51 protein-coding genes and 1 tRNA gene (2 of these 52 running past the window's edge) are annotated in these 56,914 nt (G+C 71.0%); 39 read left to right on the top strand and 13 right to left on the bottom strand.

Going from position 1 to position 56,914, the window contains the following annotated elements; all coding sequences use genetic code 11:
- The 5 genes from ACNYC2_RS25980 to ACNYC2_RS25960 all read left to right on the top strand — a co-directional run.
- On the top strand, window positions 1-1,096 hold the 3' portion of the coding sequence (locus ACNYC2_RS25980; protein ID WP_419704521.1) for a hypothetical protein. Its footprint begins 164 nt before the window's first position; the window shows 1,096 of its 1,260 coding nt (coding positions 165-1,260); its start codon lies off the left edge, out of view; the stop codon is at window positions 1,094-1,096.
- 46 nt (window positions 1,097-1,142) lie between these two features.
- On the top strand, window positions 1,143-2,726 hold the full coding sequence (locus ACNYC2_RS25975; RefSeq protein ID WP_419704520.1) for a DUF7059 domain-containing protein: 1,584 nt from the start codon (window positions 1,143-1,145) through the stop codon (window positions 2,724-2,726).
- Between the two features lie 143 nt (window positions 2,727-2,869).
- Window positions 2,870-3,811, top strand: a complete 942-nt coding sequence (locus tag ACNYC2_RS25970) for a LysR family transcriptional regulator (protein WP_419704519.1) — start codon at window positions 2,870-2,872, stop codon at window positions 3,809-3,811.
- A gap of 229 nt (window positions 3,812-4,040) precedes the next feature.
- Window positions 4,041-5,165, top strand: coding sequence for a S1 family peptidase (locus ACNYC2_RS25965; protein WP_419704518.1), 1,125 nt, complete (start codon window positions 4,041-4,043; stop codon window positions 5,163-5,165).
- Between the two features lie 189 nt (window positions 5,166-5,354).
- Complete coding sequence (locus ACNYC2_RS25960) at window positions 5,355-6,803, top strand: S1 family peptidase (RefSeq protein WP_419704517.1); 1,449 nt, start codon at window positions 5,355-5,357, stop codon at window positions 6,801-6,803.
- Window positions 6,804-6,912: 109 nt separating this feature from the next.
- Here the strand turns inward: ACNYC2_RS25960 and ACNYC2_RS25955 are convergent, their stop codons facing one another.
- Window positions 6,913-7,842: a phosphatase PAP2 family protein gene (locus ACNYC2_RS25955; RefSeq protein WP_419704516.1), complete on the bottom strand. Its 930-nt coding sequence runs from the start codon at window positions 7,840-7,842 to the stop codon at window positions 6,913-6,915.
- A 240-nt stretch (window positions 7,843-8,082) separates the two neighbouring features.
- On the opposite strand from ACNYC2_RS25955, the gene topA reads away from it, so the two are divergent.
- The 7 genes from topA (at window position 8,083) to ACNYC2_RS25920 (ending at window position 17,352) form a co-directional block, all read left to right on the top strand.
- Complete coding sequence (gene topA, locus ACNYC2_RS25950; protein WP_419704515.1) at window positions 8,083-10,893, top strand: type I DNA topoisomerase; 2,811 nt, start codon at window positions 8,083-8,085, stop codon at window positions 10,891-10,893.
- Window positions 10,894-10,985: 92 nt separating this feature from the next.
- Window positions 10,986-11,714: a dTMP kinase gene (gene tmk, locus ACNYC2_RS25945; protein ID WP_419704514.1), complete on the top strand. Its 729-nt coding sequence runs from the start codon at window positions 10,986-10,988 to the stop codon at window positions 11,712-11,714.
- Window positions 11,711-12,847, top strand: a complete 1,137-nt coding sequence (locus tag ACNYC2_RS25940; protein ID WP_419704513.1) for a DNA polymerase III subunit delta' — start codon at window positions 11,711-11,713, stop codon at window positions 12,845-12,847. Before tmk ends, ACNYC2_RS25940 begins: the two co-directional genes overlap by 4 nt.
- A 153-nt stretch (window positions 12,848-13,000) precedes the next feature.
- Entirely contained in the window at window positions 13,001-14,671 is a 1,671-nt protein-coding gene (locus tag ACNYC2_RS25935) for an enoyl-CoA hydratase-related protein (protein ID WP_419704512.1), read from the top strand.
- A 204-nt stretch (window positions 14,672-14,875) separates the two neighbouring features.
- Complete coding sequence (locus ACNYC2_RS25930; RefSeq protein WP_419704511.1) at window positions 14,876-15,550, top strand: hypothetical protein; 675 nt, start codon at window positions 14,876-14,878, stop codon at window positions 15,548-15,550.
- A 63-nt stretch (window positions 15,551-15,613) separates the two neighbouring features.
- Window positions 15,614-17,155, top strand: a complete 1,542-nt coding sequence (locus tag ACNYC2_RS25925; protein WP_419704510.1) for an alpha/beta hydrolase — start codon at window positions 15,614-15,616, stop codon at window positions 17,153-17,155.
- A 124-nt stretch (window positions 17,156-17,279) separates the two neighbouring features.
- Window positions 17,280-17,352: transfer RNA gene (locus tag ACNYC2_RS25920), tRNA-Thr, on the top strand.
- Between the two features lie 81 nt (window positions 17,353-17,433).
- On the opposite strand, the gene ACNYC2_RS25915 is transcribed toward ACNYC2_RS25920, so the two are convergent.
- Both ACNYC2_RS25915 and ACNYC2_RS25910 read right to left on the bottom strand, forming a co-directional pair.
- A complete protein-coding gene (locus ACNYC2_RS25915) occupies window positions 17,434-17,820 on the bottom strand; it encodes a DoxX family protein (RefSeq protein WP_419704509.1) in 387 nt (128 codons plus the stop codon).
- A 72-nt stretch (window positions 17,821-17,892) separates the two neighbouring features.
- Complete coding sequence (locus tag ACNYC2_RS25910) at window positions 17,893-18,738, bottom strand: SDR family NAD(P)-dependent oxidoreductase (protein WP_419704508.1); 846 nt, start codon at window positions 18,736-18,738, stop codon at window positions 17,893-17,895.
- A gap of 114 nt (window positions 18,739-18,852) precedes the next feature.
- On the opposite strand from ACNYC2_RS25910, the gene ACNYC2_RS25905 reads away from it, so the two are divergent.
- On the top strand, window positions 18,853-19,458 hold the full coding sequence (locus ACNYC2_RS25905) for a TetR/AcrR family transcriptional regulator (protein ID WP_419704507.1): 606 nt from the start codon (window positions 18,853-18,855) through the stop codon (window positions 19,456-19,458).
- Here ACNYC2_RS25905 and ACNYC2_RS25900 read toward each other — a convergent pair.
- A complete protein-coding gene (locus ACNYC2_RS25900) occupies window positions 19,455-19,916 on the bottom strand; it encodes a DUF2809 domain-containing protein (protein ID WP_419704506.1) in 462 nt (153 codons plus the stop codon). The two genes, ACNYC2_RS25905 and ACNYC2_RS25900, sit on opposite strands and share 4 nt — an antisense overlap.
- Before the next feature lie 75 nt (window positions 19,917-19,991).
- Between ACNYC2_RS25900 and def the strand changes: the two genes are divergently transcribed.
- Window positions 19,992-20,681 carry a peptide deformylase gene (def, locus tag ACNYC2_RS25895; RefSeq protein WP_419704505.1) on the top strand — a complete coding sequence of 230 codons (690 nt, stop codon included), beginning with the start codon at window positions 19,992-19,994 and terminating at the stop codon, window positions 20,679-20,681.
- 3 nt (window positions 20,682-20,684) lie between these two features.
- On the opposite strand, the gene ACNYC2_RS25890 is transcribed toward def, so the two are convergent.
- From ACNYC2_RS25890 to ACNYC2_RS25880, 3 genes are all read right to left on the bottom strand, one after another.
- Complete coding sequence (locus ACNYC2_RS25890) at window positions 20,685-21,263, bottom strand: alpha/beta family hydrolase (RefSeq protein ID WP_419704504.1); 579 nt, start codon at window positions 21,261-21,263, stop codon at window positions 20,685-20,687.
- Between the two features lie 80 nt (window positions 21,264-21,343).
- On the bottom strand, window positions 21,344-22,195 hold the full coding sequence (locus ACNYC2_RS25885; RefSeq protein WP_419704503.1) for a hypothetical protein: 852 nt from the start codon (window positions 22,193-22,195) through the stop codon (window positions 21,344-21,346).
- 49 nt (window positions 22,196-22,244) lie between these two features.
- A complete protein-coding gene (locus ACNYC2_RS25880) occupies window positions 22,245-22,865 on the bottom strand; it encodes a hypothetical protein (RefSeq protein WP_419704502.1) in 621 nt (206 codons plus the stop codon).
- Between the two features lie 298 nt (window positions 22,866-23,163).
- Between ACNYC2_RS25880 and ACNYC2_RS25875 the strand changes: the two genes are divergently transcribed.
- Complete coding sequence (locus tag ACNYC2_RS25875) at window positions 23,164-25,725, top strand: ATP-dependent Clp protease ATP-binding subunit (protein ID WP_357503275.1); 2,562 nt, start codon at window positions 23,164-23,166, stop codon at window positions 25,723-25,725.
- Between the two features lie 72 nt (window positions 25,726-25,797).
- Here the strand turns inward: ACNYC2_RS25875 and ACNYC2_RS25870 are convergent, their stop codons facing one another.
- Window positions 25,798-26,535, bottom strand: coding sequence for an IclR family transcriptional regulator (locus ACNYC2_RS25870; RefSeq protein ID WP_419704501.1), 738 nt, complete (start codon window positions 26,533-26,535; stop codon window positions 25,798-25,800).
- A gap of 81 nt (window positions 26,536-26,616) precedes the next feature.
- Here ACNYC2_RS25870 and eda point away from each other — a divergent pair, with 81 nt between their 5' ends.
- Genes eda through ACNYC2_RS25855 form a run of 3 tightly spaced genes read left to right on the top strand, consistent with a single transcriptional unit; the run spans window position 26,617 to window position 29,401 of the window.
- Window positions 26,617-27,279 carry a bifunctional 4-hydroxy-2-oxoglutarate aldolase/2-dehydro-3-deoxy-phosphogluconate aldolase gene (gene eda / locus ACNYC2_RS25865; RefSeq protein WP_419704500.1) on the top strand — a complete coding sequence of 221 codons (663 nt, stop codon included), beginning with the start codon at window positions 26,617-26,619 and terminating at the stop codon, window positions 27,277-27,279.
- On the top strand, window positions 27,276-28,376 hold the full coding sequence (locus ACNYC2_RS25860; protein ID WP_419704499.1) for a sugar kinase: 1,101 nt from the start codon (window positions 27,276-27,278) through the stop codon (window positions 28,374-28,376). Before eda ends, ACNYC2_RS25860 begins: the two co-directional genes overlap by 4 nt.
- 29 nt (window positions 28,377-28,405) lie before the next feature.
- Window positions 28,406-29,401 (top strand): NAD-dependent epimerase/dehydratase family protein, encoded by a 996-nt coding sequence (locus ACNYC2_RS25855; protein WP_419704498.1) that lies wholly within the window; start codon window positions 28,406-28,408, stop codon window positions 29,399-29,401.
- Window positions 29,402-29,472: 71 nt separating this feature from the next.
- Here the strand turns inward: ACNYC2_RS25855 and ACNYC2_RS25850 are convergent, their stop codons facing one another.
- The gene (locus ACNYC2_RS25850; RefSeq protein WP_419704497.1) at window positions 29,473-30,489 is read right to left on the bottom strand and encodes a LacI family DNA-binding transcriptional regulator; all 1,017 of its coding nucleotides are present in this window, start codon (window positions 30,487-30,489) and stop codon (window positions 29,473-29,475) included.
- 257 nt (window positions 30,490-30,746) lie between these two features.
- On the opposite strand from ACNYC2_RS25850, the gene ACNYC2_RS25845 reads away from it, so the two are divergent.
- The 8 genes from ACNYC2_RS25845 (at window position 30,747) to ACNYC2_RS25810 (ending at window position 38,491) form a co-directional block, all read left to right on the top strand.
- Complete coding sequence (locus tag ACNYC2_RS25845; RefSeq protein WP_419704496.1) at window positions 30,747-31,772, top strand: ABC transporter permease; 1,026 nt, start codon at window positions 30,747-30,749, stop codon at window positions 31,770-31,772.
- Window positions 31,769-32,698, top strand: a complete 930-nt coding sequence (locus tag ACNYC2_RS25840) for a carbohydrate ABC transporter permease (RefSeq protein ID WP_419704495.1) — start codon at window positions 31,769-31,771, stop codon at window positions 32,696-32,698. Before ACNYC2_RS25845 ends, ACNYC2_RS25840 begins: the two co-directional genes overlap by 4 nt.
- Window positions 32,699-32,780: 82 nt before the next feature.
- Window positions 32,781-34,424 (top strand): extracellular solute-binding protein, encoded by a 1,644-nt coding sequence (locus ACNYC2_RS25835; protein ID WP_419704494.1) that lies wholly within the window; start codon window positions 32,781-32,783, stop codon window positions 34,422-34,424.
- An 84-nt stretch (window positions 34,425-34,508) separates the two neighbouring features.
- Window positions 34,509-36,101 (top strand): GH39 family glycosyl hydrolase, encoded by a 1,593-nt coding sequence (locus tag ACNYC2_RS25830; protein ID WP_419704493.1) that lies wholly within the window; start codon window positions 34,509-34,511, stop codon window positions 36,099-36,101.
- Window positions 36,094-36,774 carry a glycosyltransferase gene (locus tag ACNYC2_RS25825; RefSeq protein ID WP_419704492.1) on the top strand — a complete coding sequence of 227 codons (681 nt, stop codon included), beginning with the start codon at window positions 36,094-36,096 and terminating at the stop codon, window positions 36,772-36,774. Before ACNYC2_RS25830 ends, ACNYC2_RS25825 begins: the two co-directional genes overlap by 8 nt.
- A gap of 57 nt (window positions 36,775-36,831) precedes the next feature.
- On the top strand, window positions 36,832-37,752 hold the full coding sequence (locus ACNYC2_RS25820) for a hypothetical protein (protein ID WP_419704491.1): 921 nt from the start codon (window positions 36,832-36,834) through the stop codon (window positions 37,750-37,752).
- 100 nt (window positions 37,753-37,852) lie between these two features.
- Window positions 37,853-38,104: a hypothetical protein gene (locus ACNYC2_RS25815; RefSeq protein WP_419704490.1), complete on the top strand. Its 252-nt coding sequence runs from the start codon at window positions 37,853-37,855 to the stop codon at window positions 38,102-38,104.
- A gap of 48 nt (window positions 38,105-38,152) precedes the next feature.
- On the top strand, window positions 38,153-38,491 hold the full coding sequence (locus tag ACNYC2_RS25810; protein ID WP_419704489.1) for a YnfA family protein: 339 nt from the start codon (window positions 38,153-38,155) through the stop codon (window positions 38,489-38,491).
- Here ACNYC2_RS25810 and ACNYC2_RS25805 read toward each other — a convergent pair.
- Window positions 38,488-38,880: a type II toxin-antitoxin system death-on-curing family toxin gene (locus ACNYC2_RS25805; RefSeq protein WP_419704488.1), complete on the bottom strand. Its 393-nt coding sequence runs from the start codon at window positions 38,878-38,880 to the stop codon at window positions 38,488-38,490. The two genes, ACNYC2_RS25810 and ACNYC2_RS25805, sit on opposite strands and share 4 nt — an antisense overlap.
- On the bottom strand, window positions 38,877-39,116 hold the full coding sequence (locus ACNYC2_RS25800; protein WP_419704487.1) for an AbrB/MazE/SpoVT family DNA-binding domain-containing protein: 240 nt from the start codon (window positions 39,114-39,116) through the stop codon (window positions 38,877-38,879). The genes ACNYC2_RS25805 and ACNYC2_RS25800 overlap by 4 nt, the downstream gene beginning before the upstream one ends.
- Window positions 39,117-39,252: 136 nt before the next feature.
- Between ACNYC2_RS25800 and ACNYC2_RS25795 the strand changes: the two genes are divergently transcribed.
- Window positions 39,253-39,765: a pyridoxamine 5'-phosphate oxidase family protein gene (locus tag ACNYC2_RS25795; RefSeq protein WP_419704486.1), complete on the top strand. Its 513-nt coding sequence runs from the start codon at window positions 39,253-39,255 to the stop codon at window positions 39,763-39,765.
- A gap of 10 nt (window positions 39,766-39,775) precedes the next feature.
- Here ACNYC2_RS25795 and ACNYC2_RS25790 read toward each other — a convergent pair whose 3' ends face one another.
- Complete coding sequence (locus ACNYC2_RS25790; RefSeq protein ID WP_419704485.1) at window positions 39,776-41,854, bottom strand: alpha-glucuronidase; 2,079 nt, start codon at window positions 41,852-41,854, stop codon at window positions 39,776-39,778.
- A 261-nt stretch (window positions 41,855-42,115) separates the two neighbouring features.
- Window positions 42,116-43,543, bottom strand: coding sequence for a glucuronate isomerase (gene uxaC, locus ACNYC2_RS25785; protein ID WP_419704484.1), 1,428 nt, complete (start codon window positions 43,541-43,543; stop codon window positions 42,116-42,118).
- A gap of 128 nt (window positions 43,544-43,671) precedes the next feature.
- Between uxaC and ACNYC2_RS25780 the strand changes: the two genes are divergently transcribed.
- The 12 genes from ACNYC2_RS25780 to ACNYC2_RS25725 form a co-directional block, all read left to right on the top strand.
- Window positions 43,672-44,676: a LacI family DNA-binding transcriptional regulator gene (locus ACNYC2_RS25780; RefSeq protein WP_419704483.1), complete on the top strand. Its 1,005-nt coding sequence runs from the start codon at window positions 43,672-43,674 to the stop codon at window positions 44,674-44,676.
- 55 nt (window positions 44,677-44,731) lie between these two features.
- Window positions 44,732-45,961 (top strand): extracellular solute-binding protein, encoded by a 1,230-nt coding sequence (locus tag ACNYC2_RS25775; protein WP_419704482.1) that lies wholly within the window; start codon window positions 44,732-44,734, stop codon window positions 45,959-45,961.
- Window positions 45,962-47,122, top strand: a complete 1,161-nt coding sequence (locus ACNYC2_RS25770; RefSeq protein ID WP_419704481.1) for an ABC transporter ATP-binding protein — start codon at window positions 45,962-45,964, stop codon at window positions 47,120-47,122.
- Entirely contained in the window at window positions 47,119-48,054 is a 936-nt protein-coding gene (locus ACNYC2_RS25765) for an ABC transporter permease (protein ID WP_419704480.1), read from the top strand. Before ACNYC2_RS25770 ends, ACNYC2_RS25765 begins: the two co-directional genes overlap by 4 nt.
- Window positions 48,054-48,908 carry an ABC transporter permease gene (locus ACNYC2_RS25760; protein ID WP_419704479.1) on the top strand — a complete coding sequence of 285 codons (855 nt, stop codon included), beginning with the start codon at window positions 48,054-48,056 and terminating at the stop codon, window positions 48,906-48,908. Before ACNYC2_RS25765 ends, ACNYC2_RS25760 begins: the two co-directional genes overlap by 1 nt.
- A complete protein-coding gene (locus ACNYC2_RS25755) occupies window positions 48,901-50,382 on the top strand; it encodes a mannitol dehydrogenase family protein (protein WP_419704478.1) in 1,482 nt (493 codons plus the stop codon). The genes ACNYC2_RS25760 and ACNYC2_RS25755 overlap by 8 nt, the downstream gene beginning before the upstream one ends.
- A gap of 134 nt (window positions 50,383-50,516) precedes the next feature.
- On the top strand, window positions 50,517-51,620 hold the full coding sequence (locus tag ACNYC2_RS25750) for a Gfo/Idh/MocA family protein (RefSeq protein WP_419704477.1): 1,104 nt from the start codon (window positions 50,517-50,519) through the stop codon (window positions 51,618-51,620).
- A gap of 175 nt (window positions 51,621-51,795) precedes the next feature.
- Window positions 51,796-53,130, top strand: coding sequence for an ABC transporter substrate-binding protein (locus ACNYC2_RS25745; protein ID WP_419704476.1), 1,335 nt, complete (start codon window positions 51,796-51,798; stop codon window positions 53,128-53,130).
- 2 nt (window positions 53,131-53,132) lie between these two features.
- Entirely contained in the window at window positions 53,133-54,122 is a 990-nt protein-coding gene (locus tag ACNYC2_RS25740; protein ID WP_419704475.1) for a carbohydrate ABC transporter permease, read from the top strand.
- Window positions 54,119-55,048, top strand: a complete 930-nt coding sequence (locus ACNYC2_RS25735; protein ID WP_419704474.1) for a carbohydrate ABC transporter permease — start codon at window positions 54,119-54,121, stop codon at window positions 55,046-55,048. The genes ACNYC2_RS25740 and ACNYC2_RS25735 overlap by 4 nt, the downstream gene beginning before the upstream one ends.
- Window positions 55,049-55,053: 5 nt before the next feature.
- Window positions 55,054-55,725, top strand: a complete 672-nt coding sequence (locus tag ACNYC2_RS25730) for a Poxvirus protein I5 (protein WP_419704473.1) — start codon at window positions 55,054-55,056, stop codon at window positions 55,723-55,725.
- 130 nt (window positions 55,726-55,855) lie between these two features.
- On the top strand, window positions 55,856-56,914 hold the 5' end (the start) of the coding sequence (locus ACNYC2_RS25725; RefSeq protein ID WP_419704472.1) for a rhamnogalacturonan lyase. The gene runs 1,260 nt beyond the window's last position; 1,059 of the gene's 2,319 nt are visible here — the first part of the coding sequence; the start codon lies at window positions 55,856-55,858; its stop codon lies beyond the right edge, outside the window.

Raw genomic sequence — 56,914 nt, 5'->3', positions numbered from 1 at the left:
GCCCGCACCGAGCCCCTGGGGCAGCGCCGCGGGCACCGGTGCCCCGGTGGATCCGACCCCCGTCGACGAGACGGCAGGCTCCCCCTGGGGCCACGTGCCCGCGCCCGTCATCGCGGACGGCGAGAGCGACGGCGACGCCAACCCGTGGGGTTCCGTAGCGGCCGCGGAGCCCGCCGTGCCGCGCGGCCGCGGCAAGAACGCAGGTGGCAAGAGCGCCGGTGCCAAGAGCAGCAAGGCCGTGAAGTCGCGGTCGAAGGGCAAGGGCGCGAAGTCCGGCACGAAGGGTGCGCCGAAGACGGAGTCCGCGCCCACCCCGGCCGGCGGCTTCCCGCTGAGTCCTGGCCCGTCGAGCCAAGGCTCGTTGAACCAGAGCCCGGTGGCCGAGGTCGACGACTACCAGGTCGAGGCGCTGCCCGACGAGGCCGGTCCCGTGCACCGTCCCGACCTGTCCGAGCCCGACGACGCCCTGCCTGCCGGGCCGAGCGAGCCGGAGTCGCGCAAGGCCGAGTCGCGGAAGAACGAGTCGCGGAAGGCCGAGTCGCGCAAGGCGGGCAAGCAGCGCCCCAAGGGCCGCCTGTCGGCCCCCGACACCGCACAGCAGAAGCGGATCAAGCGAACCCTGAGGCGGGGTCTGCCCAAGCTGCTGGACAAGACGCTCGTGCTGGTGCTCGCCGGTGTGACCGCCGCCGTGCTGGGCCTCGGCACCGGCTGGGGGATGACGCAGCTCCAGGGTGACGACAAGGTCCTCTCCACCGCGGACGCCGCATCGTGCGCCCAGACGCAGATGGCGTGGACGCAGGCCGCCAACGCGCAGTCGGCGATGGTCGAGGACCAGCCCGACACCCTGCGCAAGGGGTTCATCAACGCCCGCAACGCGCTGCAGGGCGTGACCCCGCCCGAGGCGATCGCGGGGGACTGGGCCATCGCTTTCACGTACTACTCGACGGTCGCCAACAACATCGAGAAGGTGAAGGCCACCGACGGCCCCGCGGTGAGCGATGCGGTGGGCGGCGCCCAGCAGGAGCTCGACACCGAGGCGATGGTCGAGGCGTCCCAGCGCGTGCAGGAGTTCGTGGCCTCCAACTGCCGCGGGTAGGCCTCCCGCGTGGTGACGGGCGGGCGTCAGCGGGCAGGATAGGTCCGTGCTGCCTCCCGTGACCGACCGTGCCCTCGTCGACTCCCTCCGTGACGACCTGGTCGCCTCCGACTACGACGTCGACGGTGTCGAACGATTGCTGGGCCCGGTGGCAGCCGCGGCGCTGCACCGCGAGCAGTCCCTGCCGGCCCGCCGGGCGCTGGCCGCCGCGCTGGACGCCGCGCCGTCGTCGCGGCCCGGCCCGCTGGCGACCCTCGCGGGCCTGTTCCTCCTGGGCGGGGTCGTGCCGCGCGCGGCGCTCGACCGGGCATTGCCCGGCACGGGGACCGCGGGTGCGGAGCGCCTCGGCCTGGTCGCCGCTCAGGGCACGGGGGACGACGACGAGGTGCGCGCCGTCGTGGACCTGAGCCCGTACTCCTCGGTGGACGCCGTCGGCGACGCGAGCTGGTGGCTCGCCTCCGACCTCGGCGAGCTCGTCACCGGCGGACGCCTGGCCACGGACCACGTGCTGGGTGCGGGCGGCGCCTCCCTCACGCTGGCGCAGGTGACGGTGCGCGGCTCGACGGGCAGGGTGCTCGACCTGGGCACCGGCTGCGGCATCCAGGCGCTGCACGCGGCGCGGCACGCGCAGCACGTGGTGGCGACGGACATCTCCCGGCGGGCGCTCGCCTTCGCGGCGTTCAACGCCGCGCTGAACACCCGGGCCGGGACGGAGCTGGAGCTGCGGCACGGCTCGATGCTGGAGCCGGTGGCGGGGGAGCGGTTCGACCTCGTCGTCTCCAACCCGCCGTTCGTGATCACGCCGCACGCCGGGGCGGCGGGGCGGGCGGTCGCCGACGCGCTCGGCGACTACGAGTACCGCGACGGCGGCAGGGCGGGCGACGACCTGGTGCGGGACCTGATCCTCGGGGTGGGCGACGTGCTCGCGCCGGGTGGCACCGCGCAGCTCCTCGGCAACTGGGAGCACCGCCGGGGCGAGCCGTGGACCGAACGGGTCGGCGCCTGGCTCGACGAGGCGGGCCTGGACGGCTGGATCATCCAGCGCGAGGTCCTCGACCCCGCCGAGTACGCCGAGACCTGGATCCGGGACGGCGGCACCACCGCCGACCGCGAGCCGGACGCCTGGGCGGCGGCCTACGGCGCATGGCTCGACGACTTCGAGTCCCGGGACGTCGAGGCGGTCGGCTTCGGGCTGGTGACCCTGCGCCGGCCGCTGTCCGGGCCGGCCACGCTGCGGCGTCTGGAGGAGCACACCGGTTCGGTCCGGCAGCCGCTCGGCGCGCACATCGCCCGCAGCCTCGCGGGCCACGACTGGCTCGCGGCGCGGGACGACGCGGCACTCGCGGCGTCGCGCCTGGTCACGGCCGCCGACATCACCGAGGAGCGCTACCTGACGCCCGGCGCCGCCGACCCGAACATCGTCATCCTGCGGCAGGGGGACGGCCTGGGGCGTGGCGTGCAGGCGTCCAGCCCGCTCGCCGCGCTGGTGGGCGCGTGCGACGGCGAGCTGTCGGTGGGGCAGATCGTCGGAGCGCTCGCGTCGCTGTTCGACGTCCCCTCCGACGACCTTGCCGCAGAGCTTCTCCCGGCTGTCCGCCGTCTGGTTCGTGACGGTTTCCTTGCAGAATGACGCAAGAACACCATCACCCGCTCTGCCCTAGGTGGTTCATCCGTTTCGCGGACGTAACTTTCGGTCGCGCGCACCGATAAATCTTGTTCAGAACAGAGACATCTGGTGCTATGACAGATATTTTCCACCGTGTGGAACTCGACATGCGGCACTTGAGGATGGTCGTCGCTGTTGCCGAGTCGGGCAGCGTCACAAAGGCGGCCGCTGCTCTCGGCATCGCGCAGCCGGCGTTGACTGCGCAGCTCAACCGCATCGACCGGTCGCTGGGCGGGAACGTGTTCGTCCGCGACCGCTTCGGTGCGCGCCCGACCGAGCTCGGTGAGCTGATCCTGCGGCACGCCCGCGTGCTGCTCCCGGCGATGTCGGCCCTCGCCGACGACGCCGAACGCCTCGTCAACGGCGACGTGGCAAAGGGTGAGACGGTCCGGGTGGCCATCACCGGCACCGCGCTGGGCGGTCTCTTCGTCAACCAGCTGCACATCGCCATACCCGGCGCCCAGGTCACCACGGCCATGCCCCATCTGGCGGACGACGTGGCGTCCCGGCTCGCGCGGGGCACCATCGACGTCGGGCTGGTCGGTATGTGCTCGGACGTCTCACCGCCGCCCGCCGGCGAGGTCGCATGGACCCGGGTCTGCACCGACCCGATGTTCGTCCTCATCGACGAGCACCACCCGTACGCGGGCAAGCCCGAGGTCTCGCTCGCCGAGCTGGCCGAGGAGCAGTGGCTCTGCGTGCCCTCGCACGGCTGCCTCGAGGAGTGCTTCGTGTCGGCGTGCGTGCGCGCGGGGTTCACGCCGCGTGGCATGGGGGAGGCGGAGTGGACCACCGCCGTCGACCAGGTGCGGGCGGGGCGCGCCGTCGCGCTCGTGGAGCCCGGACAGCTCGACCCGCCGGGTGTGGTGACGGTGCCGCTCGCCGGGGCGCCCCTGCGGCGCACCCACTACCTGGGCTGGCGGCACGACGCCGACCTGCGCGTGGACCTGGAGGCCGTCGAGGGTGCCGCGCACCGCGCGCACCGGGACGCCGTGCGGCGCAGCCCCCAGTACGAACAGTGGCTGGCGATGTACGGGATGCTCGGCTGAGCCGGAGGTGCAGCGCAGGCTCGGCCGGCGGGCAGTGCGGCTGACCTGACGGCGCGCGGCGACGCGGCCGTGGGGCGTGCTCGCAGGGCACTTTGTGCTCCATATGAAATATGTATGACCTGAGTGTGATCTGTACGTGAAGTCCAACTGCTCCTAGGTTGAGCGCACGGGTGAATAGTCGCCCCTAGGTGGTAGTTTCACCTGCTCTCCGACACAAGGAGTCGCTGAGATGAGTCGTACTTCCCTCCGGGGTCTCGCCGTGGCAACCGCCACCGTGGGCCTCTTCGCCGGCACCATCAACGCCGTCGCCGCCGCCCAGCCCGACACCGAGGCCGCCGCGGCGCAGTACGCCCCCGGCATGGTCGCGGCCATGGAGCGCGACCTCGACCTGAGCACCGCCGAGGCCGTGGCGCAGATCAAGGCACAGGAGGCCCTGGCGGGAACGCAGCGGAGCCTGGAGAGGTCGCTGGGTGCGTCGTCCTACGCGGGTGCGTGGGTCGAGGGCACCGACGAGCTGCACGTCGCGGTGACCGACGCCGCCGACGCCGCAGCGGTACAGGCGGCCGGGGCGACCCCGGTGACCGTGAAGAACTCGCTCGCAGCGCTCGACACGTGGACGGCGGACCTGGACGGCGCACTGGCCGAGTCCGACGTCACCTCGTACTACGTGGACGTGGAGACCAACGAGATCGTCATCGACGTGGTCCGCGGCGCCAAGGCGGACGTCGCAGCCGCGGTCGCCGAGGCGGGCGTCCCCGCCTCCGCCGTCTCGCTGTCGACGGCCGCGGAGCGGCCCAAGACGCTCATCAACGTGGTCGGCGGCAACGCCTACTACATCGGCGGCTCCCGCTGCTCGGTCGGCTTCGCGGCCACCGGCGGCTTCGTCACCGCGGGCCACTGCGGGTCGCGCGGTGCCACGACCAGCCAGCCGAGCGGCACCTTCCAGGTGTCCTCGTTCCCGGGCAACGACTACGCGTACGTGAACACCGGTTCGGACGACACCCCGGTCGGTGCCGTCAACAACTACAACGGCGGCACCGTGAACGTCTCGGGCTCGTCGGCGGCCGCCGTCGGCGCCACCGTCTGCCGTTCGGGCTCCACGACCGGCTGGCACTGCGGCACCATCCAGGCGCTCAACGCGACCGTGAACTACTCCCAGGGCAGCGTCACCGGTCTGATCCGCACGAACGTGTGCGCCGAGCCGGGCGACTCGGGCGGCTCGCTGCTGGCCGGTTCGCAGGCCCAGGGCATGACGTCCGGCGGTTCGGGCAACTGCTCCTCCGGCGGCACGACGTACTTCAACCCCGTGGGTGAGGCGCTGGGCGCGGCGGGTGTCTCGCTCGTGACCCGCTGATCCGGATGCGCTAGGCGCACCTCGGTCGATGGTCCGGGGGGCGGGTAGGGAAATCTCCTACCCGCCCTTCGGCATGCCCGCATATTGCGCAGATATGTCCTAATCGGTATCTGGGAGTTCGCTGGAAGCGACCCTACGCTTTGCCGCACTGGGTGAATCCATTGCCCCGACGACAAGGAGTCGCTGGACATGAGACGCACATCCTTCAGAGCGATCACCGTGGCTACAGCCGCTGCGACGCTCCTCGCCGCCAGCATCACCGCTGCTACCGCAGGCACTGCCGCCGGTTCCGACAAGCCCGACGTGACCGGTTACGCCCCCGGTATGGTCGCCGCGATGGAGCGCGACCTCGGCCTCACCACCGCGCAGGCGGTGGACCGCATCAAGATCGACAAGGCGCTGTCCGACAAGCAGCACGCCATCATCAAGTCCCTCGACAAGGGCTACGCCGGGGCGTGGGTGGACGGCAGCGAGCTGTTCGTCGCCGTCACCGACAAGGCAGGAGCCGCCGAGGTCCGTGCCGCCGGTGCCAACGCAGTCACCGTCGACAAGTCGCTGAGCCAGCTCGAGCGGCTGGCCACCAAGGCCTACCGCGCTGCTCCGGACGCCAAGGTCGCCGCCACCTACGTGGACGTCGAGTCCAACTCCGTGGTCATGGAGGTCGCGAAGGGCTCGAAGGGCGCCGTCGCCGCCGCCGTCGAGCGGGCAGGCCTCTCCGCCGTCTCCGTGGTCGAGGTCGCCGCCATGCCTCGCACCCTCATCAACGTGATCGGCGGCAACGCCTACTACATCGGCGGCGGACGCTGCTCGGTCGGCTTCTCGGTCACCGGTGGCTTCGTCACCGCCGGACACTGTGGTTCGCGCGGCGCCACCACCACCCAGCCGAGCGGCACCTTCCAGGTGTCCTCGTTCCCGGGCAACGACTACGCGTACGTGAACGTCGGCTCCGACGACACCCCGATCGGCGCGGTCAACAACTACAGCGGTGGCACCGTCAACGTCGCGGGCTCGACCCAGGCCGCCGTCGGCGCGTCCGTCTGCCGTTCGGGCTCCACGACCGGCTGGCACTGCGGCACGATCCAGGCGTTCAACGCCACGGTGAACTACGCAGAGGGCAGCGTGTCCGGCCTCATCCGTACCAACGTGTGCGCGGAGCCGGGTGACTCGGGCGGTTCGCTGCTCGCAGGCACGCAGGCCCAGGGCATGACGTCGGGCGGCAACGGCAACTGCTCCTCCGGCGGCACCACGTACTTCCAGCCGGTGAACGAGGCGCTCAGCGCCGCGAGCGTCACGCTGCTCACCGGTGGCGGTGGCACCACGCCGCCCCCGGGCTGCGCGAGCCAGGAGACGGCGTTCAGCGGTTCGCTGAGCAGCGGCGCCTCCACCTACAAGCCGAGCAGCAGCGGCTTCTCGTCCTCTGCCGGCACCATCACGGGCTGCCTCGACGGCCCCAGCGGTGTCGACTTCGACCTCTACCTCCAGAAGCTGAGCGGCAGCACCTGGTCCAACGTGGCCCAGGGCATCACCTCGGCCCCTGACGAGAGCGTGAGCTACTCGGGCACGGCGGGCACCTACCGCTGGCGCGTGCTCTCGTACTCGGGCTCGGGCTCGTACACGGGCGGCTACTCGACCCCTTGATGGCCTGAGTCCCGATTGTCGAAGTAGAGCGCCTGTCCGAGTCTTCCTGGCATCACCAGGGAGACTCGGACAGGCGCTCTACTTCGACAATCGGGACTCAGGCGGGTGGTCAGGGGCGTGCCGTCGACTGGCGGACCAGGAGGAGGAGCGCGAACGCGCCTAGCGTCACGGCCACCACGCCGAGCATCCCGCCCATGTAGGCGGTCAGGTCCCCGCCCAGCGGCAGGCCCCATCCGTCGCCCCGCACGCTGCCGAGGGCGCCGACCGCGAGCGCTCCGGTGCCGGCCGCGCCGAGCAGCAGCAGTGCGGCCGCGCCGGACGTCCCGGGCTGCGGTCCGTCCTGCGGCGCGTCCAGGGACGACGGCGAGCTCAGCGCGCACACCCCGGCACCCCAGGCGAGCACCACGAGGATGGCGGCTGCGACGTCGGAGGGCCGGTGCCACTGGCCGATCAGCGTCGATACGCCGGTGGCTGCCGTGTAGGCCGCGCCGGCCACCGCCACCACCGGCCGCCAGCGCCGGGGGACCGCGATGAGCAGCCCCGCCGCGATGGAGGCGGCTACCGTCGTGTGCCCGCTGGGCAGGGTGTTGATGTCCGCTCGCGCGACGTCCAGCAGCGCGGGCCTGTCGAGCACCGCGTGCTTGAGCACCTGAGTGGTGAGGTTCGCGCCGCCCACCAGGACCGCGACCTGCACGGCGAGCCACCAGCGGCCGCGGGCCAGCGCGAGGATCACGGCGGCCGCCAGGCCCAGGCCGATGAACGAGTTCGACACGACTCCGAGCACCGGTTCGGCGAGCTCCCAGAGGGTGTTCTGGCCGCGGGCGGCCCCCTCGAGCGCGAGCTGGTCCGCGCGCTGGCCGAGGGGCGACGCGACGAACGTGTCCCACGTCGCCCACACCCCCCAGAGCGCGAGCACCGCCACGACCACGGCGGTGATACGGGGTGCCAGCCGGGGCCGGCGCCTCGGTATCCGAGGACCCGCGTAGCTGGTGCTGCTCTCGTCCCGATGACCGGGCAGCGGGAGGGTCTGGTCCGTCATGGCCCCACCGTAGGGGAGCGCGCTGAAGAGACGGTGTGTCCGACGTAACGCTCTGTGGTTCATCACGTCCCATCACCTGGTTCATCACGCCACGGGTGAAAATCACCACGGTCATGCGGGACTGCCGGGCAACCGGCTGTCGGCCCGGATAGGGTGCGAGCCGTTGTGTCTGGCGTACCGTGAACTCTCCGACGGCGCTAGACGCCCTCCCCAGACCCCGCAGGAAGCAGGCAGGACCGGATGTCCCAGGCACGCAAGCTCGTGATCGTGGAGTCGCCCACGAAGGCTCGAAAGATCCAGAGCTACCTCGGCGACGACTACGAGGTCGAAGCCAGCGTCGGGCATATTCGCGACCTCCCGCAGCCCAAGGACCTGCCGGCGGAGATGAAGAAGGGCCCGTACGGCAAGTTCTCGGTGGACGTCGACAACGGGTTCGACCCGTACTACGTGGTCCACGCGGACAAGAAGAAGAAGGTCAGCGAGCTCAAGAAGGCTCTGAAGGACGCCGACGAGCTCTTCCTCGCGACCGATGAGGACCGCGAGGGCGAGGCCATCGCCTGGCACCTGATCCAGGAGCTCAAGCCCAAGGTCCCCGTCAAGCGCATGGTGTTCCACGAGATCACCCGCGACGCGATCCTCCGCGCCCTGGAGAACACCCGCGAGCTGGACCAGGACCTCGTGGACGCCCAGGAGACCCGGCGCATCCTCGACCGCCTGTACGGCTACGAGGTGTCGCCGGTGCTGTGGCGCAAGGTGCGCCAGGGCCTCTCCGCCGGCCGTGTGCAGTCGGTGGCGACGCGTCTGGTGGTCGAGCGGGAACGCGAGCGTATGGCGTTCGTCTCAGCGGACTACTGGGACGTCGCGGGCACCTTCGCGGTCTCGGACGACGACGGCGCCGCCTCCGGCCAGCCCTCCTTCCGCGCCCGGCTCACCCAGCTCGCCGGCGCCAAGGTCGCCTCGGGCCGTGACTTCGACGACCGCGGGCGGCTCAAGGTCCGTACGGGCGTGGTGCAGCTCGACGAGGCCACCGCCACCGCCGTCGTCTCCGGGCTCCAGGCAGCCGACTTCTCCGTCCGCAGCCTGGAGACCAAGCCGTACACGCGCCGCCCCGCGGCGCCGTTCACCACCTCCACCATGCAGCAGGAGGCGGGCCGCAAGCTGCGGATGTCGTCGCGTCAGGCGATGCGTACCGCGCAGGGCCTGTACGAGAACGGCTACATCACCTACATGCGTACCGACAGCCCGTCGCTGTCGTCCGAGGCCACGAACGCCGCGCGCCGGCAGGCTGCCGAGCTGTACGGCCCCGAGTACGTGCCGGGCGCGCCCCGCCTCTACCAGTCCAAGTCGAAGGGCGCCCAGGAGGCGCACGAGGCGATCCGCCCCGCGGGTGACTCGTTCCGCACCCCCGCGCAGGTCGCGGGCGAGCTGAGCGGGGACCAGTTCCGGCTCTACGAGCTGATCTGGAAGCGCACCGTCGCGTCACAGATGGCCGACGCGAAGGGCTCGACGGCGTCCGTCCGGCTCGGCGCGACGATCGTCGGCGGCGAGCAGGACGGCAACGAGGCGGTGTTCTCGGCGTCGGGCACGGTGATCTCGTTCCGCGGGTTCCTCGCGGCCTACGAGGAGAGCGCGGACGCCGACACCGAGGCGGCCGAGGGCGCCGCGGCGAAGGAGACGCGCCTGCCGACGATGTCCGAGGGCGACGCGCTGGTCGGTACCGACCTCGCCGCCGACGGGCACTCCACGGCGCCGCCCGCGCGCTACACGGAGGCGTCGCTGGTCAAGGCCCTGGAGGAGCGCGGGATCGGCCGCCCCTCCACGTACGCCGCGACCATCTCGACCATCCAGGACCGCGGCTACGTGATCACGCGCGGCCAGGCGCTGGTGCCGACGTGGCTCGCGTTCGCGGTGATCCGCCTGCTGGAGGAGCACTTCGACCGGCTGGTCGACTACGACTTCACGGCCACCATGGAGGCCGACCTCGACCAGATCGCCGCCGGGTCGCGGGAGCGGGTCGCGTGGCTCAAGGAGTTCTACTTCGGCGAGGCCCCCGGCAACCTCGGCACCTCCGACGAGCTCGGTGTGGACAGCGACGGCGGCGGTCTGCGCGCGCTCGTGGCGAACCTCGGCGAGATCGACGCCGCCGCGATCAACTCGGTGGACATCGGCGAGGGCATCCGCGTGCGGGTCGGCCGCTACGGCCCGTACATCGAGGACCTCGCGGCAGAGGTCGAGGAGGGCAAGACCCCGCCCCGCGCCTCGGTGCCCGACGACGTCGCACCCGACGAGCTGACCGTCGCCAAGGCGCGCGAGCTGCTCGCCGCCGGGGCCGACGACGGCCGCGTGCTCGGCATCCACCCCGAGACCGGCAACCCGGTCATCGCCAAGAACGGCCGCTACGGTCCGTACGTCACGGAGCAGATGCCCGAGCCGGACCTCGACCCCGACCTGTCGGCCGCGGCGAAGAAGCGGGCGCTGGCCGCCCTGCCCAAGCCGAAGACCGCGTCGCTGCTCAAGACGCAGGCCCTCGACTCGGTGACGCTCGAGGACGCCCTGCAGCTCATGTCGCTGCCGCGCGTCGTGGGGACGGACCCGGAGTCGGGCGACGAGATCACCGCGCAGAACGGCCGCTACGGCCCGTACCTGAAGAAGGGCACGGACTCGCGCACCCTGCCGTCCGAGGAGGCCATGTTCACGGTCACCCTGGACGAGGCGCTGGAGATCTACAAGCAGCCCAAGCGGGGGCGCGGGCGCACGGCCACCCCGCCGCTGCGCGAGCTCGGGGACGACCCCACCAGCGGCAAGCCGATCCAGGTCAAGGACGGCCGGTTCGGCCCGTACGTGACCGACGGCGAGACCAACCGCACCCTGCCGCGTGACGTCACCCCGGAGTCGGTCACCGCGGAGCGGGCGATCGAGCTGCTCGCCGAGAAGCGCGCCCAGGGCCCGGCCAAGAAGCGCACGACGCGGGCGACCACGGCCAAGAAGCCGGCAGCGAAGAAGGCCCCGGCGAAGAAGCCGGCCGCCAAGAAGGCGTCGAGCTCGAAGTAACACTTGTCAGACGTACAGGTCACTCCGGTGGCGTGTACGTCTGACACGTCGGTCGGCCGGTGCGTGTGGGTGGGCGCGGTTAGGGTTGCCGCGTGAACGAACCGGGCTACTTCATCTCCTTCGAGGGCGGCGAGGGCGTCGGCAAGTCGACCCAGTCCCGCCTCCTCGGCGACTGGCTGGCCGACCTGACCGGCCGCGAGGTCGTGCTCACCTTCGAGCCCGGTGGCACCGCGCTCGGCAAGGAGCTGCGGGCGGCGGTCATGCACGGCCAGGACATGGGTGCGCGGGCCGAGGCGCTGATCTACGCCGCGGACCGCGCCCACCACGTGGAGACCGTGGTGCGGCCGGCGCTGGATCGTGGCGCCGTGGTGATCACCGACCGCTACCTCGACTCGTCCGTCGCCTACCAGTCCGGAGGCCGCGACCTGCCGGCCCACGAGGTGGAGCACCTCTCCCTGTGGGCAGCGAAGGGGCTGCGGCCGGACATCACGATCCTGCTCGACCTCGAGCCCGGGGCAGCGGCGGTCAGGCGCGCCGGGGCCGACGGCAAGGGTGCCCTGGACCGGCTGGAGCGCGCGGGACTCGAGTTCCACACCCGGGTCCGGGACACGTTCCTCCAGCGCGCGGCCGCGGACCCGGAGCGCTGGGTGATCCTCGACGCGGCACTGCCGGTCGACGACATCCAGGCACAGATCAGGGTGGATCTCTCGGCCCGGCTGGGCCTCACACCGGTGGTCGCCGAGGCGGGTGCCCTCGCCGAGGCAGCAGCCGTCGCAGAGGCCGACGCCGTCGCCGAGTCCCTGGGGGAGGACCGATCATGACCGTGTGGGACGACGTCGTCGGACAGGAGCATGCGGTCGCCGCGCTCCAGAGCGCCGTCGCGAACCCCACGGCGATGACGCACGCGTGGCTCGTGACCGGCCCGCCGGGCTCCGGACGGTCGGTGGCCGCCCGCGCCTTCGCGGCGGCGCTGCAGTGCACCCAGGGCGGCTGTGGCGTGTGCCAGGCGTGCACCACGACCATGGCGGGTACGCACCCGGACGTGACGCTGCTGGCCACGGAGAAGGTGGTCATCGCGATCGACGAGGTGCGGGACCTGATCATGACCGCGTCCCGGTCGCCGTCCGGCGGGCGCTGGCGCGTGATCGTGATCGAGGACGCCGACCGCATGGCGGAGCGCACCACGAACGTCCTGCTCAAGACGATCGAGGAGCCCCCGCCGCACACGGTATGGGTGCTGTGCGCGCCGTCGGTCCAGGACGTGCTGCCGACCATCCGGTCGCGCTGCCGCGCGGTGGTGCTGCGCGTGCCCCCGCCGCAGGCGGTCGCCGACCTGCTGGTGCGGCGCGACGGAGCCGACCCGGCGGTCGCGCTGAGCGCTGCCCGCGCGGCGCAGAGCCACGTCGGCCTCGCGAAGCGGCTGGCGCGCGACGCCGGGGCACGTGAGCGGCGTACCGCCGTGCTGAGCATCGCCCGGCGCATCCGCGGGGTCGGGGACGCGGTGCTCGCCGCGGGCGAGCTCGTGGACGTGGCCAAGGCGGAGGCGGTGTCGGCCACCCAGGAGCGTGACGCTGCCGAGAAGGCCGAGCTGATGCGTGCCCTGGGTGTGGCCGACGGCGAGACCCTGCCGCCGCGCCTGCGGTCCCAGCTCAAACAGCTGGAGGACGACCAGAAGCGGCGCGCGACGCGGCATCAGCGCGACGTGCTCGACCGCGCCATGGTGGACCTGCTCTCCCTGTACCGGGACGTGCTCGTGGTGCAGCTCGGCGCGGAGGTCGACCTCGTGAACGCCGAGCTGGCGGAGACGGTGCGCCTCCTGGCCGCCGACTCCACGCCGGAGCAGACGGTACGACGGATGGACTCGATAGGCGTGGCCCGCACCCGCCTGGACGGAAACGTGGCGCCGCTGCTCGCGCTCGAGGCGATGACGATAGCCCTGCGCCCGCAAGGCTGACCGCCGGGCGGTCCACTACACGCGAAGCCTTGAACTGTGAAGATTTGGCGCGGGTGAAGCTGGACCACCGAGGCAGATTGTCCCGATTGGCGTCCGTGGTTAGGCTGCGGACGCCCCCAGAGCTTTTCCGTGCGACAAGGAGTCCACCGCCCGATGAGGATCCTCCTGCTGGTCTCAGCCTTCAACGGTCTCACCCAGCGGGTCTGGTGTTCCCTGAGGGAACAGGGGCATGACGTCGGAGTCGAGCTTGCCCCGACGTTCGAGTCGGGTGCCGCCATGACGCGGGCCGTCGAGCGTGCGGACCCCGACCTGATCCTGTGCCCGTTCCTCAAGCACCGCGTGCCGGACACCATCTACGACCGCTGGCCGACGGTCATCGTGCACCCCGGCCCCGTGGGCGACCGCGGGCCTTCCTCGCTCGACCACGCGATCCGCGACGGCCGGGACCGTTGGGGCGTCACCGCCCTGTCCGCCGTCGAGGAGCTGGACGCCGGCCCGGTGTGGGCCACCGCCGTCTTCGACATGCCGGACCAGCCGATCTCCAAGAGCGCGCTCTACAACAGCCGCGTCGCGGACGCCGCGATGGCCTGCATCGGCGAGGTCGTCCGCAAGGTCGCCGACGGCGAGCGGCCGATCCCCGCGGAGGCCTGCCTGCGGATCGTGCCGGTCGACGGTGAGCTGCCGCTGCTGCGCCGCGAGGACTTCCGCATCGACTGGAGCCGCCCCGCGAACGAGCTGGAGCGCCTCGTCGCCGCGGCCGACGGCGCGCCCGGTGCCCCCGCGACCGTCAACGGCCGCTCGGTCTGCGTGTTCGACGCCGTCGCCTCGCCCGAGCACACCGGTGCCGCCCCCGGCACCGTCGTGGGCCGCAACCTCGACGCGGTGGCGATCGCCTGCGGCGTCGGCACGCTCTGGGTCGGCTACGCCGCCGAGCTCAGCGGCCGCCGCGGCGCGAAGCTTCCGGCCGCCCAGGTGATCGACACGAGCGGCGCACCGTTCCGCCGTGTCCCGGACGCCCTGGCGGAGTCCACCTACGTGCGGGACGGCGCGGTCGGGTACCTGACGTTCCGCTCGTACAGCGGCGCGATGTACACGGAGCAGTGCCGCCGCCTGACGAGCGCCGTCGAGAAGGCTCTGACCGAGGACACCCGGGTGCTGGTCATCAAGGGCACCGAGCACGCGTTCTCCAACGGGATCCACCTCGGCACCGTCGACGCGTCGCCGGACCCGGCGGCCGAGGCGTGGGACAACATCTGCGCCATCGACGAGCTCTGCCTCGCCATCGCGACCGCCGAGCAGCTCACCGTCGCCGCGTTCACCGCGAACGCCGGCGCGGGCGGCGTCATGGCCGGCCTCTGCGCCGACGTGACCCTCGCCCGCGAGGGCGTCGTCCTCAACCCGTACTACGACATGGGGATCCACGGCTCCGAGCTGCACTCCTGGAGCGTCCCGACCCGCGTGGGCGAGCACCGCGCGTCGCTGCTCCTGAACCGCAAGCTGCCGATCTCGGTCGCCGAGGCGGCCCGTATCGGGCTGATCAGCGCCGTCGGGCCGCGGGAGTGGGGCGAGTTCAACACCTGGCTGTCCTCCGCCGCCCAGGGGTACGAGGAGCCCGCCACGCTCGGCTGGATGCTCGCCGCGCGCGCCGAGCGCCGGGCGACGGACAAGCCGCTGTCGTACTACCAGACCATCGAGCTCGCCGAGATGGCGCGCGACTTCTTCGACGACCGCAACGCGTTCTCGGTCCACCGGCGGGCCTTCCTGCGCAAGACCGCGGCGGACGCCACCCCGGAGAAGCTGCGCTTCTCGACGGCCCGCGTATGAGCCGCCGACGCGCGTGATGCGTCGCGAGCACGCATGATCGATGACAGGTCAGGTGACCGGTAGCTCGGACTGCCGGTCACCTGACCTGTTACGGATCATGGGGTGGGGTGCAAGACACGTGGCGCCCGCCACATGACCAGGGTGGAGGCGTCGCAAATCTGCGACAAACACCTGGTGGTGTCAGGCGAGCGGAAGGAACTGGGCATGAAGATCAGGCAGACGGACCGGTCCGGTGCAGCAGTACGGCCCTTGGCCCGTGCGGGCGTGGTAGCCCTCGGCCTCGGGATGACGGCGGCGCTCGCGCTGTCGGGGTGCGCACAGTCCGACGTCGGCGGGTCCGAGGCGGGCGACTCGAACGCCTCCGCGTCCCAGGCACCGGAGGAGAGCGACATGACCAGCCCCAGCCCCAGCACCAGCCCGACGGACGGCGAAGGCACGGGCCAGGACGGCGAGCTGCCGCAGGCCGCCGACATGGAGGTCGCCGCCGGGAACTCCGGGCGCGGTCTGCCGCCGGGCGTGGAGGGGAGCACCGACTCGCCGGTCGGCGTCGCATGGTCTCCCGAGGAGGGCCTGCTGTACGTGGTGACCAACGGGTCCAGCTCCTGCCCGCTGTTCGCGAAGCCGGAGGCGACCCTCGGTTCGGGCGGCAAGACCGCGAAGGTCGACGCCGCGGACGGTGTGCTCACGGTGCAGTTCGAGCCGGCGAGCGACGGCATCTGCACCATGGACTTCGTGCCGACGACCACCGTCGTCGAGGTGCCGGCGGAGGTAGACACCGGCGACCCCGTACCGGTGGTCCTGGGTGACAAGGGCGACGTCGAGCTCCTGCCCCGTCCCGCTGAGGGCGAGCCCGGACCTGTGGCCTGGCTCGACTCGTGAGGGTCGCGTGTCGGTTCGCCAACGGGTAAGAAATCTACCCAGCACAACCGATAGGTTGTCCGGGTGATTCGCCCCGCCCGCCGTCGTCAGCCTGCGGCCGTCGTCGCCACGCTGCTCACCACTGTTCTCCTGCTCGCCGCCTGTGGCGCACCACCCAAGGTGCAGACGGCGCTGGAAGACGTGGGCAAGTCGGACGGCTCGGCGACGGTGGGCGCGCCGAAGGGTTTCGAGGACTATTACGGCCAGTCGCTGGAGTGGACCGACTGCGGTGAGGGCTTCCAGTGCGCGACGGCGTCCGCGCCGCTCTCGTGGCACGACGCCGGGGCCGGCAGCATCGAGATCGCGCTCAAGCGGATCCCCGCCTCGGGGCAGAAGGTGGGTTCGCTGCTGGTCAACCCGGGCGGGCCGGGCGGGTCGGGCGTGGACTTCGTGGGCGACCCCGCCCGCTTCGGGCAGTCGCTGCGCTCGTCGTTCGACATCGTGGGCTTCGACCCCCGCGGGGTCGGCAGGTCGACGCCGGTGAAGTGCTACGACGACGCGGGCAAGGACGAGTTCCTCAGCACCGACTACCCGTACACGGAGGCGGGCCTGGCCGCCCGGCAGGACGCCGTGCGGGACTGGGGCCAGGTCTGCGCCGAGAACACGGGCCCGCTCCTCGGGAACGTGGACACGCAGTCCGCCGCACGCGACATGGACATGCTCCGGGGCGCGCTCGGCGACGACAAGCTCAACTTCCTCGGCTTCTCCTACGGCACCCAGCTCGGCGCCACCTATGCGGGCCTGTTCCCGAAGCGGACCGGCCGGCTGGTGCTCGACGGCGCGCTCGACACGACGCTGGCCTCGGACGAGGTGGCCCTGCAGCAGGCAGAGGGCTTCGAGAGCGCCCTGCGCGCGTACGTGACCGACTGCCAGGCGAGCAGCGAGTGCCCGCTCACCGGCGACGTCACCAGCGGCCTGCAGCAGATCCAGGCGATCGTCGAGGACGCGGAGCCCAACCCGATCCCGACGTCGTCCGGCCGGGACGTGACCAAGAAGCTCGCGTTCTACGGCGTGGCGGTGACGATGTACGACGAGGGATCCTGGTCGTTCCTCACGCAGGCCCTGCAGGAGGTCCTGTGGGACGGCAAGGGCGACGACCTGCTGTACCTGGCGGACGTCTACAACGACCGCAACGAGGACGGCACGTTCAAGTCCAACAGCGAGGAGGCGTTCCGCGCGATCAACTGCGCCGACTCCCGCGCCGAGGAGGACATGGCGACCATGCAGCAGCTCGCCGCCGACATCGAGGCCGCGGCGCCCACGCTCGGCGAGTCGTTCGGGTACTCGGGCATCGAGTGCACCGACTGGCCGTACCCGGCGGCGGAGCAGGAGTTCGACCCGGCAGCGAAGGGTGCGCCGCCGATCGTCGTCATCGGCACCACCAACGACCCCGCCACCCCGTACCGGTGGGCCGAGTCGCTCGCGAAGACGCTGTCGTCGGGGACGCTCGTCACCTACGAGGGCGAGGGGCACACGGCGTACGGCCGGTCGAACACGTGCATCAGCACGGCCGTGGAGGACTACCTGGTGGAGGGCACCGTCCCGGAGGACGGCCTCACCTGCTGACCGTTCGGGGCTCGAATCCGGCGGGTTGAGGACGTCACACGGTTTCACTTTGAAACCTGGGCCATCCATTGGGTACAGTGAGGCCCGCTCACCCTTCCGGTTCTGCTCGGATCGTGGTGCGTACGCCGCCTTAGCTCAGTCGGTAGAGCATCTCACTCGTAATGAGAAGGTCGTGAGTTCGATTCTCACAGGCGGCTCAGCATGCAGGAAGCCCGGAACCTCAACGGTTCCGGGCTTTTTTGTTGTCCGACGCCGGAGGCTGCGCCGCCCCGGCCGGGTCAGCCCACGAACGCCTCCGGACCGAACCGGCCCCACGCGACGAAGGCGATCAGGACCAGATAGGTCAGGTCCACCAGCATGAACCGGTACTCGCGCCGGCTGATGCGGGTGGCCGCCGCGCCGACCATGATCATCGCCAGGCCCAGGGCGGCCAGCGGCACCAGCTCGGGGGCGACGCCGAACGCGGCGGGCAGGACCAGTCCGAGGCCACCCAGCACCTCCAGGACGCCGATCGCCTTGACGGCGCCCGGGCTGAAGTCCTCGACCCATCCGGCCGCGGGTCCGGATGCCGCGATCTTCTGCTTGCTCATGATCACCTTGAGCCCGCCGCCGCCCACGTAGGCGACGGCGAGCAGTCCGGCAGCTATCCACAGGGCGATGTTCATACGGTCCTCCTCGGAGCGGCTGTTCTCTGCCCCGTCGACGACATCGGGAACCCGCGTGTGACAGCACGTCGGCTACGCCTGCGGCGCCGGGACCGGCTCCTCGGCGGCGCGGCTTACGGCCTCCCACTCCCTCCAGGTCCGACGCCGCTCCTCGGTGACCTCGAACGCGATGTCGTAGGCGGTGCCGCCGAGGAGCAGCCGGCGCGGCGGACGAGGGCTGGCGGTCAGCTCCAGGATCGCCGCGGCGGCACGCTTCGGGTCGCTGTCGACGCTGTTCTCGGCGAACTGCGCGGCCAGGCGGTCGCGCAGCCCGTCGTACTCGGGCAGCGGTGTCGCGGTGTCCATCGCGGTGTAGAGATCGGTCCAGTAGCCGCCCGGCTGGACGATCGTCACGTCGGCGCCGAACTCTGCGAGCTCGTGCGCCACCGCCTCGCTCAGGCCCTCGAGCGCGAACTTGCTCGCGCTGTACAGGCCGGTGCCCGCGAAGCCCGCAAGACCGCCGATGCTGGAGATCTGGACGAGGTGACCGGAGCCCTGGCGGCGCAGCACCGGCGCCACGGCCTGGGTCACCCAGACGGCGCCGAAGAAGTTGGTCTCCAGCTGGGCGCGGACCTGCGCCTCCGTGAACTCCTCGACGAACCCGTACGACATGGTCCCGGCGTTGTTGATGACCACGTCGAGGCGTCCGAAGGTGTCCACGGCCCGCCGGACGGCGTCGCCCACCGACGCCGGGTCGCGGACGTCGGCGACGATCTGGAGCAGGCCGTCGCGGTCGTCGTCCTCCCGAATCGTGCGAGAGACGGCGGCGACCTGGTCTCCCGCGGCCAGCGCGGCCTCGGTGAAGGCGCGGCCCAGACCGCGGCTGGCCCCGGTGATGAACCAGGTGCGGCGCTGCGGGGTGGTGGTCGGTTCGGTCATGGGTGCTTCCTCCACAGTTTGACGAGACGGAGCGTCTCGACAAGAACAGTGACAGGTGCGTCTCGCAATTGTCAATACGCAACGTCTCGTCTCTGCATGCGGTACCGTGCCCGGATGCCCACCGCACAGCAGCCGTCCACCGGGCGGCGCCGCAACCCCGCCACCCGCGCGGCGATCCTCGGCACGGCCTTCGACGTCGTGGCCGAGCTCGGGTACGCGCGGCTGACCATCGAGAAGGTGGCCGCCCAGGCCGGCGTCGGCAAGCAGACGATCTACCGGTGGTGGCCGAACAAGGGCGCCCTGGTGCTGGACGCCGTCCTGGAGCGCTCGCTCGGCCCGGGGGAGCCGGGCGACCTGCCCGACAGCGGCGACCTCGAGGACGACCTGACCGCGGTGCTGGTCGCCACCGTCGAGGAGTTCGCCGATCCGGCGTTCGATCGTGCCCTGCGGGGCCTCACCGCGGCCATCATCGAGGACCCGGAGCTGAGCCGGGCCTACCGCGAGCGGCTGGACGAGCCGATGCGCGACCTCAAGCGGCGTCGGCTCCGCCGGGCGCAGGAGGCGGGCCAGCTCGACGCCGACGTCGACCTGGACCTCGCGGTGGACCTGATCTTCGCGCCGGTCACGCGGCGCTGGACGGAACGGTCCGGCGACCTCTCACCGGATGGTGTGCGAGCGATCGTCCGGGGCGCGCTGCGGGGGCTTGCGGGTTCGGTCTAGCGCTGCTGCGGGGCGGGCCGACGTCGTCGTCGCACGGCCCGGGTGCTCTGGACGGCTCGGTGCAGGGCCCACCCGAGCGCGGCCCCCACGGCGTAGAACGGCAGGTCCGGCGCGTTGAAGGTGGTGCCGAGCACCAGCCGTGCGAGCGCGCTGTGCGCACCGAGCTCGGCGGGGATGCCGGTCAGCTGGAAGAGCTCGACCGCGACGCTCACCGCGAACGCCACGACCGCGGCCGCCCAGGCCCGGGTGCGCGGCGCCACGACGAGCACGAGCCAGAAGGTCAGCAGGGCGTAGAGCGCGTCTCCCGCGTACTTCGCGAGGTCGCCACCGAGCACCGACCGTACGGACAGGCCGGCGGCCACGGTCACCACCGCCGCGACAGCGGGCACCCACCGCGGCCGGAGCCGGTCCCGGAGCTGATCCCGCGCCGTCGTCCGGCCGTCCGATGCGCCACCCATGTGCGCAGTCTGCCGCAGCCGCCTGAGCGCGCGGGCGCAGCGTGGACCGCAGGTGTCGCAGGTACCCTCTGTGCCATGGCATGGACCCGCCCCCGACGACGCAAACCCGTCACGTACCTGCTCGGAGAGCCGGTCGAGGAGTACCCCGCGACGGCCCCCGAGGTGGACCGCGGCCGCGTGCTGCGCATCACCGAGATCGGTGAACCGGTGCTCCACAACCCGGCCCGGACGGTCGAGACGTTCTCGACCCCGGAGCTCGCCCGGCTCATCGACGACCTGTTCGCCACCATGGAGTCGGCGCAGGGTGTCGGGCTGGCGGCCCCGCAGGTGGGTGTGGATCTCCGCGTGTTCGTGTACGACCTGACGGACTCGTCGGGCGACCGTCACGTGGGGCACGTGGTGAACCCGGTGCTCGAGATGGACGCCGAGGCGGAGCCCGAGACCGAGGAGGAGGGCTGCCTGTCCGTGCCGGGCGCCTACGAGCCGCTGGTGCGCCCCGGCCGGGCGACCGTGCGCGGCGTGGACCAGCACGGGGGACCGGTGCAGCTGACGGGCAGCGGCTACCTGGCGCGCTGCTTCATCCACGAGTCGCAGCACCTCGACGGCACCCTCTACTGGGACCACCTGGATGCGGACCTGCAGGCGGACGCGCTGGAGCAGCGCGACGAGGAACGCCCGCACATCATCGCGGAACGCCGCGAGATCGCCATCGAGCTGGACAAGACCCCGCCGGAATACCCCGAGAAGCCGGCCGGCGGGCGCTGACGCCTACAGCGCGGCGACCCAGGCGGCGACGGCGTCCGCCACCGCCTCCTGCCGGGCGGCGCCGCGCATGTCGTGCGCCCCGGACAGCGTCACCGTCGTGACGGGTCCGGGGATCGCCGCGACGTGCTCCGCGAGCTCGTCAGGGGTGCCGAAGGCGTCCTTGTCGCCGGACACGAACAGCGTGGGGACCGAGATCTGCCCGAAGTGCTCCACGCGGAGCTTCTCCGGCCGTCCCGGTGGGTGCAACGGATAGCTGAGGAGCACCAGACCGGCGGCGGGCAGACCCTCCGCCACGGCCATCGAGCACATCCGTCCGCCGTACGACCTGCCGCCGAGGAGCAGCCGGTCCGTCGGGACGGCGAGCTCGTCGGCCCACGCCGCTGCTTCCGCCCGCAGATGGGCGACGGCGACGGGCGCGCGGTCCGGCATGCGCCGGCCCTCGAGGCGGTACGGGAAGTCGGCGCGGCGCACGGGCAGCGGCGGTTCGGCGTCGGCCAGCGCCCGTTCCACGGCGACGAGCGCCGGGCTCTCCCGGTCCGCGCCCGCGCCAGGGGTCAGCAAGAGGCCTGCGGGAGTGCTCACGGACCCAGTCTGCACCGGGTGCGCCGTGCGAGCCTGGCGCGCACGGCGTCGGGCGACCGGGATCCGCCCGGCCCGCTCCGTCAGAGCAGGCGACGCCAGAGCATCAGCACGCCGCCCGCGGTGAGCACCGCGCCGCTGCCGAGCATGGCCACCCAGCCGAGCGGGGAGATCACATCGTCCTGCCGGATGGCGACCGCCTGGGCCCGGGGCCCCTGCGGGTCGTGGAGGCCGTTCAGGAGGTTCGCGTCGGCCGACGTGGGGGTCGGCGAAGGGCTCGGTGTGCTCGAGACGGACGGCGACGGCGTAGCGCTGGGCGTGGGTGTCGGGGTCGGCGTGGGGGTAGGGGTGGGCGTCGAGGTGGGCGTCGGTGTCGGCTCCTCGGTGTCCGGGGCCGCCGGTCGTGCGGGCTTCGGCGCCGTGGCCGGGCGCTGGCCCTGTGCCGGCCGATCGGCCTGGGTGGGCGTGCGCGTCGGGGTGGGCGTCTCGGTGGCGGGCGGCTGGTCTTCGCCCCGGCACGCCGTGCTGCTCTCCGACTCGTGCCAGTTGCTCGCGTCCTCGACCTCTACCCAGACCACGCAGTAGCCGTCCGGATAGTTGTACCGGGCCTCCCAGAACATCGCCCAGCCGTTGTTCCGCTCGTCCCGGGTGAGCTGGCGGGAGTACGCCTGGCCGCCGTTGCGCTGACCGAGGGGCCGGACCACGTAGGCGAGCTCGTCGCTCTCGCCGTCCCGCTCGAAGGCGACGCCGTCGGCGTTGACCCAGATGTTGTCGCGCGACCCCTCGGCGGCTGCCGCGCGCGGCCCGGCGGCGACTGCTGTGCCCACCAGGGTGAGCACCGTCAGCAGGAGCAGGATCAGCAGGGCCGGGCGTCGGGCCGCGGTGTCACGCACCCTCGGCCGCGGCGGCGCGTCGGAGGCGGTGGCACGGATCACAGCGGCGATCGTACCGCCGTGCGGCGTGCCGCTGGGGGTGAGTTCCGGCTCAGAAGCGCGGGCCGTCCTCACCGTGGAGGAGGTTCCGGATGGGCCGCGTGATCACATCCACGCGATCTACCAGGTCAGAGGGCCCGGTCACGACCACCGCGCGGTCTGCCGCGGCGGAGTAGACGGCTGTCACGTTGCGCACGGTGACGCGCATGCAGCGCTTGGCCGTGCCGTCCACCCGGAACTGACGGGTCTCGCACGGCACGTCGTCGACCTCGGCGACTATCGCCCGCATCGCGCTGCGGTAGTCCTGGTAGGACTCGGCCAGCTCGGTGACGTCGGTGATCTCCGGTGGCGCGGCCGGGTCGACGTCGGCGTGCAGCGGTGCGACGAGCGCTCCGCTGCAGGCGGCGCGGACGATGTCCTCGATCTGCGCCGGGGTCGCCGGCACGCGCAGCGTCTCGACCTCGACGGTCTCGCCGGAGAACGTGCGATAGGAGCGCAGGAAGCGCTCCTCGGTGGGGTCCGTGCTGTCGGAGATACCCGTGACCTCTTCCTCGACCAGGTCGAGTCCCCAGGTCAGGGGGTCGTCGACCTCGCCGACGACGCCGGAGAAACGTGCGAAGCGCGCGACGATCTGCTCCCAGGACTCGGGGGTCGGGCTCGGTTCGTCCGCCATGTGGCCTCCCCGGGACGGGTACGGGTCTGACACCGAGACTGCCGGGTGCGGGGGAAGGCGTCAATTACCTCCGTGGGAATCGGCCCGGAAACAGCCGGGACTCGCCGACGAGAGCCCGCGCCCGGGCGTGTCGCCGCGCACCGGTGTGTTCGAGGCCCGTTCGAGGGCCGGACATCGTCACGCCCCTGGCGAACATGGGCATCGATCGGCCCATGGGCGCGTTGTGAGCGCATAGAGTCGTTGCGGTCAGGCCTGGTACCGCCGGTGCAGGTGTACGCCGCTCGTGAGGGAGCAGCACATGTTCGAGAGATTTACGGATCGCGCCCGTCGCGTCGTCGTCCTCGCCCAAGAAGAGGCGCGGATGCTGAACCACAACTACATCGGCACGGAGCACATTCTGCTCGGCCTCATCCACGAGGGTGAGGGCGTAGCCGCCAAGGCGCTCGAGTCGCTCGGGATCTCGCTCGACGGCGTCCGCACCCAGGTCACCGAGATCATCGGTGAGGGGCAGCAGGCGCCGAGCGGGCACATCCCGTTCACGCCGCGTGCCAAGAAGGTCCTTGAGCTGTCGCTCCGCGAGGCGCTGCAGCTCGGCCACAACTACATCGGCACCGAGCACATCCTGCTCGGTCTCATCCGCGAGGGTGAGGGCGTCGCGGCACAGGTACTCACCAAGATGGGTGCCGACCTGAACAAGGTGCGCCAGCAGGTCATCCAGCTGCTGAGCGGCTACCAGGGTAAGGAGCCCGTCTCCGCAGGCGGTCCCCAGGAGGGCCAGCCCGCGGGCTCGGCAGTGCTCGACCAGTTCGGCCGCAACCTCACCCAGGCCGCGCGCGAGGGCAAGCTGGACCCGGTCATCGGTCGTACGCAGGAGATCGAGCGGGTCATGCAGGTCCTGTCCCGCCGCACCAAGAACAACCCGGTGCTGATCGGTGAGCCCGGCGTCGGCAAGACGGCGGTCGTCGAGGGTCTCGCGCAGGACATCGTCAAGGGTGATGTCCCGGAGACGCTCAAGGACAAGCAGCTGTACACGCTGGACCTCGGCGCGCTGGTCGCCGGTTCGCGTTACCGCGGTGACTTCGAGGAGCGCCTCAAGAAGGTGCTCAAGGAGATCCGCACGCGTGGCGACATCATCCTGTTCATCGACGAGATCCACACCCTGGTGGGTGCGGGTGCCGCCGAGGGCGCGATCGACGCCGCCTCCATCCTGAAGCCGATGCTGGCTCGCGGTGAGCTGCAGACGATCGGTGCCACCACGCTCGACGAGTACCGCAAGTACGTCGAGAAGGACCCGGCCCTGGAGCGTCGCTTCCAGCCGATCCAGGTGTCCGAGCCCTCGCTCGAGCACGCCATCGAGATCCTCAAGGGTCTGCGCGACCGCTACGAGGCGCACCACCGCGTGTCCATCACGGACTCCGCGCTGGTCTCCGCGGCAACGCTCGCCGACCGGTACATCAACGACCGGTTCCTCCCGGACAAGGCGATCGACCTGATCGACGAGGCCGGCGCACGGCTCCGCATCCGTCGGATGACGGCGCCGCCGGAGCTCAAGGAGCTCGACGAGAACATCTCCGAGGCGCGCCGCGAGAAGGAGTCGGCGATCGACGAGCAGGACTTCGAGAAGGCCGCCGGCCTGCGTGACAAGGAGAAGCAGCTCACGCAGCTCCGCGCGGACAAGGAGAAGGCCTGGAAGTCGGGCGACCTCGACACGGTCGCAGAGGTCGACGACGAGCTGATCGCCGAGGTGCTGGCGATGTCCACCGGCATCCCGGTCGTCAAGCTCACCGAGGAGGAGTCCAGCCGCCTGCTCCACATGGAGGAGGAGCTGCACAAGCGGGTCGTCGGCCAGGAGACCGCCATCAAGGCGCTGTCGCAGGCCATCCGCCGTACGCGGGCCGGCCTCAAGGACCCGAAGCGCCCCGGTGGCTCGTTCATCTTCGCCGGCCCCACGGGTGTCGGTAAGACCGAGCTCGCCAAGGCTCTCGCGGAGTTCCTGTTCGGCGACGAGGACGCGCTCATCCAGCTCGACATGTCCGAGTTCTCGGAGAAGCACACGGTCTCGCGACTGTTCGGCTCCCCGCCCGGATACGTCGGCTACGACGAGGGTGGCCAGCTCACCGAGAAGGTGCGGCGCAAGCCGTTCTCCGTGGTCCTGTTCGACGAGGTGGAGAAGGCGCACGCCGACATCTTCAACTCGCTGCTGCAGGTGCTCGAGGACGGTCGTCTCACCGACTCGCAGGGTCGAGTGGTCGACTTCAAGAACACGGTGATCATCATGACCACCAACCTCGGCACGCGGGACATCGCCAAGGGCGTCCAGACCGGCTTCAACTCCGGTGGCGACCTGGTGACCTCCTACGAGCGGATGAAGGCGAAGGTCAACGAGGAGCTCAAGCAGCACTTCCGGCCGGAGTTCCTCAACCGTGTCGACGACACGGTCGTGTTCCCGCAGCTCTCGCAGGACGAGATCATCCAGATCGTCGACCTCGAGATCGCGAAGCTCGACCGCCGCATGCGCGACCGGGACATGGGCCTCGAGCTCACGACCGCCGCCAAGCACCTGCTGGCCGAGAAGGGTTACGACCCGGTCCTCGGTGCCCGTCCGCTCAAGCGGGCGATCCAGCGGGAGATCGAGGACTCGCTGTCCGAGAAGATCCTGTTCGGCGAGCTCACCGCAGGCCAGCTGGTGATCATCGACGGCGTCGGCGAGGGCATCCTCGGCGAGTTCACGTTCCGGGGTGTGGAGCGCGACGAGCGCCGTCGTCCGACCACCGCAGAGCCGCAGTCGGTGCCCGCGGGCGCCGGGCTGGTTCCGCGCGACCTGCCGCCGTCGGGCCAGATGGCCGCCGGCGGAGCCTGATCGCCCGGTAGCTCTCCGGACCACAGAGGCCCGGTCACCCCGAAAGGGGTGGCCGGGCCTTCTGGCGTCCGCTCACGGGAGGGTGAGGCCGGCCGGGAGGAGGGGCGGGAGGGTGTCGCGGAGCGCGGTTATCCGTTCGGCACGGGCCGCTCCGGTGAGCCGTTCCACCGGGGCGGTGATGCTGACTGCCGCGACCGCGCGCCCGGCGCGCAGCAGGGGGGTCGCTATGCAGGCGATGCCCACCTCGTTCTCCTCGGTCTCGCCGGCGATCCCGGAGGCCCGCGCCTCCGAGAGCGCCTCGCGAAGCCGCTCGGGGCGGGTCGCGTCGCCCGCGAACCGGGCGAGCGCCGCCTCGTCGAGGTCCTGGACCGACAGCAGCGCGCGGCCGAGCGCAGTGGTCGCGGCAGCGCGCCGCCGTCCGACGGCGGACCACACGCGGACCGCCCGCTGCGGCTCCACCTTGTCGAGGTAGACCACCTCGCGCCCGGCGAGCACGCCGAGGTGCACCAGCTCGTCGGTCTTCTCGCTGAGTGCGGTCAGGGCCGGGTGCAGCAGCGCGGGCAGGTTCTCCTCCGCCAGGTAGGTGCTCCCGAGGGAGAGCGCGGCGGGGCCCAGCCGGTAGGCGCCGTCCTCCGTCTGCTCGGCGTAGCCGCGGTGGCGCAGCGCGGCGAGCGTGCGGTGCAGGGTCGGCTTGCTGACGCCGACCGCCTGCGCGAGAACGGCCAGCGAGGCGCCCCTGGCTCCGAAGCCGGCGAGCGTGTCGAGCGCCAGCAGCGCCTTGTCGACGCTCCCGAGCGGGCTGGCATCCATGGGGCTCCCTCACGTAGCATGCGTTTCGCGGTGAACAACAGCCGTTCACCATAGCGAAACACTAGTTCATGAAGGAGCCCCATGTCATCCGCGGACAGCACAGTCCTCGAGACCCTCGCCGCCCACCGGCTCGTGCCGGTAGTGGTGGTCGACGGCGCCGACGAGGGCGCCCGCCTGGCCGACGCGCTCGTCGCGGGCGGCCTCCCCGTCGCTGAGATCACGCTGCGCCTCGCGGGCGGCATCGACGCCATCCGCGCGGTCGCGAAGAACCAGCCCGACGTCGTGGTCGGCGCGGGCACCGTGACCACCGTCCAGCAGGTCGACGACGTCGTGGACGCCGGCGCGCGCTACATCGTGTCCCCGGGGCTGTCCGCCGCCGTCGTGCGGCGCGCGCAGGAGCACGGCGTCCCCGTGCTGCCCGGCGTGGCCACGCCGTCGGAGATCATGGCGGCGCTCGACCTCGGGATCGACGTCGTCAAGCTGTTCCCCGCGTCCGTCGTCGGCGGGCCGGCCGCGATCAAGGCGTTCTCCGCGCCGTTCCCCGGGCTCCGGTTCGTGCCGACGGGCGGCGTGAGCGCCGCCAACCTCGCCGACTACCTGACGCTGAAGCCGGTGCTCGCCGTCGGCGGCTCGTGGATGGTGGACCGGGCGCTCGTCACCGCGGGCGACTGGGACGGCATCACCACCCGCACGCGGGACGCCGTCGCGCTCGCCGCCCAGATCGACCAGGAGAAGAACCGATGACCTCGCTCAGCATCCGTCCCGCCGCCGAGAGCGCCTACGACGTCGTCGCCCTCGGCGAGGTGATGCTCCGCCTCGACCCGGGCAGCCGCCGGGTCCGCACGGCCCGCAGCTTCGACGTCTGGGAGGGCGGCGGCGAGTACAACGTGGCGCGCGGCCTGCGCCGCTGCTTCGGCCTGCGCGGCGCGATCGTCACGGCCCTCGCCGACAACGAGATCGGCCGGCTCGTCGAGGACTTCATGCTCACCGGCGGCCTCGACACGCAGTACGTCCAGTGGGTGCCGTACGACGGCATCGGGCGCACGGTCCGCAACGGCCTCAACTTCACCGAGCGCGGGTTCGGCGCGCGCGGCGCCGTCGGCGTCAGCGACCGTGGCAACACCGCCATCGCGCAGATGCAGCCTGACGACGTCGACTGGGACGCGCTCTTCTCGCGCGGCGTGCGCTGGCTGCACACGGGCGGCATCTTCGCGGCGCTCTCCGAGAGCAGCGCCGACGTCGCAGAGGCCGCGATGGCCGCAGCCCGCCGGCACGGGACCATCGTGTCGTACGACCTGAACTACCGGCCCTCCCTGTGGAAGGGCATCGGCGGCGAGGAGCGCGCCCGTGAGGTCAACCGGCGCCTGGCCCAGCACGTCGACGTGATGATCGGCAACGAGGAGGACTTCACGGCCTCGCTCGGCTTCGAGGTCGAGGGTGTCGACGAGAACCTCACGGACCTCGACACCGGCGCGTTCCGGGCCATGATCGAGACGGCGTCGGAGGCGTACCCGAACTTCCAGGTGATCGCGACGACCCTGCGCGGGGTGCGGTCGGCGTCGCGCAACGACTGGGGCGCGATCGCGTGGTCGCGCAAGGAGGGCTTCGCCGAGGCCACCCACCGGGCGGACCTGGAGATCTTCGACCGGGTCGGTGGCGGCGACTCGTTCGCCTCCGGTCTGGCCTACGGGCTCATGGAGCTGGGCTCGCTCCAGGAGGCCGTCGAGTACGGCGCCGCGCACGGCGCGCTCGCCATGACCACCCCCGGTGACACCACCATGGTGACCCTCGCAGAGGTCGCGAAGCTCGCCGGTGGAGGAAGTGCCCGCGTACAGCGCTGACCTGCCCATTTGGTGCAAGGATTGGCGGCATGTCGTCCAAGAGCATCCTGTTCATCGGTGGAAGCGGAATCATCAGCCACGCCTCGGTGGCCCGGGCCGCCCGGCTCGGGCACCGGGTGACGGTGCTCAACAGAGGCAGATCAGCGGCGCGCCAGCTTCCGGTCGGCGTGGAGACCCTCGTCGCCGACGCGAACGACGCCCAGGGAGTGGCCGCGGCGCTGGGTGGCAGGGAGTTCGACGTCGTCGCGCAGTTCCGCGCGTTCAGCCCTGAGCACGTGGCGCGCGACGTCGCGCAGTTCGCCGGGCGGACCGGGCAGTACGTGTTCATCTCGTCCGCGTCGGCCTACCAGACGCCACCGGCGCGGCTGCCCGTCCGGGAGTCGACGCCGCTGCGCAACCCGTTCTGGCAGTACTCCCGGGACAAGATCGCGTGTGAGGACGTGCTGGTCCGGGAGTACCGCGAGAACGGGTTCCCGATGACGATCGTGCGCCCGTCGCACACGTACGACCGCACCCTGCTGCCGACGTCGGGCGGCTGGACCGACGTGGCACGGATGCGCGCCGGGAAGCCCGTGGTCGTCCACGGCGACGGCACCTCGCTGTGGACGCTGACGCACACCGAGGACTTCGCCGTGGGGTTCGTGGGCCTGCTCGGCCACCCGCTCGCGGTGGGCGAGTCCTTCCACATCACGGGCACGCACGCCCCCACGTGGGACCAGATCTACACCTGGCTCTCCGAGGCGGCGGGCGTGCCGAACCCCGACCTGGTGCACGTCGCGTCCGAGACGATCGCCAGGGTGCTGCCCGACATGGGCCCCGGCCTGGTGGGGGACAAGGCGCACTCGATGGTCTTCGACATCTCGAAGGTGCGCACGCTCGTGCCCGAGTTCGGCACCACCATCACCTACGACGTCGGCGCCGCGGAGCAGGTGTCCTGGTACGACGCCCACCCCCAGGCACAGGTGGTCGACGCCGAGCTGGACGCCGCGTTCGACCGGCTCGCGGAGCACGCGCGCTCGATCTGACCCTCCCGCTGGTCGAGCTTGTCGAGACCCGGTGGGGTCTCGACAAGCTCGACCAGCGGAGGTCAGCTAGGTCAGCGGAGCGGCGCCGTCGACTCCCGCACCACGAGCTCGGTCGAGAGGTTCAGCCGACGCACCTTCGGCGACCGGCCGCGCGCTATGTCGAGCAGGATCTGGGTGGCGGCCGCTCCCATCTCGCGGAGCGGCTGCCGCACGGTCGTGAGCGGCGGACCGACCCAGGAGGCCAGCGGCAGGTCGTCGTAGCCCACCACCGACAGGTCCTCGGGCACACGCAGGCCGAGCTGGTGCGCGGCACGGAGCAGGCCGAGGGCCTGCATGTCGGAGCCGGCGAACACCGCCGTCGGACGGTCGGGCAGGGACAGCAGCTCCAGGCCGTGGTTGAAGCCGGTCTCGACGTAGAAGTTGCCCTCCCGCACGAGCGTGGGGTCGACGACGGCGCCCACCTCCTCGTGCGCGGAGCGGAACCCGTCCGCGCGCGCCCGGCTGCAGAGCATGTCCCACGGCCCGGTGATCATGGCGATGCGCCGGTGGCCCAGCGCCAGCAGGTGCCGGGTGGCGGCCAGCCCGCCGTTCCAGTTGTCGGAGCCCACCGAGGCGACGTCGGCCGGTGGCTCCCCGTCGGTGTCGATCACCACGTAGGGGATGCCGCGCCGGTCGAGCTGCTGGTGCTGCCCCTCGGACAGGTTCGCGGCGACGAGCAGCACGCCCAGGGGCGGGCGGGCGATGGTCGTGTCGAGCCACCGGGCGGGCGGGCGGTGCTCGCCGCCCAGCTCGGACAGGATCACGCTGGTGCGGGACTCGGCGGCCGCGTCCTCGACGCCGCGGATGATCTCCATGGACCAGCCGGAGCCCAGCCGGTGGAAGACCAGGTCGATCAGCGCTGTGCCCGCCGGCGCGGTCGCCGGGCGCCGGCGCCGGTACTGGTGCTTCTCCAGCGCTGCCTCGACGCGGTCGCGGGTGGCGGGGGCGACGTCGGCCCTGCCGTTGAGCACCTTCGAGACCGTGGGCACAGATAGGCCGAGCTCGCTCGCGATCGACGCGATGGTGGGACCTGGCCGTACAGCCGTCATTGCGCAGGCCTTTCGATCCGGTCTCTGAAACTTTCGATGCTGACGGTACACCAGCGTCGGGCTCTATCGCACCGAAGCTCGGCGTAACCGCATCGTGACAGTGTCAGCCGTGGGCTGGTCTTGACGATATGACGGTAACCATCCTAATGTCCCAGCCAATGACTCTCGGTAAAGCCGCCGATAGTTTCGAAAACGTTCCACGAAGACGTGGCGCCCTCCTGGTGAGGTCCGGCACGGCGAGGTGACCGGAGGACTTGATGGCACGAGGTACTGGGACGGTCGACGCCGTTCCCCGGACCGGTGACGGGCTGCCGGGCCGCGGAGCGGGTGGCGCCGTCGGCGGCGCGGGGCCCGTGCCGCCGCAGCAGCTCCGCAACAACGAGACCTGGCGCGTGTCCCTGCGCAGGCACTGGCGCCTGTACACGTTCGTGGTCCTGCCGGTCATCTTCCTTCTGGTGTTCCGCTACGTGCCCATGATCGGCAACGTCATCGCGTTCCGCCGGTACCGGCCGGGCGGCTCGATGTTCGGCGACGAGTGGGTGGGCCTCTACTACTTCCAGATGTTCATCGGCAGCAAGCCGTTCTGGGACGTCTTCTGGAACACGGTGATCCTCGGCGGGCTCACCCTGGCGATCTGCTTCCCGCTGCCGATCATCCTGGCGCTGATGCTGAACGAGCTGCGGTCGCGGCTGTTCAAGCGCGTGGTGCAGACCGTCACCTACCTGCCGCACTTCATGTCGATAGTGATCGTGGCGGGCATGGTCTTCCAGCTCACGGCCATCAACGGCACGATCAACCAGATCATCGAGGGGTTCGGCGGCGAGGCGATCCCGTTCATGCAGCGGGCCGACTGGTTCCGGACCATCTACCTGACCTCCGAGGTGTGGCAGACGGTCGGCTGGGGCACGATCCTCTACCTCGCCGCGCTGACCACCATCGACGACCAGCTCTACGAGGCGTCCCGGATCGACGGCGCCAACCGGTGGCAGCAGACCTGGCACATCACGCTGCCCGGCATCCGCCCCACGATGATGGTGCTCCTCATCCTCAACATCGGCAGCTTCATGGCGGTCGGGTTCGAGAAGGTCCTGCTGCTGTACAACCCCCTCACCTACGACACGGCCGACGTGCTCTCCACGTACCTGTACCGCGTGGGGATCGGCGAGGGCGGCAACTACTCGTTCGCCGCCGCGATCGGCCTGTTCGAGGCCCTGATCGGTGTCGCACTGGTCATCACGGCCAACCAGATCTCGAAGCGAGCGGTGGGAGCCTCATTGTGGTGACGACGAACACTGGGGTGACGGCGAACACTCCCGACATCACGGCGGTCAGCCCCGCCACGATCACGGTCAAGGACACGCCCGGCTACCGGGCGTTCCGGATGGTCAACGGGCTCGTGCTCGTGGTGATCACGTTCCTCACGCTGTACCCCTTCCTCAACATGGTGGCAAAGGCGTTCAGCTCCCAGGCCTACATCGCCGCCGGCCAGGTCAACCTGTGGCCGCGCGGGTTCAACCTGACCACGTTCGCGAGCGTGATGGGCGACGAGATCTTCTGGGTCAACTACCGCAACACGGTCGTGTACACGGTGCTCGCCACGGCCATCGCGATGGCGCTGACCACCACCTTCGCGTACGCGCTGTCCAAGCCGTACCTGAAGGGCCGGGGCGTCCTGATCGGCCTGGCCATGGTGACCATGCTCTACGCGGGCGGCCTGATCCCGAACTACCTGCTCATCGACGCCCTCGGGTTCAAGAACACGATGTGGGCGATCGTCGTGCCGGGCGCGATCAACGTCTTCAACCTGCTGGTCATGAAGTCGTTCTTCGACAACTTCCCCAAGGACCTCGAGGAAGCCGCCGAGATCGACGGCATGTCGCAGTTCGGCGTGTTCTTCCGCATCGTGCTCCCGCTGTCCAAGGCGGTCATCGCCACGATGACCCTCTTCTACGCGGTCCAGTTCTGGAACTCCTGGTTCCAGGCCTACCTGTACCTGAACGACCGCGACATGTACCCGGTCACGCTCTACCTCCGCAACCTGCTCGCCGCGGCGACGTCCACGACGGACCTCGGCAGCGACACCGTGCAGATCCAGGCGAACGTCCAGTCCGTGGCGATGCTGCTCACGGTCCTGCCGATCGTCTGCGTGTACCCGTTCATCCAGAAGTACTTCGTGTCCGGCGTGATGCTCGGCTCCGTCAAGGGCTGACCGCACGCCGTCCGGCACACAGAGCCATCCCGAACCAGCCTGACCGTCCTGAACGAAGGCGTTCACAACCTGAAGGAGAACCATGAGGATCACCCGCAGACGGGCCGCTGCCAGCTTCGCTGCGTCGGCCCTGGTCGTCACGCTGACGGCGTGCTCGACCAGCGGCGGCGGCCCCGAGGAGTCCGGTGCCATCGACATGGAGTCGCAGGTCGGCTACATGGAGGACTTCGAGGTCGGCACCACGTTCAAGGCGACGGAGCCCGTCGACTTCAGCCTGCTGTACCGCGACCACCCCGACTACCCGTTCAAGGAGGACTGGCCGATCGTCCAGCACCTCAAGAACAACCAGAACGTCGAGTTCGAGTACGTCAACGTGCCGCTCGCCGACCTGGCGACACGGCGCTCCGTCCTCATCAGCTCGGGCGACGCGCCCGACATCATGCCCTCGATCTACGCGGGTGAGGAGACGCAGTTCCGGAACGCCCTGCTGCCGATCTCGGACTACGTGGAGCACATGCCCAACTTCCTCGACAAGATCGAGAAGTGGGGGCTCGAGGCCGAGGTCGAGCAGCTGCGCCAGGAGGACGGCAAGTACTACATCCTCCCGGGCATCCACGAGATCGCGAAGCCGCAGTACTCCATCGCCGTCCGCTCGGACCTGTGGGAGAAGGCCGGGATCACCGAGGACCCCGAGACCTGGGACGAGTTCAAGGAGCAGCTCGCGGCCGTCAAGGAGGCCAACCCGGACATCGACTACCCGTTCAGCGACAAGTGGTCGATCAACAGCCCGATGGAGCAGACGCTCAATGCCGCGGCCCCCAACTTCGGGACGTCCGCCGGCACCGGCTTCATCAACGGTCTGTGGTGGGACGACGAGGCCGGCGAGTTCACCTACGCCGGAGCCAGTGACGGCTACCGCGAGCTGGTGACGTACTTCGCCTCCCTCGTCGAGGACGGCCTGATGGACCCGGAGTCCGTCACCCAGGAGATGGAGCAGGGCGAGCAGAAGTTCGCGTCCGGCAGCGTCGCCGCCATCAGCTCGAACGACCAGGAGCTGGTGAAGTACCGCGACAACTTCGAGCAGCTCGGCAACGAGGACGCCGAGGTGCGCCAGATCGTGGTGCCCGCCGGCCCCTACGGCAGCTACCTGTCCGCGGGCTCGCGCCGCGAGTCGGGAATCGTCTTCGGCGCCGAGGCCGCGAAGGACGACGACTTCCTCGCGATGCTCCAGTTCGTCGACTGGCTGTACTACTCGGACGAGGGCCTGGAGTTCTCCAAGTGGGGCGTCGAGGGCGAGACGTTCGAGTGGGACGGCGACAAGCGGGTCCTCAACGAGGACATCGACGTCAACGGGCTCAACCCCGGCGCGCCCAAGGAGCTCCGCAAGGACTTCGGCTTCCACAACGGCGTCTGGATGCTGGCCCACGGGTCCACCGAGGAGCTGGACAAGTCGATGCTGCGCGACGAGGTCGTCGAGTTCCTCGACGGCATGAACGCCAAGGAGGAGCTGCCCCTCCCGCCGGCCATCACGTACGACGAGATGGAGCAGGAGCAGGCGACGCTCTACCAGACGAACCTGCAGGACATCGTCTACCAGAACACCGCGCAGTTCATCGTCGGCGAGCGACCGCTCAGCGAGTGGGACGACTACGTCGCCGAGCTCGAGGCGGCAAGCATGACCGAGTACGTCGAGCTCGCCAACGGCGCCGTCGCCGGCGGCGAGTGACCGGCACCCGATCCTGACCCAGGCGTGCGGGCCGTCACCGACGGCCCGCACGCCTGTCCACGCCCGAAACCATCGAGGAGACCCGTGCCCCGCATCATCGTGCCGACCGAGGCCGCCGGAACACTCAGCGACGCCTGGCGCACCTGCGTCGGCACGGGCCGGTTCAGCCTGGCGCTGCGCAAGGACTACCAGGACTCCCTGGCCCTGGTGCAGCGCGAGATCGGCTTCCGGTACATCCGGGGCCACGGCCTCCTGCACGACGACGTCGCCGTCCACCGGCCGTACGACGCCGGCGGGCACCGTGGCACCGCCTACGTGTTCACCTACGTGGACCAGGTGGTCGATGCCTACCTGGGGCTCGGGATCAAGCCGTTCCTCGAGCTCGGGTTCATGCCCGGCGGGCTCGCGTCCGGCGACCAGACGGTGTTCTGGTGGCTGGGCAACATCACCCCGCCCCGGGACCACGCCGAGTGGGCGAGCCTGGTGCGGGCGCTCCTGCGGCACCTCGTCGACCGGTACGGCCTCGACGAGGTGCGTACCTGGCCCATCGAGGTGTGGAACGAACCCAACCTTCCCCAGTTCTGGAAGGACGCCGACCAGGCGGCCTACTTCCAGCTCTACGAGACGTCGGTCCGGGCCGTGCAGGACGTCGACGCGTCGCTCCAGGTGGGCGGCCCTGCCATCTCCCCGGGAGCGGACGACTGGTGGGAACCCTTCGCGGAGTTCGTCACCACGCGCGACCTCCCCGCCGACTTCCTCTCCGTGCACGCCTACAGCTCCGGGCCTGCCCAGCAGGTGCCGTTCGGCGTCTACCAGACGTTCCAGCGGCCCCAGCACCTGCTCGACCAGTTCGCCAGGCCGCGCAAGATCCTCGCCGGGACGGCGCTCGCGGACCGGCCGCTGCACATCACCGAGTTCAACACGAGCTACCGCCCCGACAACCCGGTGCACGACACGGCGTACAACGCCGCCTACCTCGCCCCGGTGCTCGCGGAGGGCGGAGAGCACGCCGACTCGTTCTCCTACTGGACGTTCAGCGACGTCTTCGAGGAGGCCGGTGTTCCGGCGTCGTTCTTCCACGGCGGGTTCGGGATGCTGGCCCATCGGCAGGTGCGCAAGCCGACGTTCCACCTGTACGCCTTCATGGCGCGGATGGGGCCGGAGATCCTCGCTCGCGGGGCCGACCACCTGGTGACCAGGCATCCGGCTACCGGCCAGGTGACGGTCCTGGCGTGGCAGCCGGTAGGCGGCACCGACGACCCGGCGGAGCCAGCCCAGCACGACCTCCGGCTCAGCATCCCAGCCCCGGTCGCCGAAGTAGAGCGCCTGTCCGGCATCGAGGCGACTGCTGCGGAGAACCGGCCGGACAGGCGCTCTACTTCGGCGACTGGGAGGGTGTTCACCATGCGGTACGACGTCGATGAGGTCGCCGGGAACGCCTGGGCGGCCTGGCGCGAGATGGGGCGGCCCGTGTCGCCGTCGGGCAGACAGCTGGACGCGCTGCACGAGGCGAGCGAGCCCGCGCGTCGGGCGCGCTCCCTACCGGTGGACGACGGCGGCCGGGTGGACCTCGACCTGACGATCGGGCGGCACGGCGTCACGCTGGTGACCCTCGACGCCGTACGTGACGAGACCCCGTCCTGGCTCGACGACAACCGGATCCTGGGCCGTGGCTGAGCGCCGGGAGTTCGGCGACGGCCCGCTGGGGCGGGCGGCGAACACGATCTACTGGTATCTCGTGGTCGAGCTGTTGCTCGTGCTGACGTCGTTGCCGGGCCTGGTCGCGCTCGCGCTGCTGGACCGCTCGGCGGGCAACGTCCCGTTCGTGGTGCTGTGCCTGCTGCCGCTGGGCCCGGCGGCGTCGGCCGGGCTGTTCGCGCTGCGCGACCGGGCCACCTCCGACGCGCCGACCCCGGCGTCCTCCTTCTGGCGGGGGTACCGCCTGAACTGGGCCGACGTCCTCCGGGTGTGGACTCCCGCCCTCGTGGCGCTCGGCGTCCTGGGGTTCTCGCTGGCGAACCTCGACGCGTCCGGGGTGCCTGCGTGGTACGCGCCGGCGCTCTTCGTCATCGGCGCGGGTCTGCTCCTCTGGACGGTGAACGTGCTGGTGATCGTCTCGTTCTTCGGCTTCCGGGCACGGGACTCGGCACGCCTCGCCGCCCACTACCTCGCGGCTCGTCCGCTGGTCACGCTGGGGAACCTCTCCCTGCTCGTGCTCGCGGGGGGTCTGATCGTGCTGACCACCGAGGTGGTGTTCGGCCTGGTCGCGGTGGTGTGGCTCGCCTTCGTGCTGCGCAACGCGGGCCCTCTGCTCGCCGACGTCGAGGAGCGGTTCACCGGCGATTCATGACCTCGCGCCGCCGGTGCAACATTGTCCGATCTGTGGCACGTGCGCCACAGTGAGCGCATGGCGATCAAGCAGGGGGACCCGGCACGGCTGACCTACCGCTATCTGCGGATAGCGATAGTGGCGGGGGTGCTGGTGCTGTTCGTGTCGTTGACGATGCAGATAGGCGCTGACTACGGACGGCTCGACTCCGGCGAGGAGTGGTGGCACGCGTCGATCAGCGCGTACTTCTACTCGCCCGTGCAGAGCATCTTCGTGGGCGCGCTGGTGGGTATCGGCACGTGTCTGATCGCGATCAAGGGCAGGCACGGGGCCGAGGAGGTGCTGCTCAACTTCGCGGGGATGTTCGCGGTCCTCGTGGCGCTGATCCCGACGCCGCTCGACGCCGCGATGTGCGGCGAGGAGCCGTACTGCCTCGACGTGCCGGAGCGGGTGGGCAACAACGTGGGCACGCTGCTGCTCGTCGGTGGCGTGGTCCTGGTGCTGGCGACCTGGCCGCGGCGCCGTGACCTGGGCGGGCGCGTGGGCTGGGACCTCTGGCTCACGTGGCTGACCTGGGCAGGGACGGGCGTGTGGCTGCTGGTGTGGCCCGCGAGCTTCCTGCAGTCGGCGCACTACACGGCGGCGGTCCTGCTGTTCGCCTGCCTGGTGGCCGTCGCCTGGATCAACGGCTCGGACCACGCGATCACGACCCAGGCGTTCGAGCGCCTGCGCGGCATGTCCGCCCAGGCATACCGGGTCTGGTACCGCTGGATCGCGGCGCTGATGGCCGCCGTGCTGGTGGTGGGCCTGGCGACCATGGTGGTCCTCGACCGGTTCCTGCCGGACCTGTTCCCGCAGACGCTGTTCGTGGTCGAGACGGCGATGATGCTGATCTTCGCGCTCTTCTGGGCGCTGCAGACCATCCAGTTCTGGGACACCGGCCTCCCGGCGCGTGCCCAGGTGGCGGACGTGAAGGTGCCCGGCGACACGCCGTCGTAGAGGGCGGGTGCGAGCGGGACGGCGCCGCCGTACGGTCGAGAAGGTGGCGTGGTCGTCTCGATGGCCACGCCGCCGCATCACCGAGCCGGAGGAGTCCAGCATGAGCGAGAGCGAGAACTACCGGACCGACGACGCACCGACGCCGCAGGCCAACCCAGGACCGCGCGTCGACCCCGTCTCCGCCGACGACGACGTGCAGGGCAGCACCAATCCCGGACCTCGTGACGTGCCGGGGCAGGACGACGACCTCGACCGCACGACCGAGGACCCGGCGGGGGAGAAGGCGATCCCCGGCGAGCACCCCAAGGACGACCCCGACCTGGAGGGCGAGGAGCGGTTCGACGCGGGCTGATGTCTGGGGCTTGACCTCCGAGTTCGCTCGGCGGATTAACGTCGTGGCATGGTCATGCGCTCGATCATCCTGTTCATCGCCGCCGCCCTGTTCGAGATCGGGGGCGCCTGGCTCGTGTGGCAGGGCGTCCGCGAGCACCGGGGCTGGCTGTGGATCGGCGCCGGAGTGATCGCGCTGGGGCTGTACGGCTTCTTCGCGACCCTCCAGCCCGACGCCAGCTTCGGCCGCATCCTGGCGGCCTACGGCGGTGTCTTCGTGGCCGGCTCGCTGATCTGGGGCATGGTCGTCGACGGCTTTCGTCCGGACCGCTGGGACGTCACGGGGGCGTTGATCTGCCTGGTCGGCGTCGCCGTGATCATGTACGGGCCGCGCGGGGTGACGAACTAGTCCGCGTCCGGCGCCCGGCCGAACATCGATTCCAGCTGGTCGGCGATCCAGTCCAGCTCCGGGTGATCGGAGGCCACCTTCATCACGAGCGCCTCGTGTTCCTCCACGGTGCCCGCCAGGTGTGGGTGGCCGTTCACGCGATACGTCGTGGCGACGACGATCCACGCGAGCCGCTTGTTGCCGTCGACGAGCGGGTGGTTCCGGTTCACGGAGTCGAGCGTGGCCGCCATCTTGAGGTGGATGCCCGGGTAGAGCTCGTGGCCGTACGAACTCATGCTCGCGCGCGCCAGCGAGGCTTCCAGGAGCCCGAGGTCGCGGACCACGGGCTTGATCCCCTCCGCGGCCTCGAACATCCGCAGCGCGATGTGTGCCGGGACGAGGTGCGTCACTGGGCGAGCCGGTTCAGGAGCTCGCGGTCACGCTTGCCGACGTAGTCGGCTGCGGCGAGCCAGTCGTCGGCCGTGGGGCGGGCGTCGTCCGGCCGTCCGAGCTCGACCTTGGAGATCACCACCGCACCGTCGACGACGGCGAAGTCGAGGGGATCGCCGACGTGCAGCCCAGCGGCCTCGGCGATGTCCTTCGGGACGGTCAACTGGTTCTTGGGCCGAAGAGTCGGAATGGTCATGGCAGCCTCCAGTAAGAGATTCCTACTCTCCAACTATCGCACCAGCTGGGCGGCCGCGGCGATGAGTTTCCGGCCCCTTGCCCGTCGGACCTTCCAGCAGCGGCACCACAGACACGCGACCCCGAGGAGCGCGATCATGAAGGACCCGATCACCACCATCGACCCCCGGTTCAGTGAACCCGACGCCGAGCCCACCACCTGGCAGGCCACCCAGGAGATCCTCGAGAACGCCCAGATGGCCTGGGTGACCACCGTGCGCGCCGACGGGCGCCCCCACGTCGCGCCGCTGCTCGCCGTCTGGCTCGACGGGGCACTGCATTTCACGACCGGACCCGAGGAGCAGAAGGCCGTCAACCTGGCGGCCAACCCGAACATCGTGCTGACCACCGGCCGGGACGCCTGGGACGAGGGCGTGGACGTCGTGGTCGAGGGTCCGGCCTACCGCGTGACCGACCGGGAGACGCTGGCGCGGCTCGCGGCGGCCTGGCGCACCAAGTGGGACGGCCGGTGGGTCTACGAGGTGGGCGACGGCGTCTTCCTGAACGACGTCGGCGGTCCCGCGCTCGTGTTCGGCGTGGAGCCGACCAAGGTGCTGGCCTTCGGCAAGGGCACCTTCAGCCACACGCGGCACGTCCCGCGGCCGGCCTGACGGAGCGCCGCTACGGGTAGATCGTGCGCCCCCGCTCGTCCGGGACGCCCGACTTCCGCAGGAAGTAGGTGTTCACCTGGTCGCGCCACTCGGTGGCGGAGCGGAGCTGCTCCGCGAACCGCTCCGCGACGCGCTCGGAGAGTCGCGCCTCCACGAGCTTCGAGACCCCTGACCACGCGCGGATCATCGCCTCGACCCGTTCGACGCCCTCGAAATGGGTGTCGTAGACGTGCTGGATCACGGTCTTCCCGCTGTGCAGCACGTGCGAGTACGGCACGTGGTGGAAGAACAGCAGCAGCTCGTCCGGGCAGGTGGACGGCGACTCGTAGGTCTCGCGCCAGGGCGACGGGTACTGGCTCGCGTAGCCGGTGCCGCTCCGCGCGGTCCGGTCGACGCCGATCCCGTCGCGGTCCGCGAAGTGGTAGGTGCCCCACGGCGTGTACTCGTAGCCGTCGACGTCAGGCCCGTAGTGGTGGCCGGGGCGCACCATGAAGCCCACGCCGAGCGGCGTCGTGTACTGCTCGTACGTCTCCCAGGACCGGTCGAGTACCGCGTGCACCGCCTGCCGGACGGCGTCGGGCGCACCCGGGAAGGTGAGGCCCACCCACTCGTCGAGCACCGCGGCCGGGTCGAGGGTCGGGTCCCAGCACAGCCGTCCGTACGCATAGAGGTTGGCCTGGGCGAACGGGTGCCCGGTCCAGAACTCGTCGTCGCCCACGTTCGAGACGGCGGCGAAGCCGCCGGCGGGCTTGTGCCAGGTCCCGGTGCCGGGGTCCGCCGCGGCCTTGCCGTGGCCGGTCGCGAGGTCCGCGACGGTGGGGGAACCGCCGTCCCCTCCGGCCTTGTCCCAGAACCGGAACCCGAGGATCTGGCTCCACTGCGGGCCGAGGTAGACGGCGTGCTTCTGCTGGCCCGTGTACTCCTGGGTGACCTGCAGCTCCAGGGCGATCTGGGTACGGGGCATGGCGGCAAGGACCGGCGAGACCGGCTCCCGCACCTGGAAGTCGAGCGGACCGTACTTGACCTGCAGGATCACGTTCGCCGAGAAGGTGCCGTCGAGCGGCTGGAAGTGGTCGAAGGCGGCGCGGGCGCGGTCGGTGGACCGGTCGCGCCAGTCCTGCCTGTGGTCGTAGACGAACGCCCGCCAGTGGATCAGGCCGTCGTACGGCTCGACCGCCGCTGCCAGCATGTTCGCGCCGTCGGCATGCGTGCGTCCGTAAGCGAACGGGCCGGGCTGGCCCTCGGAGTCGGCCTTGACCACGAACCCGCCGAAGTCCGGTATCGCGTCCCACACCCGCGCCGCCGTGCGCACCCACCAGTGCGCCACACCCGGGTCGAGCGGGTCCGACGTGGCGAGGCCGCCGAGCGTGATCGGCGAGGCGAACGACACCGACAGGTGCACCCGGATGCCCCAGCGCCGGAAGACGGCGGCGATCCGGACGACGTCGCCCAGGTCGTCGGTCAGCAGGTGCGCCTCGCGCTCGTGCACGTTGACGTTGTTGATCGCGACCCGGTTGATCCCGACGGCGGCCAGCAGCCGCGCGTACCGCTCGACACGCGTCAGGTCCGCGCGGACGAAACCGTTGTCGTAGAAGATGGAGCCGCCGGAGTACCCACGTTCCACCTGGCCCATCACGGGGTGCGCGTCAACGTTGTCCCAGTGGTCGAGCATCCGCAGGTCGGTCGCGGGGGCGTGCGTCTCGTCGGCGTCCGGCCCGTCGAACGCCGCCTCGCCCAGACGCACCACGTGGAACAGGCCGTGCAGCAGCCCGGCATCGGTCTCCGCCTGCACGACGACGGCGCCCGCCTCACGCATGAACCGGAAGCTCTCGTCGGCCGAGTGGTCGTGCGACGAGGGGTCGAAGTGCGCGAGCGTCAGCACGAGCTCGGCGTCGGACACGCCGTCGCCCACCTCCAGACGCGAGAACGCACCGCCGAACCGCGCCGTCGCGGCCGCCACCTCCTCCGCGACCGTTCCCGCGAGCACGCCGTCGCCGGCCACCACCACGCGGCGGCTGCCGATCGCGGCGAACGCGTCGTCGGGCAGCCAGGCCGGATGGGGCACGGAGCGCTGAGTATCACCGGTCATGGATCGTCCCGTCCGTCTTGCGGTTGATATGCAGATATGTGGGGGCGTGCTTGAACTGTGCCTCAGCGAACTGGTCCAGGTCCACCCCCGGGCCAGGGTCCGCCCAGGGCGGCAACGGGCCCCGACGCCCAGCAGGCAACGGACTTCGAGGTCCAGCTACAGCTGTCAGACCTCCCCGGACGTGTCAGACCCTCAGGTCACTCGGGTGACTTGATGGTCTGACACGTGCGCGGGTCTCGACAAGCTCGACCAACAGTGGGGTCAGCGGGCGGCGTAGGCCTGCTTCGGCAGGTGGTAGGCCAGGTCCGCCGCGGTGTCCAGCGCCTCGTCCAGGTCGAGCCGGTGCTCGGCGACCAGCCGGGCCAGGTAGCCGGCGTCGACCCTCCGGGCCAGGTCGTGGCGTGCGGGGATCGAGCAGAACGCGCGGGTGTCGTCGACGAAGCCCGACATGTTCGAGAACCCCGCGGTCTCCGTTGCAGCCTCCCGGAACCGGCGCATCGCGTCCGGGGCGTCCAGGAACCACCAGGGCGCACCGAGCCGGAGCGCCGGGTACACGCCCGCCAGCGGCGCCAGCTCCCGCGAGTACACGTCCTCGTCGACGGTGAACGCGATCATCCGGAAGCTCGCCGAGTTGCCGAACGCCTCCAGGACCGGCCGCAGGCCGTGCGCGAACTCGGTGACGACAGGGATGTCGTACCCCTTGTCAGGCCCGAACGCGGCGGCGACGGCGGGGTCGTGATCCCGCAGCACGCCCGGGTGGAACTGCATGACCAGGCCGTCCTCCACGGACATCGCCGCCATCTGGAACAGCATGTGCGCGGAGAACGCCGACTCCTCCGCCGTGCTGATCCCCGACCCGTCGGAGCCGCCCCGCAGCGCCTTCTCGAACAGGCTGCTCGCGACGGCGTCGGGCAGCGGGGTCGTGTCCGCGCTGAGGTGGCCGTGGTCGGTGGCGAGGCCGCCGGCCGCGACGAAGGCCGCGCGGCGTTCGCGGAGCGCCGCCAGGTAGCCCGCGTAGGTATCGGTGGCGATGCCCGACGCCGTGGCGAGCCGCTCGAGGTCGCCCTGCCAGGTCGCCCGGGCGGGGTGCAGCAGCGGGTCCGGGCGGAAGGTCGGCAGCACGCGGCCCGGCAGCTCCGCTGCGAGCTGGGCGTGCTGCTCCAGCGTGCTCCAGGCGGGGTCGGTGGTGCCGATGATCTCGATGCCGAACCGGTCGAGGAGGGCCCGCGGCCGGAATGCCGGGTCGGCCAGCGTCTCGGCGATCTGGTCGTAGATCTGGTCGGCGGTCTCGGCGGAGGGCCGCACGGTGACGCCGAAGATCTCGACGAGCTCGTGCTCCATCCAGTACCGCGTCGGCGTACCGCGGAAGTGCTTCCAGCCCGCGCAGAAGCGCCGGAAGATCTCGCGCGGGTCGGACTCGAAGCCCGGCGCGTCAGCGGGCCCGACGCCCAGCTCCGGAAGATGCGCCCCCTGCGAGACGAGCATCCGCGTCAGGTAGTGGTCGGGCACCACGAGGAGCTGCGCCGGGTCCGGGAACGGCTCGTCGTCGGCGAAGGCCGCGACGTCGACGTGACCGTGCATCGACACGATCGGGAGGTCGCGCACCGCCTCGTAGATCTCGCGGGCGATCGGCCGCGTCACGGGGTCGGCGGGCAGCGCTCGGTCGGGATGCAGGGTCCATGCGGTCATTCGTGTGCTCCTGGCGTCATTGCCGGGCCGGTCGGGCGGCCGGACGGAGGGTCGTGCGAACGTTTGCACTCTAACCTAGGGTATGGTGCAAACGTTTGCAGCGTCGCAACGGTCCACAAGGAGGTGCCATGGTCACGGTGCACGACGTCGCTCGCGCCGCCGGGGTCTCGATCTCCACGGTGTCGCGCGCCCTCGCTTCCCCGGAACGTGTGGCTGCCGAGACCCGCGACCGGGTCACCCGCATCGCCACCGAGCTCGGCTACCGGCCCAACCAGGCGGCGAGCGGCCTGCGGATGGGGCGCACGCACGCCGTCGGCCTGCTGGTGCCCGACCTGGAGAACCCCTACTTCGCCACCGTGACCAAGGCCGTGCAGGCGCGTGCCCGCGCGGAGGGCTACGAGGTCTTCGTCGCCGACTCGGACGAGGACCCGGACGTCGAGGCCGAGCTGATCGGCGCGCTCGCCGCCCGGACGGACGGCCTGCTCGTCGCCTCGCCGCGGTCGGACGACGCGGAGCTGCGCGCGGCGCTGGTGGGCGTGACCGCGGTCCTGGCCAACCGGGAGCTGACGGGCGGCTCCGAGACGCCGGAGGTTCCGTGCGTCTCGGTGGACGACGCCGACGGCGTCGCCCAGGTGCTCGGGCACCTGTACGCGCTCGGGCACCGGAAGGTCGGCATCGCGGCAGGGCCGTCGTCGTCCTGGTCCGGAAGCCGTCGCGTCGCCGGGCTGAAGGCCGCCGCCGAGCAGCGGGACGTCGAGCTGGTGGAGCTCGGCTCGTTCCAGCCGTACTTCGCCGGGGGCACCCAGGCCGCCGACTACGCGCTGGCGGGCGGCGTGACCGCCGTCGTCGCGTTCAACGACCTCATGGCGCTCGGGATCCTGGACCGGCTCCGGCACCGCGGCGTCGACGTACCGGGCGAGATGTCCGTGGTGGGGTTCGACGACGTCCAGCTCGCCACCCTCGTCTCGCCCGCGCTCACGACGGTGCACGCGCCGCTCGCCCGGCTGGGCCGCCGCGCCGTCGACCTGCTGCTCGCTCGCCTGCGCGGCGGGACGTCCGCCAGCTCACAGCTCCCCGTGGAGCTCACGATTCGCGGGTCCACAGGACCCGTACCCGCCGGGCCGGTCAACTGACGCCCGTCCCGGCAACACACCCTGGGCGAAGGAGCCCGAGAGAGAGGAAGGCACCATGCGCACCTCGAAGAAGGCTGTGGCGCTCGCCGGCGTCGCGGCACTGACCCTGCTGACCGCCTGCACCCCGCCCGCGCCTCCCGGCGGCGAGAGCGGCGGAGCCGTCACCGACGCGGCGGACGTCCCCGACACGCCCTCCGAGCCCGTCACGCTGAACATCCTCGACGTCGCGGGCAACCAGCGGCTCACCGAGGGCATGGTCGACGAGTTCGTCGAGAACAACCCGGACGTCATCGAGTCGGTCACCTGGGAGACGGGCGGCGCGCCCGACGTCACGGGCATCGTCAAGCCGCAGGTCGACAGCGGAAGCCTGTCCATCGACGTCGTGTTCACCGGCAACGACGGCCTGGCCGCCGGTATCAGCCAGGACCTGTGGCTCCCGATCGTGGACGACTACGGCGACCGCGTGTCGAACCAGGAGAACTACCTGGAGCCCGCGGCGAAGATGCAGGAGCTCGCCCAGGGCTTCGGCGTGGTGACGACGTACTACCCGTCCGGGCCGCTGCTGCAGTACGACCCCGACGTCGTCGACGCGCCGCCCGCGACCCCGGAGGAGCTGCTGGAGTGGGCCAAGGCCAACCCCGGCAAGTTCGGGTACGCCCGCCCGGCGAACTCGGGCCCGGGTCGCACGTTCCTCATGGGCCTGCCCTACATCCTGGGCGACGAGGACCCGACCGACCCCGAGAACGGCTGGGACAAGACCTGGGCGTACCTCAAGGAGCTCGGCGAGTACGTCGACACCTACCCGACGGGCACCGGCCAGGTCGTGACCAACATGGCCGACGGCACCTGGGCGATGATCCCCACCACGACCGGCTGGGAGATCGCGCCGCGCGCCGAGGGCCAGCTCCCGAACAAGCTGCAGGCCGCCGCGTTCGACGACTTCACCTGGGTGACCGACGCGCACTACGCCGCCATCCCGAAGGGGCAGAGCGCGGACAAGATCAGCGCGATCATGCTCCTGCTGCAGGACATGCTCACGCCCGAGCAGAACGCCAAGGCGTACGACGCCGGCTACTTCTACCCCGGCCCGGCCGTCGAGGGCGCCACGCTCGACCTCGCGCCGCAGGAGTCGCAGGACGTCATCGAGGAGTTCGGCCGGCCGATGTTCGACGAGCTCATCGAGTCGCAGGACGCCGTCGTGCCGCTCGACGCCGAGTCGATGGTCAAGGCGTTCGACATCTGGGACCGCGAGGTCGGCGGCGGCAAGGTGGAGGAGGAGTCCTGAGTGAGTGACTTCGATTCCCTGGAGCTGCGCGGTGTCGGACGGCGGTTCGGCGGGGTGGACGCGCTGTCCGGGCTGGACCTGACCATCAAGGCGGGCGAGTTCGTCGCCCTGCTCGGGCCGTCGGGCTGCGGCAAGTCGACCGCGCTGAACTGCCTCGCAGGCCTGCTCCCGCTGACCCACGGCGAGATCCTGCTCGACGGCAAGCGCATCGACACCCTGCCGCCCGAGCGTCGCGGGTTCGGGATGGTCTTCCAGTCCTACGCGCTGTTCCCGCACCTGACCGTGGAGAAGAACGTCGCGTTCGGCCTGCAGATGCAGGGGCGCCCTCGGGCCGAGATCGACTCGCGGGTGCGCGAGGCGATCAAGCTCGTCAAGCTCGGCGAGCACGCGAAGAAGCTGCCCGGCCAGCTCTCGGGCGGGCAGCAGCAGCGCGTCGCGATAGCGCGCGCCGTGGTGCTCGAACCGTCGCTCGTGCTCATGGACGAGCCCCTGTCGAACCTCGACGCGAAGCTCCGCCTCGACATGCGCACCGAGATCCGGCGGCTGCACCAGTCGCTGGGACTCACGACCATCTACGTGACGCACGACCAGGAGGAGGCGCTGTCCCTGGCCGACCGCCTGGTCGTCATGCGGGAGGGGCGCGTGCAGCAGGTGGGCACGCCCGACGAGCTCTACGAGAGCCCGACGAGCTGGTACGTCGCGGACTTCATGGGGTACCGCAACATCCTGACGGCGACCGTCGTCTCGGCGTCCGGGGGCGAGGTGGTGGTCGCCCTCCCCGGGACGGCCGACGGCGGGGTCCGGCTCACGGGGCGTGCGGTCGGCGCCCTGAGCGCGGGGGACCAGGTGCGGGTGGCGATCCGGCCGGAGGACTTCGTGGTCTCGGTGGTCGAGCCTGGCGGGGTCTCGACAGGCTCGACCAACGGCGGTGGCTCGACCGGCGGAGCCGGCGCGGGTGCCGTTCCCGGCACCGTCGCCGTGGTCGAGTACCACGGTCGCGAGCACGCCGTCGGGGTGCAGACCGGCGACACGATGCTGCACGCCCGGACGCCGTCGGCCCCGCGGGTCGGCAGCGCCGTCCGGCTGACGGCACCGGTCGAGCGGGTGCTGGTGTTCCCGGAGGCGCTGGACGCCGTCCCACCGGTCGAGGTGGCGGCATGAGCTCGAGCGGGGGCGGCGGGCCGCGGGCGGGGCGGGCCACCGCGAGCCTGCGGCACCGCCTGGCCGAGCGCGGCGTCGACCCGGTCCTGCTCCTGCTGGTGCCCGGCCTCGTCGTGGCGGTCGCGCTGTTCGTGTACCCGTTCTCGTACGGGATAGGGCTCACCGTCCAGCCCACCGTGGCGATGCAGGAGCAGTGGGGCGGCGGGATCTTCGCGAACTACGTGGCCTTCTTCCGCGACCCGTTCGTGTTCGACTCCGTCGGCATCACCATGCGGCTCGCGCTCCCTGCCGCCCTGTTCAACGTGCTGGCGTCGGTGCCGGTCGCGATGGTGCTGCGGCACCGGTTCCGCGGCAAGCGGCTGCTCACGTCGCTGCTGGTGCTCCCCATCACGCTGGGCACCGTGCTCACCGCCCAGGGGCTGCTCATCTTCGCGGGGCGCCAGGGCTGGATCAACCGGACGCTGCTCGAGATCGGCCTGATCGACGAACCGCTGAAGCTGGTGAACAACTACCTGGGCGTCATGTTCTCCCTGGTCATCACCGGCTTCCCGTTCGCGTTCCTGCTCATCTCGTCCTACCTGTCGGGCATCGACCCGTCGCTGGAACGCGCGGCCAAGACGCTCGGTGCGGGCTGGTGGCAGCGGTTCCGGCGGATCATCCTGCCCCTGCTGGCGCCGGGCCTCGCGACCACGTTCATCCTGACGTTCGTGCTCGCGTTCTCCGTGTTCCCGTCCGCGCGGCTCGTCGGTGACGCCATGGGCGAGACCCGGGTCATGTCGCTCATGGCGTTCCGGGCGTTCGGCGAGCAGAACGACTACGCGATGGCGTCCACCATCGCGCTGATGATGGGCGCCGTAGAGCTGATCGTCGTGGTGGCCGTGCTGGGCCTGCGGTCGCTGCTGTACCGAGGGACCACCGGAGGGAAGGGCTGATGGCCGCCACAACGCTCGAGCGGCCGATCGCCGCCCGGCCGTCCACCTGGTTCGTCTGGGCCGGCATGACCGCGTTCGGGGTGTTCCTGCTGGGCATCCTCGCCGCGGTCGTCGTCGACTCGTTCGGGCGGCAGTGGTTCGACACCTGGCTGCCCGAGGGGCTGACCACCGAGCGCTACACCGAGGCCTGGGACCGGTTCGCGCTGGGCGAGGTCGTCGGCGTCACGGTCGGCGTGGCGGCGCTCGTCGTCGTCATCTCCGTAGCCGTGGGCGTGCCCGCCGCGTACGTGCTCGCCCGCCGCGACTTCCCGGGCAAGCGCGCGATCATGCTGCTGTTCCTGCTGCCGGTGCTCATGCCGCCCATCACCTACGGCATCCCGCTCGCGACGGTCATGTACTCGTTCGGGCTCGGGCGCACGCTGACCGCCGTCGTGCTGGTCAACCTCGTCCCGTCCGTGCCGTTCGTGATCCTGACCATGACGCCGTTCATCGAGCAGATCAACCCGGCCATCGAGTCCGCCGCCCGGATGTGCGGTGCGCGGACCCGCCAGGTGTTCACGCGCATCCTGGCCCCGCTGCTCGTGCCCGGTATCCTCGCCGCGGCGATCCTCGTGCTCGTCCGGACCGTCGGGCTGTTCGAGCTGACGTTCCTCGTGTCCGGCCCTGGATCGGACACACTCGTCGTAGCGATCTACCGTGGCATGACATCCGCCGGCGGTGGCGAGGCGAGACAGCTCATCTCGGCCATGTCGGTGATCTATACAGCGACCATGCTCGTCATGCTCGTGGCTGCCTTGCGGTTCGTGAACCCGACGCAGCTCGTGGCACAGGTGAAGGAGACACGCGATGACTGACGACCGCCTGCACCGGGACAACGTCCCCGTGGGCATCGACGCGCCGGTGATGCCGACGGCGGTGGGCATCGTCCACCTCGGCATCGGGGCGTTCCACCGGGCGCACCAGGCCGTCTATACCGAACGCGCGGCGATCGCCACGGGCGACACGACGTGGGGGATCCTCGGCGTGACCCAGCGGTCGGCGACCGTCCGCGACCAGCTCCGCCCGCAGGGCGGCGTGTACGCGGTGCTCACGGCGGGCGAGCAGGAGTCGTCCGTCGAGCTGGTCGGCTCGGTGGTCGACGTCGCCTACCCCGCGGAGGAGACCGAGCGGGTGCTGGCGGCGCTCGCGGCGCCGTCGACCCACGTGGTCACGCTGACGATCACGGAGAAGGGGTACGCCCGGACGCCCGACGGGGCGCTCGACCTGGATGCGGTGGCCGGCGACCTGGAGGAGCTGCGGGCCGGCGGGGAGACAATGCGCCCGGCGACGTCGGCGATCGGGCTCCTGGTCCGCGGCCTCGCGGCGCGTGCGGGATCCGGTGCGCCGATCACCGTGCTGACCTGCGACAACATGGTGGACAACGGGCGCGTGCTCGAACGTCTGGTGCGGCAGGCCGTGGACGCGGGGCTGCCCGGGGCCGAGGGCGACGCCCTGCGCCAGTTCCTGGACGCGCACGTCACGTTCCCCTGCTCCATGGTCGACCGGATAGTGCCCGCGACGACGCCGGAGCAGCGCGACCACGTCGAGCAGGCGCTGGGCGCGCGGGACGAGGGGCTCGTGGTGGGTGAGCCGTTCGCGCAGTGGGTGATCGAGGACCGGTTCGCCGGCCCGCGCCCCGCCTGGGAGGCGGCCGGCGCCACCCTGACCAAGGACGTCGCGCCGTTCGAGCAGGCCAAGCTGCGGCTGCTGAACGGGACGCACTCCCTGGTCGCGTACTCCGGGTGGCTCGCAGGGCACACGACGATCGCGGCGGCGATGGCCGACCCGGCGATCGCCGAGCGCGCCCGGCAGTACCTCTTCGAGGACGCGCTGCCGACGCTCACGCCGCCTGAGGGTCTGGACCTGCACCAGTACGGCGAGCAGATCCTCGCGCGGTTCGCCAACCCGCACACCGGGCACACGACGGCGCAGGTGGCGATGGACGGCACGCAGAAGATCCCGTACCGGTGGGGTGGTGTCCTTGGCGACGCGCTGGCCGCCGGCCGGGAGCCGCGCGGGGTGGCGTTCGCGCTGGCCGCGTGGGCGGAGTTCGTCCGACGTCGGACGCTCTCCGGCGAGGGCGTCGACGACCCGCGGGCCGACGAGCTCGAGGCTGTCGTCAACGCGTTCGAGGTGCCGGGCGGTTCGGACGGCCTCGGCGACGTCGAGGGACTGGCCGGTGCCGAGGAGGACGTCCGGGCCCTGCTCGGCCTCGAGGGCCTCCTCCCGGAGACCACCCCGGACACCTTCCTGGACCTGGTGGCGGAGGAGATCAACTCGGTCCGCTGACCCCTCCCCGTTGAGTGCGGGATATTCGCCCTTCTAGACGGGCTGTAGGGGCGAATATCCCGCACTCAACGAGGGCTGGTACGGTCTGGGTGAGCGGTGAAACGATTCATTTTGTCAAATGAGGACGGAGAGACATGAGAGTCACGATCCTGGGTACGGGTGCCATCGCCGGGACCCATGCGGAAGCGATCGCGGCGCTGCCGCAGCACGGGGTGGACGCCGTCCTGGCGCACGCCCTCGACATCGACCCGGCACGGGCCGAGGCGTTCGCCCGGAAGTACGGCGTCGCCGGGCACGGCACCGACCTGGCCGACGTGCTCGCCGACACCGACGTCCTGCACGTGTGCACCCCGCCGGGCGCCCACGTGGACGCGGCGGTCGCCGCGCTCGAGGCCGGCGTGCACGTGGTCGTGGAGAAGCCGGCGACACTCTCGCTCGCGGAGATCGACCGGATCGCGGAGGCCGAGGCGGCCTCCACCGCGTCGTTCACCCAGGTGGTCCAGCACCGGTTCGGGCACGGCCTGCTCCAGCTGCGGCGGCTGCTCGACGACGGCGCGCTGGGTCGCCCGCTCGTCGCGACCTGCGACACCATGTGGTTCCGCGCGCCCGAGTACTTCGAGGTGCCGTGGCGCGGACGGTGGGACACCGAGGGTGGCGGCCCGACGATGGGCCACGGCATCCACCAGTTCGACCTGCTGCTGGCGGTCCTCGGGCCCTGGTCCGAGGTGACGGCGATGGCCGGACGCCTCGCCCGGCACGTGGACACAGAGGACGTGTCGATGGCGATAGTGCGCTTCGCCAACGGCGCGATGGCGACGATCACCAACTCCCTGCTGTCCCCGCGGGAGACCTCCGACCTGCGGTTCGACACCGAGGCGGCGACCATCGAGCTGTCGCACCTGTACGGGTACGACGACGCCGACTGGACGTTCACGCCCGCGAAGGACCGGGCCGACGCCGAGGCGCTCTGGCAGCCGGACCCCGCGGCCCTGCCCTCCGGACACCTTGCCCAGTTCCTCCCGACCTACCGGGCCTTCGCCGCGGGCGAGGCGCCTCCGGTCACCGTGGGGGACGCGCGCGGCACGCTCGAGCTGGTCGCCGCCATCTACCGGTCGGCGTTCACCGGCGCGGTGGTCCGGGCCGGCGAGATCGGGCCGGGCGACCCGTTCCACGAGTCCATGCGCGGAACCGGGCCCGCCTGGGCGCCGGTGAAGGCCACGGCGCCGGCGCCTGCCTGACGGCCCGGCTCCGCCGTGGCGACGTCGGGCGCAGATGGGTTGTATCGGTGCACTTCGTTACGAATTCCTGACCTGAAGCCCTGGACAACGCTTCCCGGAGCGGTATTGTATCGATTCAGTCGGCCGTCGAGGACGCAGCCGGCGCGCCAACAGCAGTACGAGCAAGGAGGCTCACGTGGTTCGCACACGCACCACCACAGGTAAGGCCGCCGTCCATGCAACGGCTATCGCGGCAGTGGCCGCGCTCACCCTCTCGGCGTGCGGGGGAGGCGGCAACGCCGCCACCTCGGCCGAGGCCGCGCCCGTCGCCGCCGACCGGGACATCGAGCTGTCCCTCGTCTGGTGGGGGGACGACGACCGCGCCTCCCGTTACGAGGAAGCGGTCAAGCTGTTCGAGGAGAAGCACCCGAACATCGACGTCCAGACCCAGTTCCAGGCCTGGGACGACTACTGGACCGCCCGCACCACGGAGGCGGCCGGCCAGACGCTCCCCGACGTCTTCCAGATGGACCTCGCGTACATCCACCAGTACGCGTCGAACAACCAGCTGCTCGACCTGTCGGGCCAGGTGGGCGTCAACCTGCAGACCGGCGACTACGACGAGACGCTGCTCGGCGCCGGTGCGGTGGGCGACGGGCAGTTCGGCATCCCGACCAGCACCAACACGCTCGGCATGTTCTACCACCAGGACCTCCTCGACGAGCTGGGCGTCGAGCCGCCCGCCGAGGGGCTGACCTGGGACGAGTACGACGCCTGGATCCGTGAGGTCAGCGAGGCGGGGGCCGACCGCGACCCGCAGGTCTACGGCGGCACCGACTACACCGGTGCGATGTGGCTCTTCATCCAGTGGCTGCTCCAGCAGGGCAAGGCTCCGTTCGCGGAGGACGGCTCGCCGGCCTTCGAGAAGGCGGACCTCGTCGAGTGGGTCGAGCGCTCCCAGCCGCTGCGCGACGACGGCGTGTTCTTCCCGGTCGAGCGGGCGAAGCAGGTCGAGCCGCTCACCGCCATGCAGGTCGGCCAGGCGGCCACCGAGATCACCTGGGACAACATGCTGGCCGGTTACGCGGCCGGCGCAGGTACGGAGAACCTCGGCATCCTGCCGGTGCCCACGGGCGCCGACGGCTCGCAGCAGTTCTGGAAGCCGTCGATGCTGCTCTCGTCGTCGGCCAGCACGGAGGAGCCGGACGCCGCGGCCGCGCTCATCGACTTCCTGGTGAACGACCCCGAGGTGGGCAAGATCTTCGGTACGTCCAAGGGCGTGCCCGCCGTACCGGCCCAGAAGGACGCGATGGAGCTGGCCGAGGGCTCGATCGACTCCAAGATCGTCACCTACGAGGACGAGGTGGCCGACCTGGTGACGGCCGAGACGCCGCTCCCGGGCGAGGGCTACGGCGTGGTCGAGGCCGAGTTCAAGCGGCTGGGCGAGGAGCTCGCCTACGGCAACATCAACGCCGAGGAGTTCGCCGACCAGTGGTTCCAGAGCGCCGAAGCGAACCTCGGCGGGGAATGACCATGTCGGCTACCACTACCGAGCGCGGCCGGGCGGCCGGGCGCGGCAGCGCGCGGGGGACGACGGCGACGTCGGCCCCCGCGCGGGGCGGTGCCGGCCCGTCGCCGCGCAAGCGAGCCGACATCCGCGCCGGCTACGCGTTCCTGTCCCCGTGGCTCCTGGGGTTCGGGCTGCTGACCGCCGGCCCGATGCTGATGTCGCTGTACCTCGCGTTCACCGACTACAACCTGTTCCAGGCGCCGGAGTTCATCGGTATCGAGAACTTCACGACGCTGTTCGCCGACCCGCGGTTCCTGAAGTCCGCGCAGGTCACCGCCATCTACGTGCTGGTGGGCGTGCCGGTGAAGCTGGCAGCGGCACTCGCGGTGGCGCTGCTGCTGAACGCCAAGCGCCGTGGCCAGGGCGCGTACCGCTCGATGTTCTACGCGCCGTCGCTCATCGGGGCCAGCGTCTCCGTGGCGATCGTCTGGCGTGCGATGTTCATCGACGACGGCATCGCCGACCAGGTCCAGCAGTTCTTCGGGCTGCCCAGCGGTGGCTGGGTGGGCGACCCGAACATGACCATGCCGATGATGATCCTGCTGGCGGTGTGGCAGTTCGGCGCCCCCATGGTGATCTTCCTGGCGGGGCTCAAGCAGATCCCGGCCGAGCTGCTCGAGGCGGCGGAGGTCGACGGCGCGGGACCGGTCCGCCGGTTCGTCTCGGTGACGATCCCCCTGCTGTCCCCGGTGCTGTTCTTCAACCTGCTGCTCGAGACGATCGGCGCGTTCCAGGTGTTCAGCTCGGCCTTCATCATCTCCGGCGGCACCGGCGGCCCCGCCGACTCGACGCTGTTCTACACGTTCTACCTCTACATCAAGGGCTTCACGGAGTTCCGGATGGGGTACGCCTCGGCGATGGCCTGGGTGCTCGTGCTCGTCGTCGGGATCATCACCGCCGTCCTGTTCCGCACCTCGCGTGCGTGGGTCCACTACACGGGAGACGTGCGATGACCGCGACCAGCTACCCGAACCCGACCGCGCCGGACGCGGTAACCGCCCTGCGCGCGGACCGGGACCACTCGTCGTCGAGCAGGGCACGCCGGCGGCGGCGCACCGGCTCCGTGGCGTTCCACGTGGTCGTGCTCGCGATCGCCGTGGTGATCCTGTACCCCGGCGTGTGGATGCTGATGAGCACGTTCAAGCCGAACGGCGACATCGTCGGCAACGTGAACCTGTGGCCGGAGACGTGGACGCTCGACAACTACGTCTCGGCGCTCAGCGGGATCGGCGGGATCTCGTTCTGGACCTTCGTCCTCAACTCGCTGATCCTCGCGGTCGGCTCGGTGGTCGGCGTGGTCCTGTCGTCGGCCGTCTCGGCGTACGCGTTCGCCCGGATCAGCTTCCCGGGGCGCGGGGTGTACTTCGCGATCATGATCGGCACGATGCTGCTGCCGTTCCACGTGGTGATCATCCCGCAGTACATCCTGTTCAACTCCATGGGCATGGTGAACACGTTCCTGCCGCTGCTGGCGCCCAAGTTCCTGGCCACCGAGGCGTTCTTCGTGTTCCTCATGGTGCAGTTCCTGCGCGGGCTGCCCCGCGAGCTCGACGAGGCGGCGCGCATCGACGGGTGCGGGCACTGGGGGATCTTCCGGCTCGTGCTGCTGCCGCTCATGCGGCCGGCGGTGATCACCAGCTCGATCTTCGCCTTCATCTGGTCGTGGAACGACTTCCTCGGGCCGCTGCTCTACCTCAAGCAGCCCGACACGTACCCGCTGCCCATCGCGCTGCGGATGTACGTGGACCAGACGTCGGTCTCCGACTACGGCGCGCAGATGGCCATGGCCGTGCTTGCGCTCCTGCCGGTGCTGCTGTTCTTCGTGCTGTTCCAGCGGTACCTCGTCGACGGGGTCGCGACGCAGGGCCTCAAGGGCTGAGCGGCGTGGACGCCGACGGACGAGAGGACGAGGCCGGCGGGCAGCCGGCCGGCGGGCAGCGCGTGGCCGGTGAGAGCCGGTTCGCGCTGCTCGGGGAGACGCTGCTGACCGGGCTGCTCGTGCTGGTCGGCAGCCTCCCGGTCGTGACGCTCCCGGCGGCGCTCGCGGCCGGGTCCGCGCACCTGCGCCGTCACCTCGGCGGGTACGACGCGTCGGTCCGGACGTTCGCGCGGGACTGGCTGGCCGCCGCGCGCGGCCTCTGGGTGCTGGGCGCGCTCCTGCCGCTCGCCGCGGGTGCGGTAGTGGTGAACACCGGGCTGACGGCGTCGGGTGCGCTGCCCGGGTCGTCCGTCGTCCGCTGGGTGACGTGGGGGGTCGCCGCGTGCGCGGCGGTGGTGCTGGTGCGCGCCGCGGCCGCCTGGTCCGACGACGAGCCGGCGCCGGGCTCACCCGCCACGGCGCCCGGGCTCGTCTCGGGCCCCGGTGGCGCGTGGGTGCTGGTGTCCCGGGGGGCCGCGCGTGCCCGGGACGACCTGTCCGGGTCTGCCCTGGTGCTCGCGGCGCTGGTGATGTGCGTGGTGCTCGTCTGGATGCTGACGCCGCTCGTCCTGGTGACGGGCGGCCTGCTGAGCCTGGCGGCGGTCGCCGTCGAGACGCGACGCATGAACAGGCTCTAGCCCGGGGTTGGTGGGTCCGAAGGTCCGCCTCCAGCACACGATCAGGCACGGAATCCGGCGAGATCCCGTGCGTGATCGTGTGATCGGGGCGGACATCCGTGAGATCGAGAATTCAGAGAGGAATTCGAACATGATCGCGAGACGAATCCAGACCAGGGCTGTCCTGGCGGCGGCACTCTGCCTCGGGCTGAGCGGGGTGGGCGTCGCGGCGTCCGCCCAGGCCGGCCCCGCCGCCCAGACCGCCCGGACCGCCGAGGGCGACCGGCCGACGTCGGGCACCGAGCGGCTCGAACGTGGCCTGGTCGCGGCGTCCACCAGCGAGGGGGTCTTCCTGAGCTGGCGGCTGCTCGCGCCCGAGGTCACCGGTCATACCGAGGTGGGGCTCAAGAGCCCGGACTTCGCGGTGTACCGCGACGGCAGGCGCGTCGCGAGGGTGTCGGGCTCGACCAACTACGTCGACCCGGCGGGCACCGCCGGCTCCAGGTACCGGGTGGTGCCGCTGAGCGGGCCGAACGCGGGCCGGTCGGCGTCGGCCACCGTGTGGGGCGACGGGCACCTCGACATCCCCCTGAACAAGCCGGCCGACGGCGTCACGCCCGCCGGCGAGGCGTACACGTACCGCGCGAACGACGCGTCGGTCGCGGACCTCGACGGCGACGACGAGTACGAGATCGTCGTGAAGTGGGACCCGTCCAACTCCAAGGACGTGTCCCAGGTGGGCTACACGGGCAACGTCTACCTCGACGCCTACGAGCTCGACGGCACGCAGCTCTGGCGCATCGACCTGGGCGTCAACATCCGCGCGGGCGCGCACTACACGCAGTTCCCCGTCTACGACTTCGACGGTGACGGCCGCGCCGAGCTGATGGTCAAGACCGCCCCCGGCACGCACGTGACCACGTACGACGACGGGGAGCCGGCCGGGCAGCGCTACGTCGGGATCCCCCGGGACGACCGGGCGGACGGCGTGACCCATGCCGACGACTACCGGATGTCGGCCGGCGACTACTACGAGCACCTGGTGGAGACGTTCCGCGGCTGGTCGGCGCGGCCGGAGGTGACCGGTGGAGACTGGCCGGCCACGCTGGAGGAGGCGTGGGGCATCGGCACTCGGTGGTCCTACCCGCTGTCCGACGCCGACGCGCGCGCCGCGGCCGACCACTTCATCGACGTCTACGCGCCCGCGCGC

This window comes from Promicromonospora sp. NFX87, from assembly GCF_048564965.1.
Lineage (GTDB): Bacteria > Actinomycetota > Actinomycetes > Actinomycetales > Cellulomonadaceae > Promicromonospora.
The sequence above is the reverse complement of the archived record's forward strand: the minus strand, read 5'-3'. Positions and strand labels throughout refer to the sequence as shown.

Coding starts and splice junctions, on each gene's coding strand:
- ACNYC2_RS25870 (WP_419704501.1), bottom strand. CDS start 26,535: ATGGATGCCAGCCCGCTCGGGAGCGTCGACAAGGCGCTGCTGGCGCTC.
- def (WP_419704505.1), top strand. CDS start 19,992: ATGGCATGGACCCGCCCCCGACGACGCAAACCCGTCACGTACCTGCTC.
- ACNYC2_RS25765 (WP_419704480.1), top strand. CDS start 47,119: ATGAGCTCGAGCGGGGGCGGCGGGCCGCGGGCGGGGCGGGCCACCGCG.
- ACNYC2_RS25810 (WP_419704489.1), top strand. CDS start 38,153: ATGGTCATGCGCTCGATCATCCTGTTCATCGCCGCCGCCCTGTTCGAG.
- ACNYC2_RS25960 (WP_419704517.1), top strand. CDS start 5,355: ATGAGACGCACATCCTTCAGAGCGATCACCGTGGCTACAGCCGCTGCG.
- ACNYC2_RS25775 (WP_419704482.1), top strand. CDS start 44,732: ATGCGCACCTCGAAGAAGGCTGTGGCGCTCGCCGGCGTCGCGGCACTG.
- ACNYC2_RS25930 (WP_419704511.1), top strand. CDS start 14,876: ATGAAGATCAGGCAGACGGACCGGTCCGGTGCAGCAGTACGGCCCTTG.
- ACNYC2_RS25935 (WP_419704512.1), top strand. CDS start 13,001: ATGAGGATCCTCCTGCTGGTCTCAGCCTTCAACGGTCTCACCCAGCGG.
- ACNYC2_RS25820 (WP_419704491.1), top strand. CDS start 36,832: ATGGCGATCAAGCAGGGGGACCCGGCACGGCTGACCTACCGCTATCTG.
- ACNYC2_RS25790 (WP_419704485.1), bottom strand. CDS start 41,854: ATGACCGGTGATACTCAGCGCTCCGTGCCCCATCCGGCCTGGCTGCCC.
- ACNYC2_RS25795 (WP_419704486.1), top strand. CDS start 39,253: ATGAAGGACCCGATCACCACCATCGACCCCCGGTTCAGTGAACCCGAC.
- ACNYC2_RS25940 (WP_419704513.1), top strand. CDS start 11,711: ATGACCGTGTGGGACGACGTCGTCGGACAGGAGCATGCGGTCGCCGCG.
- ACNYC2_RS25845 (WP_419704496.1), top strand. CDS start 30,747: ATGGCACGAGGTACTGGGACGGTCGACGCCGTTCCCCGGACCGGTGAC.
- ACNYC2_RS25915 (WP_419704509.1), bottom strand. CDS start 17,820: ATGAACATCGCCCTGTGGATAGCTGCCGGACTGCTCGCCGTCGCCTAC.
- ACNYC2_RS25900 (WP_419704506.1), bottom strand. CDS start 19,916: ATGGGTGGCGCATCGGACGGCCGGACGACGGCGCGGGATCAGCTCCGG.
- ACNYC2_RS25910 (WP_419704508.1), bottom strand. CDS start 18,738: ATGACCGAACCGACCACCACCCCGCAGCGCCGCACCTGGTTCATCACC.
- ACNYC2_RS25970 (WP_419704519.1), top strand. CDS start 2,870: ATGCGGCACTTGAGGATGGTCGTCGCTGTTGCCGAGTCGGGCAGCGTC.
- ACNYC2_RS25855 (WP_419704498.1), top strand. CDS start 28,406: ATGTCGTCCAAGAGCATCCTGTTCATCGGTGGAAGCGGAATCATCAGC.
- ACNYC2_RS25750 (WP_419704477.1), top strand. CDS start 50,517: ATGAGAGTCACGATCCTGGGTACGGGTGCCATCGCCGGGACCCATGCG.
- ACNYC2_RS25835 (WP_419704494.1), top strand. CDS start 32,781: ATGAGGATCACCCGCAGACGGGCCGCTGCCAGCTTCGCTGCGTCGGCC.
- ACNYC2_RS25955 (WP_419704516.1), bottom strand. CDS start 7,842: ATGACGGACCAGACCCTCCCGCTGCCCGGTCATCGGGACGAGAGCAGC.
- ACNYC2_RS25800 (WP_419704487.1), bottom strand. CDS start 39,116: ATGACCATTCCGACTCTTCGGCCCAAGAACCAGTTGACCGTCCCGAAG.
- ACNYC2_RS25780 (WP_419704483.1), top strand. CDS start 43,672: ATGGTCACGGTGCACGACGTCGCTCGCGCCGCCGGGGTCTCGATCTCC.
- ACNYC2_RS25850 (WP_419704497.1), bottom strand. CDS start 30,489: ATGACGGCTGTACGGCCAGGTCCCACCATCGCGTCGATCGCGAGCGAG.
- ACNYC2_RS25880 (WP_419704502.1), bottom strand. CDS start 22,865: ATGGCGGACGAACCGAGCCCGACCCCCGAGTCCTGGGAGCAGATCGTC.
- ACNYC2_RS25755 (WP_419704478.1), top strand. CDS start 48,901: ATGACTGACGACCGCCTGCACCGGGACAACGTCCCCGTGGGCATCGAC.
- topA (WP_419704515.1), top strand. CDS start 8,083: ATGTCCCAGGCACGCAAGCTCGTGATCGTGGAGTCGCCCACGAAGGCT.
- ACNYC2_RS25760 (WP_419704479.1), top strand. CDS start 48,054: ATGGCCGCCACAACGCTCGAGCGGCCGATCGCCGCCCGGCCGTCCACC.
- ACNYC2_RS25815 (WP_419704490.1), top strand. CDS start 37,853: ATGAGCGAGAGCGAGAACTACCGGACCGACGACGCACCGACGCCGCAG.
- ACNYC2_RS25875 (WP_357503275.1), top strand. CDS start 23,164: ATGTTCGAGAGATTTACGGATCGCGCCCGTCGCGTCGTCGTCCTCGCC.
- uxaC (WP_419704484.1), bottom strand. CDS start 43,543: ATGACCGCATGGACCCTGCATCCCGACCGAGCGCTGCCCGCCGACCCC.
- ACNYC2_RS25860 (WP_419704499.1), top strand. CDS start 27,276: ATGACCTCGCTCAGCATCCGTCCCGCCGCCGAGAGCGCCTACGACGTC.
- ACNYC2_RS25740 (WP_419704475.1), top strand. CDS start 53,133: ATGTCGGCTACCACTACCGAGCGCGGCCGGGCGGCCGGGCGCGGCAGC.
- ACNYC2_RS25905 (WP_419704507.1), top strand. CDS start 18,853: ATGCCCACCGCACAGCAGCCGTCCACCGGGCGGCGCCGCAACCCCGCC.
- ACNYC2_RS25735 (WP_419704474.1), top strand. CDS start 54,119: ATGACCGCGACCAGCTACCCGAACCCGACCGCGCCGGACGCGGTAACC.
- ACNYC2_RS25965 (WP_419704518.1), top strand. CDS start 4,041: ATGAGTCGTACTTCCCTCCGGGGTCTCGCCGTGGCAACCGCCACCGTG.
- eda (WP_419704500.1), top strand. CDS start 26,617: ATGTCATCCGCGGACAGCACAGTCCTCGAGACCCTCGCCGCCCACCGG.